The sequence below is a fragment of the Bradyrhizobium sp. Leaf396 genome, assembly GCF_001424605.1.
GTDB classification, from domain to species: domain Bacteria; phylum Pseudomonadota; class Alphaproteobacteria; order Rhizobiales; family Xanthobacteraceae; genus Bradyrhizobium; species Bradyrhizobium japonicum_C.
The window spans coordinates 168,138-225,135 of sequence record NZ_LMQJ01000004.1; the positions used below are offsets into that span (position 1 = coordinate 168,138).

A 56,998-nucleotide genomic window follows, 5' to 3' on the forward strand; every position below is an offset into this window, starting at 1 on the left:
TGCCTGGGGGCACCGGCTCGTTATAGGTCGTGCAGTCGTAGAGGCGGAGATTGGGATCGCCCAGGATGGCGGCGAGCTGGTCGGTGGTGATGAGGCCGGCTGGCTGGGACATTGGATTACTCTCCCGTTCGAGAGGGAGTGTAAGCCTCTCCCCTCGTCATTGCGAGGAGCTCTTGCGACGAAGCAATCCAGACTGCCTCTACCGAAAATTTTCTGGATAGCGTCGCTGCGCTCGCTGTGGCGGGGGATGGTGCGTTCGTCCCCCGACAGAAGAGCCTACGGCTTCAGCGTCTCCAGAAACCGCACCGCCTCGCCCTGCGAGGGGGTCACGAGCTCGCCCTGCCACATCACGCGCCGGCCGCGGATGAAGGTGCCGACGGGCCAGCCGGTGACGCGGACGCCGTCGTAAGGCGTCCAGCCGGCCTTGGATGCAACCCATTTGTTGGTGATGGTCTCGCTGCGCTTCAGATCGACGATGGTGAAGTCGGCATCGTAGCCGGCGGCGATGCGGCCCTTGCAGGCCATGTTGTAGATTCGCGCAGGACCGGCGCTGGTGAGGTCGACGAATCTCGCCAGCGACAGGCGGCCGGCATTGACGTGATCGAGCATGAGCGGCACCAGCGTCTGCACGCCCGTCATGCCCGAGGGCGAGGCCGGATAGGTCTTCTGCTTCTCTTCCAGCGTATGCGGCGCATGGTCGGAGCCCAGCACGTCGATGATGCCCTGCTCTATGCCGCGCCAAATGCCGGCGCGGTGATCGGCGCCGCGCACCGGCGGGTTCATCTGCGCCAGCGTGCCGAGCTGCTCGTAGCATTCGGGGGCGACCAGTGTGAGGTGATGCGGCGTCGCCTCGCAAGACGCGACGTCCTTGTGGTCGCGCAGGAACTCGATCTCTTCCTTGGTCGAGATGTGCAGCACGTGGATGCGCTTGCCGGTCTCGTGCGCGAGCTTGACCAGGCGCTGTGTCGCAATCAACGCCGCGGTCTCGTCGCGCCAGACCGGATGCGAACGCGCATCGCCTTCGATGCGCTGCGATTTGCGATCGTTGAGGCGATATTCGTCTTCGGCGTGGAAAGCGGCGCGGCGCTGGATCACCTGGAATATGCGACGCAGGCTTTCGTCGTCCTCCACCAGGAGCGCGCCGGTCGAGGAGCCGATGAACACCTTGACGCCGGCGCAGCCCGGCGCGCGCTCGAGCACCGGCAGGTCCTGCACGTTCTCGCGGGTGCCGCCGATGAAAAAGGCGAAATCGCAATGCATGCGATGATGGGCGCGATTCACCTTATCGGTGAATTCGGCGTCCGTCACCGTCAGCGGCGCCGTGTTGGGCATTTCGAACACGGCGGTGACGCCGCCCATCACGGCGCTGCGCGAGCCGGTCTCGAGGTCTTCCTTGTGCGTCAGCCCGGGCTCGCGGAAATGCACCTGCGTGTCCATCACGCCGGGTAGGATGTGCAGGCCCTTGCAATCGATCACCTCCGCGGCGCTGCCTTGCGACAGCGGGCCCAGCTCGGCGATGCGACCTTCCTTGATGCCGATATCGCGAACACCCTCGCCGTCCTGGTTGACCACGGTGCCGCCCCTGAGAATCACATCGAAACGCTGGCTCATGGCTGAAGGCCTCTCTCATCCCCAAGCGCAGGGCTCGAGGTCTTGTCGTTTATGCGTTGCGGGCTTACGTTCCGGAGCAACATGTCGCAAGAGATTTTCGCATGAAATCGGCGTTTCTTCCGGACCGGGGCGTGGTCAAGGTCGCGGGCGAGGATGCGCGCAACTTCCTCAACGGCCTCATCACCACCGACCTCGACAGGCTGAAACCGGGCCTGGGGCGATTCGGCGCGCTGCTGACGCCGCAGGGCAAGATCATTGTGGATTTCCTGATCACGGAGGTGCCGGCCGGCCATGGCGGCGGGTTCCTGATCGATTGCCCCAAAGCGCTGGCGGACACCCTCGTCACCAAGCTGAAATTCTACAAGCTGCGCGCCAAGGCCACGGTGGACAACCTCTCCGGCGATCTCGGCGTGCTCGCAGCCTGGGACGGCCAGCCCACGGCCCAACCGGACCTCGCCTTCGCCGATCCGCGCAACGACGGGCTCGGCTATCGCATCCTGATTCCGGAAGACCTCAAGACGAAGCTGTCTGATCTCATCGGCGCCGAGCTGGTCGATCCCGCCGAATACGAGGCACACCGTATTGCGCTCGGCGTGCCCCGCGGCGGGCTCGATTTCATGTACAGCGATGCGTTCCCGCACGAGACCAACATGGATCGTCTTGCCGGTGTCGATTTCGACAAGGGCTGCTATGTCGGCCAGGAGGTCGTCTCGCGCATGCAGCATCGCGGCACCGCGCGCACGCGCAGCGTGAAGGTGCTGCTCGACGGCGCGTCGCCCGAGCCGGGCGCGACCATTCTCGCCGGCGACAAGCCGGTCGGCACCATCGGCTCGAGCGCCGGCGGCAAGGGCATTGCCCTGGTGCGCATCGACCGCGTCGCCGAAGCGCTCGATGCAGGCCAGCCGCTCACCGCTGGTGGGCTGCCTCTGACGCTCGCTGAACCTGACGTCGTTCGAATCCCAGCCAAGCAGCCCATCACATGAGCCGCGCCGCCCGCCTGCATCCCGATGGAAAGACACGCTGTCCCTGGCCCGGCGAAGATCCGCTTTATGTCGCCTATCACGACACCGAATGGGGCGTGCCCGAGTACGACGACCGCGCATTGTACGAAAAGCTGATGCTCGACGGCTTCCAGGCCGGGCTGTCGTGGATCACGATCCTGCGCAAACGCGATAATTTCCGCGAAGCCTTCGACGATTTCCAGCCGGAGAAGATCGCGCGCTACAACGCCAAGAAGGTTCATGCGCTGATGAACGATGTCGGCATCGTGCGCAACAAGGCGAAGATCGACGGCGCGATCCTGAGCGCGAAGTCGTATCTCGACATCATGGAGAAGGGCCCGGGCTTCTCGAAGCTGCTGTGGGACTTCATGGACGGGAAGCCGCTGGTCAATCATTTCAAGACCACCGCGAGCGTGCCGGCCTCGACGCCGCTATCGGTACAGATCTCCAAGGAGCTGTCCTCGCGCGGTTTCAAATTCGTCGGCCCGACCATCGTCTATGCCTTCATGCAGGCCACCGGCATGGTCAACGATCATCTCGTCGACTGCCATTGTCACGCGATCTGCGGCAAGACCCGGCGCAAGCCGCGCCTCAAGGCCAAATGACGGCGAAGAAGACCGCGCGCGATGCGCCGTCCCGCGCCTGGCAGCGCATGCTGTCGGGCAGACGGCTCGATCTGCTCGATCCCTCCCCGCTCGACATCGAGATCGCCGACATCGCGCACGGCCTTGCCCGCGTCGCGCGCTGGAATGGGCAGACCATAGGCGCGCATATCTTCTCAGTCGCGCAGCACACGTTGCTGGTAGAAACCGTGCTGCGGCATGAGATGCCGCGGGCCGATCAGCGCATGCGGCTCGCCGCCCTGCTGCACGATGCGCCGGAATATGTGATCGGTGACATGATCTCGCCGTTCAAGGCCGTGCTCGATGGTCATTACAAGGCGGTCGAGAAGCGGTTGCTCGGCGCCATCCATATCCGCTTCGGCCTCCCAGCGGAGCTGCCTGAGGAAATCACGCTGGCGATCAAAGCCGCCGACCGCGGCGCCGCTTACCTCGAGGCAACCGAGCTCGCCGGCTTCGGCGAGAGCGAGGCCAAGCGCCTGTTCGGCAAGGATCCAGGCCTGTCCGACAGCGTCCGGCGCGACTACTTGACACCCTGGACGGCGGCTCGCGCAGAGAAGCAGTTTCTGGAGCGGTTCGGCGCCGTGTTTGCGTAGGCCCTGCCGGCGCACTGCGCCGTACCCCACCATCCTTCCGCGTTTGCGGCTAAGCGGCGGACATGCGTCCGCCTTCGCTTTTTGAGCTACGGCGACAAGTCGCTTTGCTCACCCTACTGTCCCTCGCTATAATTGCCGGCAAAAAGGTCCGCCATGATCCACGTCTGTTCCCTCGCCGCGCTTCCCGAGACTGTCCGAATTACGGGCGCGAGCCATGTGCTCACCGTGATGGCCAATGTCGAGCAGGTGGCACGTCCGGTGTCGGTGCTGCCGGCCAACCACCTCAAGGTGTCGATGGATGACATCACCGAGGAGATGGACGGTTTCGTCGCGCCATCGGAGACGCATATCGAGCAGGTGCTGAATTTCGTGCGCGGCTGGGATCGCTGCGCGCCTCTGGTGGTGCATTGCTATGCCGGCATCAGCCGCTCCACCGCAAGCGCGTTCGCAGCCGTCTGCGCGCTGAATCCGGATCGTGACGAGGTCGAGATCGCGAGGAAGATTCGCGCGGCGTCGCCGATCGCCTCGCCGAACCGGCGCATCGTCAGCCTTGCCGATCGTGCACTGGGGCGCAACGGCCGCATGCTGCGCGCGCTCGACGAGATGGGCCCCGGCGCGATGATGGTGGAAGGCCGCCCCTTCGTGATCGAGCTCGAATGAGAATTGCATCGAATAGCAGCCGCAGCGGGACTGCGCCCGCTTTCCCGCTTACGGGAGGGGGTGTCACCTCATTGCGAGTCCCCAAGACGCGAGAGCCCTCACCCGCACCTTCGGCGCGACCTCTCCCGCTCGCGGGAAAGGTGCAGCGAGCCCGCGGAGAGAGCCGCTCAGACAACCTGCACCGACGCATCTCTCTCTCAGGCGCGATCGTCATCGCATGAGCGACCAGCTCCTGACGCCGATCGAGATTGGCCTCACCGCCGCGATCGTCGCGATCGAGAACCACGAGCCGCTGATCCTGACCGCACGAGGCGCCGACGGGCTTGCCGGCCTGCCGTTCGGCCCTTTCGATGCGGTTAGCCACCGCACCTTCGAGATTGGCCTGCGCGCCTGGGTCGAGGAACAGACGGGCCTGCGGCTCGGCTACGTCGAGCAGCTCTACACCTTCGGCGATCGCGGCCGCCATGCCGAGGCCGGCGACACCGGGGCACATATGGTGTCGATCGGCTATCTCGCGCTGACGCGACCTGTGGACGGCGAGCTTGCTGCAAACGCGGCGGGCTTCGCGCCATGGTACCGCTTCTTCCCCTGGGAAGACTGGCGGGACGAGCCGCCGGGGATCATCTCCCGCGACATCATCCCGGCGCTGACGAAGTGGGCCGAGGAAGAAACGCCGGAGACGACACGCGCGCTGCCGCGGAAGGATCGCGTGCGGTTCTATTTCGGTCTCGACGGCGCGCCCTGGGACGAGGAGCGCGTGCTCGACCGCTACGAACTGCTGTACGAGGCCGGGCTGATCGAGGAGGCGCGGCGTGATGGACGCCCTGCGGCATTGGCGCGCAAGGCGATTCCCCCGCTCGGGACCTCGATGCGGTTCGACCATCGCCGGATCCTCGCCACGGCGATCGCGCGTTTACGTGCAAAACTGAAGTATCGCCCTGTCGTCTTTGAACTATTGCCGGCTGAATTCACACTTACGGAACTGCAGTATACGGTCGAGGCGATCTCCGGCCGGCATCTGCACAAGCAGAACTTCCGCCGCCTGGTCGAAATGGAGGCCTTGGTCGAACCGACCGGGGTCATGTCGACACAGACGGGCGGACGGCCGGCGGCACTCTATCGCTTCCGCCGCGAGGTGCTCCAGGAGCGGCCCGCGCCGGGCTTGCGCGTGCGGTCCCGGCGCTAGATCCTGTTACTGTGGTACCGGCCTCTGCCCCGCCGGTGGCCTGGAGGCTTCATGTTCGACGGTCCGTTTGACGTCTTCGCGTTGATCATTGCGATCGCCGCCTTCTTCATCGCGATCAAGGCCTCGAGCCAGGCGGCCGATCTGCGGCGACGGCTGAGCTCGTTCGAAGAGGTCCTTCACGCGCAGCGGCCGGTGCAGCCGCCGCCGCTCGCCCCTGTTTGGGAGCAGGCGCCCGCCACCACCACAACGGCCGCCCCAGAGCCGCCCCCGCTTGCGCCCGAACCCGAACTGGCGCCGCCTCCGCCCCTTGCCGAAGATGTTTCCCCGCCCCCGCTGGAAGCCAGCCTTGAAGCCGGCGCACCGCCGCCCGTGCCGGCGCCCGCACCCGGCTTCGAGGAGCGGCTCGGCACCCGCTGGGTCGTTTGGATCGGCGGCCTTGCGCTTGCGCTCGGTGGCTTCTTCATGGTGCGCTATTCGATCGAGGCCGGCCTTCTCGGTCCCGGCGTGCGCGTATTCCTCAGCGGCCTGTTCGCACTGGCGCTGCTCGGTGCCGGCGAATGGACGCGGCGCAAGGAGAGCATCTCGAGCCTCCAGGCGTTGCCGATCGCCAACATCCCTGCAATCCTCACCGCGGCCGGCACGGCGGTGGCCTTCGCGACCATCTATGCCGCCTATGCGCTGTACGAATTCCTCGTGCCCGCGACGGCCTTCGTGCTGCTCGGCCTGGTCGCGCTCGGCACGCTCGCCGCAGCGCTGCTGCATGGCCCCGCGCTCGCCGGGCTCGGCGTCGTAGGCGCCTTCGTGACGCCTATCCTCGTCTCCAGCGGCAAGCCAGACTATTGGGCACTCTATGTTTATCTTGCGATCGTGACAGCGGCGAGCTTCGGCCTTGCCCGTATCCGGCTGTGGCGCTGGCTCGCGGTGACCACCATCGTCTTCGCCGTGCTGTGGACCTTCCCGGGTCTCGACGCCGCCGAATTGCAGGTCGCGCCGCACGCCTTCCATGTCATCGCCGGCTTCCTGCTCGCCGCGCTGCTGGTCGTCTGCGGCTTCATGTTCGGGCCCGGCATCGACGATGGCGAGATCGAGCCGGTCTCGTCGAGCGCGCTCGGCGCTTATCTGTTCGGCGCGATGCTGATCGTGCTCTCGAGCGGACACGCCGATCTCGCGTTGCTTGCCTTCACGCTGCTGGTCGCCGGAACGCTGTTCGTCGCCTGGCGCGCGCCGGCGGCCACCGGCGCCCTTGGCGCGGCCGCCGCGACCGTCTTCATCGTGTTCGCCGAATGGGCGGTGCGCGCCAATCCCGATATGCTGGTGCTGCCGGGCGGCGCCATGCCCGGCATCGGGCCGACCGCGACCGGCAGCGCGGTGACGCTGCATCTGGTGATGGCCGCGATCTTCGCGGCAGGCTTCGGCATCGCGGGTTTCCTCGCGCAAGGCCGCTCGAATTCGGCAATCATCCCGGTGGTGTGGTCGGCAACGGCAGTTGCGATGCCGATCGCAATTCTGGTCGCGCTCTACGCACGCATCGCTCATCTCGACCGCTCGATCCCGTTCGCGATCGTCGCGGTGCTGCTTGCCGCCGCCTTCGGCGCAGCGACCGAAGCGCTCGCGCGCCGCGAGACCCGACCAGGCATCGCGATCTCCACGGCCCTGTTCGCGACCGGCACGCTCGGCGCAATGGCGCTGGCGCTGACCTTCGCGCTGGATAAGGGTTGGCTGACGATCGCGCTGGCGCTGATGTCGCTCGGCACCGCCTGGATCTCGATGCAGCGGCCGATTCCGTTCCTGCGCTGGCTCGCCGCTATCTTGGCCGGGCTCGTCACCGCGCGCATCGCCTATGATCCGCGCATCGTCGGCGACGCCGTCGGCACCACGCCGATTTTCAACTGGCTCTTGTGGGGCTACGGCGTGCCGGCCGCATCGTTCTGGGCTGCGAGCATCTTCCTGCGCCGCCGTGCCGACGATGCGCCGCTACGCATGGTCGAGACCGCCGCGATCCTGTTCACCGCCCTGCTCGCGTTCATGGAGATTCGGCACTTTGCGGCGGGCGGCCGCATGACCGTGCCCCCCTCCCTGCTCGAGTTCGCGCTGCAGGTCTGCATCACACTCGCGATGGCGATCGGGCTGGAGCGGTTGCGGCTGCGCAGCCACAGCATCGTGCATAATGTCGGCGCGGTGGTGCTGACGGCGATCGGCGGGCTGATCAGCGTGTTCGGCCTCCTGATCATGGAGAATCCCCTGCTGTGGCGCATCGACGTCGGCGGCGCCGTGTTCAATCTGCTGCTGCTGGGCTACGCGCTGCCGGCGGTACTGATGCTGCTGCTGTCGTATGCTGTCGTCGGCGAGCGCGGCAAGGTCTACGCCAACACTATTGCGGCTGGCGCGCTCGTGTTCGCGCTCGCTTATGTCACGCTGGAGATCCGCCGCTTCTATCACGGTCCGATCCTGTCCACCGGACCGACGACGGGCGCGGAACAATACACCTATTCGATCGGCTGGCTCGCCTTCGGCGTTGCGCTGCTCGGCGTCGGCATCCTCGTCAATTCGGAGCGTGCGCGGCTGGCCTCGGCCGCTGTGATCGCACTGACGATCCTGAAGGCCTTCGTGATCGACATGTCGACGCTGACAGGCGTCTACCGCGCGCTCTCATTCATGTGCCTCGGCGTCGTGCTGGTCGCGATCGGCTGGCTGTACCAGCGCATCCTGTTCCGGCGGCAGGCCGCACCGCCACCGGCTGCGCAAACGGGCACATAGAGCTCCAGGCGAGGTTCCACCTCTCCGGAGCGGGGAGAGGTGAAGAACCGAAATGCCTTGCCTTTAGGTCGCGCGAACCGATTCCAGGAACTGCGCGACTTCCACCTTCAGGCGAGTGCTGTCGGTCGCAAGCGACTTCGCTGCCGACAGCACTTCGGCCGAGGCAGAGCCGGTCTCGATCGCGCCGCGCTGCACGTTGGTGATGTTGGACGACACCTCCTGCGTGCCGACCGAGGCTTGCTGCACGTTGCGCGAAATCTCCTGCGTCGCCGCGCCCTGCTCCTCGACGGCGGCCGCGATGGCCGAGGACACCTCGGACAGCCGCTCGATGGTGCCGCCGATCTCCTGGATGGCGCTGACCGATTCCTGCGTCGCGGCCTGGATGCCGGACACCTGCGCCCCGATCTCGCCCGTCGCCTTCGCGGTCTGCTCGGCGAGCGCTTTGACTTCGGAGGCGACGACGGCGAAGCCGCGGCCGGCCTCGCCGGCGCGTGCCGCTTCGATGGTCGCGTTCAGCGCGAGCAGGTTGGTCTGGCCCGCGATGGTGTTGATGAGCTCGACGACGTCGCCGATGCGGGAGGCGGCCTGCGACAGCGCGTTGACGCGCTCGTTGGTCCGCGCCGCCTGCTCGACGGCTTCCGCCGCCATCCGCGCCGAATCCTGTACGCGGCGGCTGATCTCGGTGATCGAGGAGGACAGCTCCTCGGAGGCGGACGCCACCGCCTGGACGTTGGTGGAAGCCTCCTCCGACGCGGCCGCAACGACGGTCGCGAGCTCCTGGCCGCGCTGCGCCGTGCCGCTGAGCGTAGCGGCGGAAGCCTCGAGCTCGGTCGAGGCCGACGACACGGTCTCGACGACCTCGCCGATCATGACCTCGAAATTGCGGGTGATGGCATCGACGCGGCGGCCGCGTTCGATCTTGGCCTCGGCGTCGCGCGCCGCCGCCTCGTCGGCGGCCTTCTTGGCGATCAGCGCGTCCTTGAAGATCTGGAGCGCATCCGCCATCGCACCTATCTCGGTCTTCTCGCCGCGATGCGGCACCTCGGCCGAGAGGTCGCCTTGGCCGAGTGACTGCATCGGCTTGATGATCGAGGCGATGCCGCGGGAGACGTCGCGCACGAGATAGTAGGCGGCGGCGATCGCGATAGCGACGGCTGCAACGATGATACCGACGAGCAAGCGGAAGATGGTGGCGTAGCTGTCGGCCGCCTGCTTCGTTTCAGCTTCGGCGCCGCTGTTGTTGAGCTCGATGCTCTTCAGCAGCAGCGGATCCGCCGCCTGCGCCATCTTCGCGACCTTGGTCTGCAACAGCTCGTTGGCATCGGTCGGAAAGCGGCCGGGGCTCTTGCGCGACAGCGCCATCGTCTCCTGAACGCCGTTCAGGTATTCGGCCCATGCCTTGGTCCACTGCTGGTAGATCGAGCGCTCCTCGGGCAAAGTGATGAGCGCTTCATAGACCTTGCGCGTCTTCTCGATGCGCTCGCGCAGCGGAGCCATGCGTTTCTCAGCGGCGTCCTTGCCTTCAATGCTCTCCTGCATCAGGTGTAGCCGCAGGACGACGCGCAGTTCGTTGATGTCGGCGCGCATCGAGCCAAGCGCACGCACGCTCGGCAGCCAGCTCTCCGCAATCTCGACTGTATGGGCATTGATGTTCTGCATCGTGCCGATCGCCATCACGCCGACACCGGCGAGGGAGAGCACGAGGACCGACAGCACGGTCAGCAGCTTGAAAACGATCGACAACTTCGACATCACGATAACCCCGGTAGCACCAGCAACGCGCAAATCACCTGCGCCGCAATCGTCGCGGCGGACGACAGGGCGGGGGTCATTCCAACGATGCTGGCTGGTTCTTATCCCGTGAGATTGCGCCTATAATTGCAAACAGGCGTTAACAGGAACCTACGTAAAACTACGGCTCGTGCCCGGTCGACGGCCATCTTCGCTGCAATCCTCTGTTGCAGCCGCAGGGAAATCCTCCGCCCTAATGCGGATGCGTCGTAGCATTCGCCCGGATCTGCCGCAGCACGTCGCCGTCAGGCGGCGCGCACGGTGGAGAGAAATTTGCCGACCTCGAGCTTGAGGCGCTGACTGTCGCCGGACAGCGATTGCGCCGCCGCCAACACCTGCGCAGACGCCGAGCCAGTCTCGCTAGCGCCGTGCTGAACATCGGTGATGTTGGACGACACCTGATGCGTGCCTGCCGCCGCCTGCTGCACGTTGCGCGAAATTTCCTGGGTAGCGGCGCCCTGCTCTTCCACCGCGGCTGCGATGGTCGAGGAGATCTCCGACAGCTTCTCGATGGTATGGCTGATGTCCTTGATCGCGCCGACCGAATGATCGGTCGCGGTCTGGATGCTGGCGATCTGCTGCCCGATCTCGCCGGTCGCCTTCGCGGTCTGCTCCGCAAGCGCCTTGACCTCCGAGGCGACCACGGCAAAGCCGCGTCCCGCCTCGCCGGCGCGCGCGGCCTCGATGGTTGCATTGAGCGCAAGAAGATTGGTCTGGCCGGCGATGGTGTTGATCAGCTCGACCACGTCGCCGATCCGCGCTGCGGCGGCGGAAAGGTCGCCGACACGGTCGGTCGTGGTGCGGGCCTGGCTCACCGCATCGCCCGCGACGCGGGCGGACTCCTGCACCTGCCGGCTGATCTCGGTGATGGACGAAGACAGCTCCTCGGTCGCCGATGCCACCGATTGCACGTTGGTGGAGGCTTCCTCGGAGGCGGCAGCAACCATCGTGGTAAGCTCCTGTCCACGCGCCGCAGTCGACGTCAGGGTCGACGCAGATGCCTCCAGTTCGGTCGCGGCCGAGGATACGGTATCGACGATTTCACCGATCGCGGCTTCGAAGCTGTCGGCGAGCTTGTGCATCTCGGCCTTGCGTTGCGCAGCCGCAATCTGGTCTTGCCTGATCTTGGCTTCGGCCTCCTCGCGCGCCTTCTGCTCGGACACGAGCTTGAACTTTTCGACTGCCGCGGCGACGCCGCCGACCTCGTCCTTGCGGCCGAGACCGGGCAGCACCACCGAGAAATCGCCGCCGGCAAGCTTATCCATCGCCACGGTGAGCGCGCGGATCGGCCGCGCGACGGTCAGGAACGACATCAGCCAGGAGCAGACGAGCACGAGCGCAGCGAAGGCGCCGACCAGGATCGCAAGTTGCTCGCTTGATCTCATTTGCGCCGCGGCCAAGGCATTCTTCTCCTCGGATTTATGTCTCGCGTGGTCGGCGATCTGGCCGATCACCACGTCGAGCTCGCCGGCAATCGGCAGAGTAATCTCGCGTGCCATGCGGATGGCGTCTTCGTTGAGCTTTGCAGCGCGCGTGGCGCCGTCGGCACCGCTCGCGGCCACAGCTTCGCCGCGGACGCGCGCGATCTGCTGCGCAGCCTTTTCGTAGTTCGCGGCCAGCGATCTGAGTTTCTCGATCGGAGCCCGGTTCTCCATCTCGTGAGAAAGCTTCAGCATCTCATCGACCAGAAAACTGGTCGATTTCTGCTGCTCGCCCAGGTTCTGGGTGGCTTTCTGGATATCGGCCGGGCTGTTGGCGAGACGAATGTCTCGTACCGCAAGCTGCATGCCGCGAACTGTTGCCTCGGCCTTCACAGCGTCGCGTGCGATCTGCTGCTGGGCAAGTGCGCTTTGGCTGGTTTCGCGGATGCTCGCATTGCCAAGCGTCTGGCTTGCGATCATGGCTCCGACCAGGAGCACGCCGAGAGCCGAAGCGATCGCCAGCTTGGTCCCGATCTGCAAATTCTGTAAGAGGCTGAACATCGGTACGTTTCCCCCGAAACGAGCTGCCAAGTCGTTGTTGGCCGCCTGGACCTTGATCGTCGTCCTTACCGCGAAGCTAACGGTCAGAGTTCCATCGTTAGGTTAACGAGATCCCTCGCACAAATACCTACATTTTACGCCAAATGATTGAACGCGACGCGGAGTGATCTCGCGCTGGTTGTAAATTGCAGCTTGAAGTGAGGTCTAGGAAGCTTTGCATCCGACGGTCTCGCCGATGAGGGTGACGCGAAAGACCGGGTTCTTGTTCTCGTCGATCAGCTCCATGCACCACTCGGCGTTCGGCTTCAGGCCGCGCGCGATGCTGCCGAGCAGGTTGGCGCAGACCTCCGTCATCTCGGTCCAGGCGGCTGCGCGATCCTCGAATTCGTAGGGCTGATCGGCGGCGCCGGAATAGCGGCCGGTGCTGATACGGAAGAAATACAGCGACATCGTTCGACCCTTGCGTGGCACCGCCCCGGCCGCACGCAAACTGAGGCGCGAACAGCTACCAACCCGTGAACGCCGCTGTCCGTATGACTACGGCGGCAGCTCCGCGCTGGACGAATGTCATTGAGGAAGCAGCGACTGCGCGGCAACGCCAACTCACTGAGTCGAGCGACGCAGCTCCAGCGGGGCCTCGGTCTTCGCGGGCTCCGGCTTCACCGGCTCGAGCCGGCTACTCTCGACACGCGGGGTTTCGACACGCGCGGCGACTTCGGTGTTGGCCGGGCCGACCGAACCGGTGCGATCCGAATTCCGCGGCGAGCGCGGGCGCGCCGTTGCACGCGCCATCAGCATCTGGTTGCCGCCCTGGTGGCGGAAGTCGCAATAGGCGAAGCCCATGCCGGATACCGAGCCGCGGAAGCTGCGATCATCGGTCTTTTCCAGGTTGAAACAGGGCTCGAACGGAATGCCCTTGATCGAGGCGCAGACGTTCTGGCCGCGGATCTGGAGCGTGTTGCCGGGCAGCCGGAGATGTTTGACCGGTCCTGCGCCCGAGAACTGCACGGCGCCGGCGGCGCCGAGATCGTCGAGAATGCGGCCTGCACCGCGGGTGCCATCGAAGCAGGTAAAGGCGAACACCTTGCCGGCCACGAAGCGGCGCGCCTCGTCGGCGTTCATGCTTCCAGCAATGGCCGGCGCAAACGTTGCTGCCGCCGTGACAGCCCCCAACACAATACGCGCAAGCATGCTCAACTCCGAACCCAACCCCGCAGCGGGCGATGCCTTATCTCTTTACCCGCTGCTTACCATACGAACCATGGCGACATTGAAGCAGCTTGGTTGGTAAAGTCTGAACGTCGTTAGACAATTTTTACCACGATGCGGCCGCGGACCTCCCCGGCCAGGATTTTCGCGCCCCAATCCGAAACCTCAGACAACGGTATTTCCTTAGTAATTTCAACGAGCTTTGTTCGATCCAGATCGGATGCCAGGCGCTGCCAGGCGGCCTTTCTGGGCTCAATCGGGCACATCACGGAGTCGATGCCGAGAAGGCACACTCCTCGCAAAATAAACGGCGCCACCGAGGACGGCAGGTCCATGCCGGCGGCCAGACCGCAGGCCGCAATCGCTCCGCCGTACTTCGTCATCGAGAGCAGATTCGCGAGCGTGGTCGAGCCGACGCTGTCGACACCGCCGGCCCAGCGCTCCTTGGCGAGAGGTTTTGCCGGTGCCGACAATTCGCTGCGGTCGATGATCTCGGCTGCTCCCAGCTGCTTCAGGTAGTCGGCCTCGGAGGCCCGGCCGGTCGAAGCGATGACGTGATAGCCAAGCTTGGCGAGCACGGCGATCGCGACCGAGCCGACGCCGCCCGCAGCACCCGTCACCACGACTGGACCGCTCTTCGGCGAGATGCCGTGTTTCTCGAGGGCCAGCACCGCGAGCATTGCAGTGAAGCCGGCGGTGCCGATCGCCATGGCGTCGCGCGCCGACAGGCCTTGCGGCAGGGCGACCAGCCAGTCGCCCTTCACCCGCGCCTTCTCGGCATAGGCGCCGAGATGGGTCTCGCCCATACCCCAGCCGGTGCAGACCACCTTGTCCCCTGCCTTCCACTGCGGATGCGATGAGGCTTCGACTGTGCCGGCGAAGTCGATGCCGGCGATCATCGGGAAGCGGCGCACCACCGGCGCCTTGCCGGTCAGCGCAAGGCCGTCCTTGTAGTTCAGCGTCGACCATTCGACCCGGACGGTGACGTCGCCGTCCATCAGCTCGGCTTCATCGAACTGCGTGAGCTGCGCGGTGGTGCCCTTGTCCGCCTTGTCGATCCGGATTGCCTTGAATGTGGCCACGACTGAACTCCCTGACTTGCTTGTCCGGATTGTTTAGCCGATCAGGCCGGCTGTGCAACCGCTCGCTCGACGGGTTTCTCCACAATCGGAAGATTGATCAGCGCGGAAAGCACGCCGAACAGGATCGAGAGCCACCAAATCGGCGTATAGGAACCGAAGCGCTCGAACACGATGCCTCCAAGCCAGACGCCGAGAAAGCCGCCGACCTGGTGGCTGACGAAGGCAAAGCCATAGAGCGTCGCAAGCCAGCGCGTGCCGAACATCAGCGCCACCAGCGCCGAGGTCGGCGGCACCGTCGACAGCCAGGTCAGGCCGGAAATCGCGCCGAATGCGATCGCCGAGAACGGCGTGATCGGGAACGAGATAAAGGCCAGCGTCGCCAGCGCGCGGGTGAAATAGATGGTGGAGAGGATATAGCGCTTGGGCAGATGGTTCTGGAGATAGCCGACGCTGAGCGAGCCGATGATGTTGAAGAGGCCGATCGCCGCAATCACCCAGCCGCCGGTTTGCGCGGAGATGCCGCGATCGACCAGAAACGCGGGCAGATGCACGGTGATGAAGGCGAGTTGGAAGCCGCAGGTGAAGAAGCCGAGCACGAGCAGCACGTAGGAGCGATGGCCGAAGGCTTCGGCCAGCGCCCTGGTGAAGGTCTGCTCATCAGCGGCCGTCGCCTTTGCTGATTCTGCGACCGGCGGTGTCGAGAGCGCCAGCGACAGCGGGATGATCAGCAGCATCAGGAAGCCGAACACGGACAACGCCTGCTGCCAGCCGAAATTGTCGATGAGCGCAACGCCGATGGGCGCGAACAGGAACTGCCCGAAGGAGCCTGCTGCGGTGCCGGCGCCGAGCGCAAGGCCGCGCTTCTCAGGCGGCAACAGCTTGCTGAACGCCGACAACACCAGATTGAACGAACAGCCGGCGAGCCCAAAACCGATCATGACGCCGGCGCCGATGTCGAGCGACAGCGGGGTCGTGGAGTAGCGCATCAGCAGCAGGCCGCCGGCATAAAGCAGCGCGCCGACGCACATCACCCGGAAGAGGCCGAAGCGATCGGCGACCGCGCCTGCGAACGGCTGGCCCAGCCCCCACAAGAGATTCTGCACGGCAATCGCGAGGCCGAACACATCGCGGCCCCAGCTGAATTCGTGACTCATCGGCTGCACGAAAAAGCCGAGCGCCGAGCGCGGGCCGAAGCCGAGCATGCCGATCGCACAGCCGCACAGAATGATGACGGCCGGGGTACGCCAGTTGGAGGAACGCGAGGCCGGAGCGAGTTCGCCGATCTGTGTCGACATGGTCTTCCTCGTCTGTCATTGGCGGGCCTGCAAAATCAGCAGCCGCAGGAGGGCCCGTTTAATGCATCTGCATGGAAAGCCCAAGTCAAAAGGAGACCCGGGCTCAAAACCATTGCATTCCAAGAGGAGCTGCCGCGGGAGCATTGCGTTTCAATACGGCCTCACCCGACGCATTGACCGGCGAGTGACGGGAATGTGCGCGACAGGGCTTGGCGGTCTGCAGCGCCGCGTGCTATGTTTGATTTACTCAGATTGAGCATATGAGGTGCAATGCTGTTATGGGTCCGGCCTCTCGGCCGGATTTCTCAGGCCCCATATATTCTCAAACTGAGCACAAATGACAACATGGGAGGCTTTCATGCCGATCACCGGAATTTACGGCCCCGACGATTTCACCGACCGACCCCAGGCCCAGCGCAACTCCTCCCCCGGCACCGTAGCGGTGCCCGCGGGACCGGAATGGCCGATCCCCTCACTGGAATGGACGTCGGAGATCGAACGGGCCACCGCGCCGCTCTATGACCGCGTGAAGCACGTGATCCCGCCGATCGAATGGCCGCTGATGGCACCGGCGATCCACGCGATCAACGAGCTGAAGCGCGCGCGGGGGGCGGTCATCCTCGCCCACAATTACCAAGCCCCGGAGATCTTCCACTGTGTGGCCGATATTGGCGGCGACTCGCTCCAGCTCGCGGTCGAAGCCACCAAGGTGAAGGCTGACATCATCGTCCAGTGCGGGGTGCACTTCATGGCGGAGACCTCAAAGCTGCTCAATCCGCACAAGACCGTCTTGATCCCCGATTCGCGCGCGGGCTGCTCGCTCGCCGCCAGCATCACCGGCGCGGACGTGCGGCTGCTCCGCGAAAAATTCCCCGGCGTGCCCATCGTTGCCTATGTCAACACCTCCGCGGAGGTGAAGGCCGAGGTCGACATCTGCTGCACCTCGTCGAACGCCGTGCAGGTGGTCGAGAGCCTCAATTCACCGAGCGTGATCTTCCTGCCAGACCGCTACCTCGCGACCTATGTGGCGTCGAAGACGGATGTGAACATCATCGCCTGGAAAGGCGCCTGCGAGGTGCATGAGCGGTTCACGGGCGAGGAGCTGCGGAGCTTTCGCGAGGCCGATCCGTCGGTCCAGATCATCGCGCATCCGGAGTGCCCGCCGGATGTGCTCGCGGAAGCCGACTTCACCGGTTCGACCGCACACATGATCAACTGGGTGCGCGCGAAGAGGCCACGGCGTCTCGTCATGATCACCGAATGCTCGATGGCCGACAATGTCCGGGCCGAGCTGCCTGATGTGGAGATGCTCCGCCTTTGCAACCTCTGCCCGCACATGAAGCGCATCACGCTCGCCAACATTCTGGAGAGCCTGCTGACGCTCCGCGAGGAGGTGTCGATCGATCCCGCGCTCGCGGATCGCGCGCGACGTTCGGTCGAGCGCATGATCAATCTGAGGAATTGAGAGCGAACAACATGCAACACGACATCCACGACCTCGCTCGCACCGACGACGTCGTCATCGTCGGCGGCGGCCTTGCCGGGCTGTTCTGCGCGCTGAAGCTCGCGCCGCGGCCGGTGACGTTGATCTCGGCGGCACCGCTTGGGCAGGGCGCATCGTCCGCATGGGCGCAAGGCGGCATCGCCGCGGCCGTGGCCGAAGGCGATACGCCGGAGGCACATGCCGCCGACACCGTGGCGGTCGGCGGCGGCCTCGTTGATGAAGCCGTCGCGCTCGGGATCGCGCGCGAGGCGCTACCGCGCATCCATGATCTTCTCGCCTTTGGCGTGCCGTTCGATCGCGATCTCGACGGCAGGCTTGCGGCCGGACGGGAAGCTGCGCATTCGGCGCGTCGCATCGTTCATGTGCGCGGCGATGGCGCCGGCGCCGCGATCATTGCGGCCTTGAGCGATGCCGTACGTCGCACACCCTCGATCCGCCTGATGGAAGGCTTCGTCGCCGAAGCACTGCTGACAGCGGACGGCGCGGTCTCCGGACTTCAATTGCGGAAGGCCGGCAATCCCGCTGCACGGCAGATCGTGCTCGCCGCGCGCGCGGTCGTGCTTGCAACTGGCGGCATCGGGCATCTCTATGCCGTCACGACCAATCCGGTCGAGGCAAGCGGCTCCGGCCTTGCGATCGCGGCGCGCGCCGGGGCGGTGATCGCCGACCCGGAATTCGTACAGTTCCACCCGACGGCCATCATGGTGGGCGGCGATCCGGCACCGCTCGCTACCGAAGCGTTGCGCGGCGAAGGGGCAACGCTGATCAACGGCAAAGGTGAACGCTTCATGCTGTCGCGCCATCCGCTGGCCGAGCTTGCGCCGCGTGACATCGTGGCCCGCGGGGTGTTCGCCGAAATCGCGGCCGGCCGCGGCGCCTTCCTCGATGCGCGGCAGGCGCTGGGCGCGCGCTTCGCGACGAAGTTTCCGACCGTGCATGCAAGCTGCACCGCCGCCGGCATCGATCCGGCAACGCAGCCGATTCCGATCGCGCCGGCTGCGCATTACCACATGGGCGGCATCGCCGTGGACGCGCGCGGCCGCAGCTCGATCGACGGGCTCTGGGCCGCCGGCGAAGTATCCTCGACCGGCGCGCATGGCGCCAACCGGCTCGCCTCCAACTCCCTGCTCGAAGCCGTGGTTTATGCCGCGCGCGTTGCCGACGACATCGCCGGCCGCACAATGTCCTCGACTGCCCGCCCACCCGATCCGGTCGTGACGGCGCGAGGCGGCGCGGCGGACAGCGCAGCCGTGAAGCGGCTGCGCACGATGATGAGCGCGCATGTCGGCGTGATCCGCGACGGTGACGGCCTTGCCGAAGCCGTGCGCCGCTTCGCCGCGATCGAGCGTGAGGCCGGCGACATCGTTCTCCGCATCATGGCGACTTCGGCCCTGCTGGTCGCCACCGCGGCCTGGACGCGACGCGAGAGCCGCGGTGCGCATTTCCGTTCCGATCATCCGGCTGAGACGCCCGGGCCCGGGCGGAGAACGATGACGACCCTTTCCGCCATGCGCGATGTCGCGCACAGCCTGGACGACCGCCCGCTGCCACGCATTGCGCAATCCATGATCGCCTGACGGAGTTCCCCATGATCAGCCCAACCTCACTGCTTTATCCCGACGCCTTTCTCTCTTCGCTCGCGATCGAGACGGCCGTTGACCGCGCGCTCGACGAGGACCTCGGCCGCGCCGGCGACATCACCTCGCTTGCGACGATCCCGGAAACGACGAGCGCGCAAGCGGTCCTGGTGGCGCGCCAGTCCGGCGTGATTGCCGGATTGCCGCTGGCGCTCGCGACTTTGCAGAAGCTGTCGCCCGAGATCGAGGTGCGCGCACAGGTCCGCGATGCCGCGCGGGTCGCTCGCGGACAGCATGTGCTGACGATCTCGGGCCCCGCGCGCTCCATTCTCACCGCCGAGCGGACCGCGCTGAACTTCGTCGGCCGCCTGTCGGGCGTCGCGACGCTCACGGCGGACTATGTCGCGCGCATCGAAGGCACCGGGATGCGCATCTGCTGCACACGGAAAACAACGCCGGGATTGCGCGCGCTGGAAAAATACGCGGTGCGCTGCGGCGGCGGATTCAATCACCGCTTCGGGCTCGATGATGCGATCCTGATCAAGGACAACCACATCGCGGTCGCCGGCGGCATCCGTCCGGTGCTGGAACGCGCCCGTGCCCATGCGGGCCACCTCGTCAAGATCGAGATCGAGGTCGATACGCTGGTGCAGCTGCGCGAAGTGCTCGACAGCGGGATGGCCGACGCGGTGCTGCTCGACAACATGGACCTGGCGACGTTGCGCGAGGCGGTCAGGATCAACGAGGGCCGCCTTGAGCTGGAGGCATCCGGCGGCGTCACGCTGGACTCGATCGCCGCCATTGCCGCGACCGGTGTCGACTACGCATCGGCGGGCGCATTGACGCATTCCGCCCCGAACTTCGACTGTGCGTTGGACATCGAGGCTTGAGAGGACAGCAACGCGGCCGCGCTTGTCCCGGACAGCACGGTCTTTCCTGAAGGCGCTACCGCCGTTCGCCCAGCTCTGCGGAGCTCCTGGCTTCCTGCACGAGTTCGGCGGATAGCGCGGCGGTCTGTGCCTGGGTGCCCCAGCTCGGTTCCTCGCTGCCGTCGCCCCAATTGCGCGGCCGATAGAAGGTGTGAACGCCGGTCTTGTACAACTTCTTCATCTCGGCAACCCAGGAGGGTCGCACCCAATAGGCATGATAGTGCGTGGACTTGCCGACCTCGGGCAGCCAGATCTGGCCATCGAGCATGGCCCTCGCGATCCTCTTGGCACGCTCCCACATCTCGGGTTCGCGGATCACGTCCGGGTTCTTGTCGCAGGCGAAGGTGAACTGGCAGGCGAGATGGCGGTGCTTGTTCTGATAGACCGCTCCGCACACGGTTTCCGGATATTTTCCGGAGAATACGCGGTTCATCACGACCTGCGCCACCGCGATCTGGCCGCGTACCGCCTCGCCGCGCGCTTCGAAATAGACGGCTTCGGCGAGACATTTTTCCGATTTGGCGCGCGACTTGTCGTCGAGCCCGAGCCGCTCCGCGGGCGACCTAGCGCGCTGGTTGTCGCCGTTGACCTCGCCTTTCGCGGCCACGCTCTCGCCGCTGTCGATGTTCCTGGCGATGTCCGCCGTCGGCGGAGTCAGCGCGGCGGTCACCTTCATGTCGGGGTCGGGCATCACGATCAGCGGCTCGGCGCCCGGCTGCCAGCTCTCCATGGTCTCGGGATTGCCGCCGAGCGAGGAGCTGGCGAAGAACAGGGTCGAGGTCTTGACGCTGAAGGGATCGGGCGCCGGTGCAGGCGGAACGGAGGCGCCCTTCAACGTCTCCAGCGGTGCGGTCGCGAGCGTGCGCGCAGCATCGCTGGCCTGCGGCGAATTGGAATATTGCGGCAGCGGCGGCGCGCGCAGGGCTTCCTGGAGCTCGGGATCGAGTGCGGCCGCGGACTCCGGCGACATCGGGTGAGGCAATGCGGCGGTCTTGGCGCCGAACACCGAGCTGTTCGATGTCGCGGGATCTTCCTGCGCCGGAGCCACAGCCGGTGCGACCGTCTCCGGAGCCTGCGTAGGCGTGACGATTGCGAGGCGATCACCCTTAAGGGAGCGATCGACGGTGGGAAAGTCGGAAGCCTGATAGCGCGGCGGCGCCTGAAGCGCAGGATTGCGACTGATCGCACCCGTGACGTCGCGGCCATCGATGCTTGCGAGACGAACCATCGCGCTCTGCGGAACCGACGTGCCGATGGGGCGGGCAAAACTGTAGGTGGCGAGCTGGATCGAGGACGCGGCGGAGAACACCTGCTTCTGCCAGCGCTCGGCGACGCCGGGTTGGCGCGCCAGCAGCGAGGCAATGTCCTGATAGCCGGTCTCTCTCGGCATCAATGCGAAGATGCAGAGACCGATGCCGAAGGACGCGAACCGCGCGCCCTTCGGATGGTTACGCAACACTGACATCGATACGCTCACGCTACGCTTACGCTGGTCCGATCGAACTCAGTACATCCGTGCAATTCGATCTTTATCGTAAGTATCTAATTTAGGTTGCCGGGGCGTTAATCCGCGTGGCCCGTGCGGCACACTCAAGCGAGCACAGGTGATTTCACCGGGTGATGCTGCGCCGTGGTAAACGCCGCATCATTCGAAGCGGTAAACAAGCCGTCAACGCGGATGGTGAAGGAACCCTTACGCATGCCTATCAAGAAGGGACGCGCGATGAGATCGCGCCTTACGCCAAGTTGCTTCCGTCATGCGCTGAGAAAGCGGGCATCCGGTGCGCCGCTTCTCCATTCATCGGCGTCGTCTCGGCATACCGCATCGCCGCGGCAAGCCGGGCGATGAAGGAGTGTGCATCGAGTACGTGCCGCAATCTCGTCATTGCGAGCGCAGCGAAGCAATCCAGAGCCTTTCCGCTGAGGCAGTCTGGATTGGTTCGTCGCAAGGGCCCTCGCAGGAAAGAGCGCCGCGTAAAATGAGAGAGGCGGGGTTTCGCCCCGCCTCTCTCGCGTCAATCTGCGCTTTGCTACGCCTGGCTTGCGATCGCCTTGCCGAGGGCGGCTTGCGCGGCGGCGAGGCGGGCGATCGGCACCCGGTAGGGCGAGCAGGACACGTAGTTGAGGCCGATGTGGTGGCAGAAGGCGACGGAGGCGGGGTCGCCGCCGTGCTCGCCGCAGATGCCGACCTTGAGCGAGGCACGAGTCTTGCGGCCGCGCGCGACGCCGATCTTGACGAGCTCGCCGACACCTTCCTGATCCAGGGAGATGAAAGGATCGACCGAAAGGATGCCCTTCGCCACGTAGGGGCCGAGGAAGCTCGCCGCGTCGTCGCGGCTGATGCCGTAGGTGGTCTGCGTCAGGTCGTTGGTACCGAACGAGAAGAACTCGGCCGACTCTGCGATCTCGCCCGCGAGCAGGCAGGCGCGCGGCAGCTCGATCATGGTGCCGACCTGATAGGCCAGCTTGGTGTTGGTCTCGCGCATCACTGCCTGGGCGGTGGAATCGATCCTCGCCTTCACGAGATCGAGCTCCGCCTTGGTCGCGATCAGCGGCACCATCACCTCGAGGCCGACGGCCCTGCCGGTACGCTTCTCGGCCTCGACCGCGGCTTCGAAGATCGCGCGGGCCTGCATCTCCGCGATCTCGGGGTAGGCGATCGCGATGCGGCAGCCGCGGAAGCCGAGCATCGGGTTGAACTCCGAGAGCTCGCGGGCGCGATCGGCCAGGCGCCGCGGGTCGGTGTTCATGGCGCGCGCCACTTCCTCGACCTCGGCGTGGGTGTGGGGCAGGAACTCGTGCAGCGGCGGGTCGAGCAGACGGATCGTGACGGGCAGACCCTTCATGATCTCGAACAGCTCGACGAAGTCGGCGCGCTGCATCGGCAGCAGCTTTGCGAGCGCGGCCCGGCGCGACTGCTCGTCCTCGGAGAGGATCATCTCGCGCACGGTGCGGATGCGCGTCTCCTCGAAGAACATGTGCTCGGTGCGGCAGAGGCCTATGCCCTCGGCGCCGAACTTGATCGCAGTGCGCGCGTCATCGGGTGTATCGCCGTTGACGCGCACGCCGATCTTGCGGACCTGGTCGGCCCAGTTCATCAGCGTACCGAACTCGCCGGACAGCTCCGGCTCGATCATCGGCATGCGGCCGGCGAGCACCTGGCCGAGCGAGCCGTCGATGGTGATCACGTCGCCGGTCTTGAAGGTGCGCGAGCCGATGCTCATGGTGCCGCGTCCGTAATCGACGCGGATGGTGCCGCAGCCGGAGACGCAGGGCTTGCCCATGCCGCGCGCGACCACCGCCGCATGCGAGGTCATTCCGCCGCGGGTGGTCAGAATGCCTTCGGCGGCATGCATGCCGTGGATGTCTTCCGGGCTGGTCTCGATGCGGACCAGAATGACCTTGCGCCCGTCGCCCTGGAGCTTGGCGGCCTCGTCCGAGGAGAACACGATCTCGCCGGAGGCCGCGCCCGGTGAAGCCGGAAGGCCGGTCGCGATCACGTCACGCTTGGCGTTGGGATCGATGGTCGGATGCAGGAGCTGGTCGAGCGAAGCCGGATCGATGCGGGTGACCGCTTCCTTCTTCGAGATCAGGCCTTCGTTGGCGAGTTCGACCGCGATACGCAGCGCCGCCTTGGCGGTGCGCTTTCCGCCGCGGGTCTGGAGCATCCAGAGCTTACCCTGCTCGACCGTGAACTCCATGTCCTGCATGTCGCGGTAGTGCTTCTCGAGCAGCGTGTAGATTCGCGTCAGCTCCTTGAATGCCTCCGGCATCGCCGATTCCATCGAGGCCTTGTCGGAGCCCGATTCCCTCCGCGCTTCCTCAGTGATGTCCTGCGGCGTGCGGATGCCCGCAACCACGTCCTCGCCCTGCGCGTTGATCAGGAACTCGCCGTAGAGCTTGCTCTCGCCGGTCGAGGGGTTGCGCGTGAAGGCGACGCCGGTGGCCGAGGTCTCGCCCATGTTGCCGAACACCATGGCCTGCACGTTAACAGCGGTGCCCCAGGATTCCGGAATGTCGTGCAGCTTGCGATAGGTCACCGCGCGCGCGTTCATCCAGGATGAGAACACCGCGCCGATCGCGCCCCAGAGCTGGTCGTGCGGATCCTGCGGAAACTCCTTGCCGGTCTCGCGCGCCACCGCATCCTTGTACTTGCCGACCAGTTCGACCCAGTCGTCGGCCGACAGATCGGTGTCGAGCGTGTAGCCCTGGCTGTCCTTGAAGGTGTCGAGGATTTCCTCGAAATGATGATGCTCGAAGCCGAGCACCACGTCCGAGTACATCGTGATGAAGCGGCGATAACTGTCATAGGCGAAGCGGCGGTCGCCCGACAGCTCGGCCAGCGCTTCCACGGTCTGGTCGTTGAGGCCGAGATTGAGCACGGTGTCCATCATGCCCGGCATCGAGGCACGGGCACCGGAGCGCACGGAGACGAGCAGCGGGTTCCTGGTGTCGCCGAACACCTTGCCGGTCAACTTGCCGACATAGTCCAGCGCCTTCTCAACCTGCGGCTTCAGCTCCTTCGGATAGGTCTTGTCGTGTTCGTAAAAATAGGTGCAGACCGAGGTCGGGATGGTGAACCCGGGAGGCACAGGCAAACCGAGATTGGCCATCTCGGCCAGATTGGCTCCCTTGCCGCCGAGCAGGTCGCGCATTTCCGAGCGGCCCTCGGCCTTGCCGTCGCCGAACGTGAACACCCATTTGCCAGCCTTTGCCGCTGCTGGCGCCGCCTTGGCAGGCGCAGCTTTCTTCGGTGCGGGCTTCGCGGCGGCCTTTGGCAGAGCCGGCTTGGTCGCGGCCTTTGCGGTGGGCTTCGCTGCCGGCTTTCCAGCGGCTTTGGCGACCGGCTTCGGCGCGCTTTTGGCCAGCGTCTTGCGGGCCGGCGGCGCGGCTTTTGCGACGGCAGAGGACTTTGATTTCGCTGGCATTTTCTTGGGCTTCGAGGCGGCTTTGGCCATAGCTTGCACACAACCTGCGAGAGGAATGGGAAATCGCGGGCCTTACACCACTTTGGGCGGGCCCGCGCAAGACGAACAGTTCCGAAAAGTGAACGCCTAGAAGCGGAGCCACTTCAGGAGCCCGAGCCCGATCGCGCCGTTGACGATGAGGAAGATCGCGACGATGAGGTTGAGCAGCCGCGGCATGATCAGGATGAGCACGCCCGCAATCAACGACAGGATCGGCGAAATGTGGGCGACGGTGATGTGCATGAACTATCTTTCTGTGGAGTTGGGGCGAATCGCGCGCGGATCATACCCGGCCGGGTTCCGGGAGTAGAGATGCGTAAGACGTGCTGCGAGTTCCCCGCGCTCACGAAAACTGCCCGAAATTGCCGCGAATACGGCAGGCCATTTGCCGGAACATTGGCTTTGGGCATGCATTGGCAACCGGTCGCGCCGCTTGCGCGTCCTACAAAACCAAGTGGAAGGAGTTGCCCATGCGGAACAGGATTCTTGCTCTTGCAGCGCTCGCGGCCGCGATCGGCTCGCCCCTTGCCGCGCAGGCGCAAAGCGGTGTCACGGTCGGACGCGCACCTGCGTCGGTCGACAGCGCGGTGACGATTGCGGCCGAACAGCGGCCGGCATTCCGTGAATATGTCGTGCAACAGCGTGTGCCGCCCTTCAGCATTCCGGATCGCGTCGTGGTCGGCACCACCTTACCCGAGGCGGGCGTCACTTATTATGACGTGCCGCAACGTTTCGGGGCCACCACCTATCGCTACACCGTCGTGAACGGCGAGACCGTGCTGGTCGAACCGCGCTCGCGCCGCATCGTCGAGGTGGTGGACTGAGATCGAGTAGATGTCCGGCGCGTCGCATCAGGCTGGCGCGAGCAGTGAAGCGGGCATCCGGCCCCGCCCGGTCCTCCCCCCGCCGGGCGGGGCTTTTTTTGCCACAGCCGTCATTCCGGGGGCGCCCTTCGGGCGCCCCCGGAATGACAGCGTTGGTTGCTGCGCCAGCGCTTGATCGAAGATCGTCGCCTCAATCCTGAATCTTCGAGAAGTCCGCCACCGCACGCGTGGCGCTGCGGATTTCGTTCAGCAGCTTCAGCCGGTTCTCGCGCACCCTTGCATCGTCGTCGTTGACGCGAACTTTGTCGAAGAATGCATCGACGGGCGGGCGCAGCTTTGCCATCGCGCTCATCGCGACGGCGAAGTCTTCCCGGGCGACGGCAGCGCTGGCTTCCGCCTTCACCTCGCCGATCGCCTGCGCCAGCGCCTTCTCCTCGACAAGGCTGTAAAGCGCAGCATCCGGCGCGCCATCGAACGTGCGCTTGTCCTTCTTCTCCTCGATCGAGAGGATGTTGCTGGCGCGCTTGGTGCCGGCGAGCAGGTTCTTGCCGTCGTCGGTCTCGAGGAACTTGCCAAGCGCTTCGACCCGGCGGACGATCATCAGGAGATCATCCTGGCCGCCGAGCGCAAACACGGCATCGACGAGATCGTGACGGGCACCCTGCTCGCGAAGCTGGACCTTGAGCCGGTCGGCGAAGAAAGCGAGGAGGTCGCTCGGGAGCTTCTGCGCTTCGGCCGCCTTCACCGACAGGCCGGCAAGCGCGGAGGTTGCGATCTTCAGGAGCGACAGACGCAAGTCGTTCTCGGCAATCAGCCTGATCACACCGAGCGCCGCTCTCCGCAGTGCATACGGATCCTTGCTGCCCGTCGGCTTCTCGTCGATCGCCCAGAAGCCGACCAGCGTGTCGAGCTTGTCCGCAAGCGCGACCGCGACGCTGATCGGATCGGTCGGCACGCGATCGGCAGGACCTTGCGGCTTGTAATGCTCCTCGCAGGCGACCGCGATGGAAGCCTCCTCGCCTTGCGCCAACGCGTAGTACTTGCCCATCAGCCCCTGCACCTCGGGGAATTCGCCGACGACTTCCGTCAGCAGATCCGCCTTCGCCAGATGCGCGGCACGTACCGCCTTGGCGACATCGGCGCCGACCAGCGGCGCGATCTCGGCCGCGAGTCGCTCGATGCGCTTGATGCGCTCCGCCTGCGTGCCGAGCTTCTCGTGGAACACGATCTGCTCGAACTTCGGCAGCCGCTCCTCGAGCTTGGTCTTCAGGTCGGTCTCGTAGAAGAACTTCGCATCGCTCAGCCGCGCGCGGATGACGCGCTCGTTGCCGGCGACGATGGTCTTGCCACCATCGGTGGCCTCGATGTTGGCGACCAGGATGAACTTGTTGGCGAGCTTGCCCGTCTTGGGATCGCGCACCACGAAGCACTTCTGGTTGTTGCGGATGGTGGCGCGGATCACTTCCGCCGGCGTCGCCAGGAATTCTTCTTCGAACGAGCCCATCAGCACGACCGGCCATTCGACGAGGCCGGCAACCTCGTCCAGCAGGTTCTGGTCTTCCACCAGTTCGAACCCTTGCGCGAACGCGAGCTGCTTGGCGTCGGTGAGGATCGCGTCCTTGCGCCTTTCGGGATCGAGCACGACCTTGGCGTCGAGCAGCTTGGCTTCGTAGTCCTCGAAGCGGCGCACAGAGATGGGCGCCGGCGCCAGGAAGCGGTGGCCATAAGTTGTCTGGCCGGCTTCAATGCCGTCGACCTCGAACTTCACGACATCGGGCTCTTCGGTCTCGAGCCCGAAGGTCGCCGTGATCGCGTGCAGCGGACGCACCCAGTTCAGCGAGCCCGGCTTGCCCGAGCGCGCGCCCCAGCGCATCGATTTCGGCCAGGGGAAGGTGCGAATGATCACGGGAAGGATCTCCGCGAGCACGTCGATCGCGTCGCGGCCCGGCTTCTCGATCAATCCGATGTAGAAATCACCCTTGGGGTCGCGCTGGATCTTGGCTTCGTCCAGCGACTTCAAACCGGTCGCTTTCAAAAATCCCTGCACGGCTGCATCGGGCGCGCCGACCTTGGGTCCGCGGCGTTCGGTCTTGAGGTCCGGCTGGCGCGCGGGGATGCCGTGCACGGTGAGCGCAAGGCGGCGCGGCGTCGCGAAGGCCTTCGCGCCTTCATAGACGAGGCCTTCGGCGACGAGCTTGTCGGTGACCATGCGGCGCAGATCGTCGGCCGCCCTGCCTTGCATGCGCGCGGGGATTTCTTCCGAGAACAGTTCAAGCAAAAGATCGGGCATCAGGCCGCTCCGCCCGCTTCAGTATGGATCCAGGCCTCGCCGCAGGCTTTTGCCAATTCGCGCACGCGAAGAATGTAGCTTTGCCGCTCGGTCACGGAGATCACGCCGCGCGCATCGAGCAGGTTGAAGACATGGCTCGCCTTGATGCACTGGTCGTAGGCCGGCAGCGCCATCAGATGCGCCTCGCGCTTCCCATCTTTCCAGCCCGCATCGAGATATTTCCGGCAGGCCGCTTCCGCCATCTTGAACTGTTCGAACAGCATCGCGGTATCCGCGACTTCGAAATTGTGCCGCGAATATTCCTGCTCGGCCTGCAGGAAGACGTCACCATAGGTGACCTTCTGGTCCCCGTCGCGGCCGTTGAAGTTGAGATCATAGACGCGGTCGACGCCCTGCACATACATCGCGAGGCGCTCGAGACCATAGGTGAGCTCGCCCGCGACCGGTGCGCATTCGAAGCCGGCGACCTGCTGGAAATAGGTGAACTGAGAAACCTCCATACCGTCGCACCAGCACTCCCAGCCGAGGCCCCACGCACCCAGCGTCGGGCTCTCCCAGTCATCCTCGACGAAGCGGATGTCGTGCACGGCGGAATCGATGCCGATCGCGGCCAGCGACTTCAGGTATAGCTCCTGAAGATTCGGCGGCGACGGCTTCATGATGACCTGGAATTGGTAGTAGTGCTGCATCCGGTTCGGGTTCTCGCCGTAGCGGCCGTCCTTGGGCCGCCGCGAGGGCTGAACATAGGCGGCGTTCCAGGGTTTGGGCCCGAGCGCACGCAGCGTGGTCGCCGGATGGAAGGTGCCCGCACCCATCTCCATGTCGTAGGGCTGCAGGATCACGCAGCCCTGCTCGGCCCAGAACCGCTGGAGCGCGAGGATGAAGCCCTGGAACGAGCGTTCCGGGCGCATATGGGCGGGCAATGAGGCGTCCATCGTCAGATCGGGCTCTCGCGGGGGTTTGAATCGCGCGGGACCGTATCGACGGCAAGGATGGGAATCAAGGCGAAGGGCTTAATTGACCAGTCATTCCGGGACGATGCGCAGCATCGAACCCGGAATCCGACGATCCCGGGTCCGCCCTACGGGCGACCCGGAATGACGATGCATGTGAAAGGCAGCTCCTAACCCGGCCGGTAGGCCCCCGACACGGGGTCTCGCTTCAGTGTCTTGATATCCCCCATGGGAGCGGCCTCGGTGACGCGCGACAGGCGCATCTCATCCAGCTCCTGGTTGATCTTCATGGCGGTCTTGTAGGCCCAACGGACCACGGCAAGCCCGCCCAGCACGCCCGCGAAAGCGACGAACGGCGGCATCGGTCGATCCTCGTCTAGTGCTCAGCCCCCACGCACATTGTTACCCAGATGGGCCTGCGCCGCAATTGGCCCGGCCCGGGCCAATTGGCGCGGGCGGGCTTGGCCTAGAACCCGAATTTTGCCCAGATCGCGCGCGTCTCGACTGCCGAGATCAGCTCGTCCGGCAGGCCGGCGATCGACTCCAGGGCTGAAAGCTGCCCCGCGCCAGGCGATTTCCGGCCCAAGAAGCCGGAGAGCAGCCCGGTCGGTTGCGCGATCACGGGAGTGAGAACCTTCTCGCCATAGCGGGCACGAAGAGTTGAGCGGAGATCGCCGATACCGTCTGCGAGGCCCAGCGCGATGGCGCTATCGCCGGCCCAGTATTCTCCGGTGAACAGCGTCTCGTCCGCTCCCTTCAGCCGTGCGCCGCGGCTCTCCTTCACCAGCGCAATGAAGATCTGATGGATCTCGCGCTGGATCGCTTTCAACCTGGCGACGTCGTCGGGATTCTCCGGGAGGAACGGATCGAGCATCGCCTTGTGCTCGCCTGATGTGTAGAGACGCCGCTCGATGCCGAGCCGCCTGATCGCCTCCTGAAAACCAAAACTGCCGCCGACCACGCCGATCGAGCCGAGGATCGATGAGGGATCGCAGATGATCTCATCGCCGGCACAGGCGATCATGTAACCGCCCGAGGCCGCGACGTCCTCCACGAAGACGAGCACCGGCAGCTTCTTCTCCGCTGCGAGTTGCTTGATGCGCAGATAAATCTGGCGCGACTGCACCGGCGAGCCGCCTGGAGAATTGATCACGAGCGCCACCGCCTTGGCGTGTCGATACGAAAACGCGCGCTCCAGCACTTTGGCGATGCCCGCAAGCGTCAGACCGGGGCGCAGCGGTGTCACGGCGCCGATCACGCCCGACAGCCGCACCACCGGGACCACCGCCGTGCCCGGTCGAAAGCGGGCCGGCAGATATTGCATGAGTCTGTCGGCCAGGCCGGAACTCTCACGATCGTTCAATTGCTCGGCCATGCCGTTACCTCTGATTAACCATTTCTTATCACGCGAGTGTCATTGGAAGTGCCCGGAACGTGTTTTGCAGATTTCCCGTTTGGAGGCTGCAATAGGCAGCGGAGAACATCATGAAAATCTATCTGCTGATGCTGCTGATTGGCGCGCTGTTCATGGCGATCCGCCTGACCTCCCCGCAGGAGCAACAGCCGGAATCGCTTCCCCGGTAAGCCCTCGAGGTTCCACCAGCGGCAAGGCCGCTCTCCCTTCCAAAATCTCCGTCACCTCGCTTCCGGACGAACGCGACGCGTCATTCAGCATCAGGCCCGGCAGCAGACGCGTCGGCGCACGGCCGCCCTTCACCGCACGCACCAGCACTCGGATGGCCGGCCGTTCCGCCTCGCCGTGGACCGGCAGGATCGAGAGGCTGCCGAAGCCGCGTGACAGCGCGGCCAGCACGTCCGCCAGTCCATCTGCCCGCCAGATCAGCGTCAGCACACCGTTCGAGCGCAGGACTCGACGCGCTGCGTGCACCCACGCATGCAGAGTGTCCTCCGTCGCCACATGAGCGGCGTGGCGCGCCTGATCGGGCGAGCCGCGATGCCGCGCCGGATCGTTGAAGGGCGGATTCATCAACACTGCATCGACGCTGTCGGGCGCGAGACCATTTGCCGCGAAGGCCTGCGCATCTGCCGTGACGTCGAGCACGATCGTCTCGGCGGCAATCCCGTTTGCCAGCGCGTTGCCGCGCGCAAGCTCCGCCAGCTCCGGATCGATCTCGACGAGGCTCAGCCTGATCCCTGCGGCGCGCCGGGCCAGCGCCAATCCGGCCGTGCCGACGCCGGCGCCGAGATCGACCACGCGGTCCCCCGCCCGGGCGTCGGTGGCCGCCGCAAGCAGGATGGCATCGTGCCCGGCGCGATGGCCGGACCGCTTCTGCCTGAGCCGCAATTGCCCGCCGAGAAAAGCATCCTCGGTCATGTCCGCGGCCTCAATCATCGCCGCGCAATTCGTGGCTGAGGCCGGCCTCGGTGAGGAGCTCCCTTGCCTCCAGGACATCGTCCTCATGAACCAGGATCCGCCGCGGCAAGATGCCGAGCGAACCCTCGATGATGCTCATGTTCTGGTCCAGCACCAGGTGATGGATGTTGGCGCCGTCGAGCAGCGCGCCGATCGCCGACACCAGCACCATGTCGTTGGTCCGAACCAGTTCACGCAAAACGCAGATCTCCTGCCTGAAAGGGGTAGGCGGCTGATGTCAATGGTTCCGAGGTCTTGCCGGGTGCGCCGCCAGTTTCTATTGTCTTTGCATCAGAATAGCCCTTCCGGGCAAATATTGGAGACCGGCGTGGCCGTCATCGTACCTTTCGAAGCTCCCGGCGCGTCGATCGAAGAGCTGGTTGCCCTTGTCGCTCCTGACATGGAGCGCGTCAACGCCACGATCCTGTCGCGGACCGGTTCGGACGTCACCATGATCCCGGAAGTCGCCAACCATCTGATCTCCTCCGGAGGCAAGCGGCTGCGGCCGATGCTGACCCTCGCCATGGCCAACCTCGCCGGCTACACCGGCGACGGCCATATCAAGCTCGCCGCTTCCGTGGAGTTCATGCATACCGCCACCCTGCTCCACGACGACGTCGTCGACGAGAGCGAGATGCGCCGCGGCAAGCTGTCGGCGCGCATGCTCTGGGGCAACGAGGCGAGCGTGCTGGTCGGCGACTTCCTGCTCGGCCAGGCATTTCGCATGATGGTCGAGGTCGGATCGCTACGCGCGCTCGACATCCTCTCCGCAGCCGCCGCCACGATCGCCGAGGGCGAGGTGATGCAGCTTGCCGCCGCCAAAAACACCGCGACCACCGAGGACGAATATCTCGCCGTGATCCGCGGCAAGACCGCTGAACTGTTCGCCGCCGCCTGCGAGGTCGGCCCCGTCATCGCCAACCGCCCGAAGGCGGAGCAGACCGCCTGCCGCTCGGTCGGCATGAATCTCGGCATCGCCTTCCAGCTCGTGGACGACGTGCTCGACTACGGGGGCAAGAGCGCCAAGCTCGGCAAGAACACCGGCGACGATTTCCGCGAGGGCAAGATCACCCTGCCGGTCGTGCTCGCCTTCCGCCGCGGCAACGACACCGAGCGCGCGTTCTGGATCCGCGCGCTGGAGCGAGGCGAGATCGGCGATACCGATCTTGACCACGCCATCGGACTCATGAACAAGCACCGCGCGCTCGAGGACACGCTGAGCCGCGCCCAGCATTACGGCGCCATGGCGGTGGACGCGCTGGCGCTGTTCCCGTCCTCGCCGATGAAGAGCGCGCTGGAGCAGGTCGTGGCGTTCTGTTTGGCCAGGTCGCATTAGCCGACCGGGCTGACGTCCTGATTTCGCACCGTTGCCGACTCGGTCATCCCGAGGCGGGAGCAGCGCGATGCGTTGCATCGCTGGGAGCCGCGAGCTGCAGCATGGCCGTCGCCCTTCGAGGCCTTCGTTGCGCTCCGGCATCTCAGGTGACGGTGTCGGGCTGATACCGCTGCTCCCGCCCAGTCATTGCGAGCGCAGCGAAGCCATCCAGAATCCCGCCGCGGCAACAGGCTGGATTGCTTCGCTGCGCTCGCAATGACGGCCTACGCGCGGCCATCATTTGCAGCCCGCATCTCGAATCGCAGCCCAACCTGTGCGTCTTGCGCCCTGTCGACCTCCAGCGCCACCCTAGTCACTTGCATTTTGAAAGTAACTTCCCTAACCTCCGTTCATGCAGCCCAAATCGCCCTCCATCCAGGAATGTCCCGTCGGCCGCGCCGTGGAGACGGTCGGCGAATGGTGGAGCATCCTGATCCTGCGCGATGCGATGCAGGGCGCTACCAAATTCGACGAGTTCTCGCAAAGCCTCGGCATCGCGCCGAACATCCTGTCGCGGCGCCTTGCGCATCTCACTGAGAGCGGCATGTTCACGCGCCGCCGCTATCAGGACCGACCGCCGCGCTATGAATATGTGCTGACCGACAAGGCGCGGGACTTCTTTCCCGTGATCGCGGCGTTGCTGGCCTGGGGCAACAAGCATCTCGCCCGTAAAGGCAAATCCATCCTGCTGGCGAACCGGAGTGACGCTCGCCCGGTCGATCCGGTCGTGGTCAATGCCGGCGACATGCAGCCGATCACTCTCGCCAATGCAGTCGTCATCGCAGGCCCCCGGGCCAGCCGCAAGATGCGCGCGCGGCTCGCTTCGCTCAAGGCCATGAACCCGGCCGTCGTGCCGGCTGGAGACTGACATGCGTCGTATCGTCGTGACGGGAATGGGAGCTGTGTCGCCGCTCGGCTGCGGTGTCGAATTGTCCTGGCGACGGCTCCTCGCCGGTCAAAGCGGGCTGCGCCCGCTGCCCGAATGGGCGCAGGCACTGCCCGCGCGCATCGCGGGGCTCGTGCCAGACAGGGCCGATGACACCAAGGGCGGCTTCGACCCGGCACAGGCGGCCGCGCCGAAAGACCAGCGCAAGATGGACCGCTTCATCCTGTTCGCGCTGCTTGCCACCGCAGAGGCGGTCGCGCAGGCCGGATGGACGCCGCTGGACGCGGCGGCGCTGGAGCGGACCGCGACGATCATCGCCTCCGGCGTCGGCGGGTTCCCGGCGATCGCGGAAGCGGTGCGCATCACCGAACAGCGCGGCGCGCGCCGGCTTTCGCCATTCACGATCCCCTCGTTCCTCGCCAATCTCGCCGCCGGCCAGGTCTCGATCAAATACGGCTACAAGGGAGCGCTGGGTACGCCGGTCACCGCTTGTGCCGCCGGCGTGCAGGCGATCGGCGATGCCGCGCGCATGATCCGCGCCGGCGAAGCCGATGTCGCGATCTGCGGCGGCGCCGAGGCCTGCCTCGACATCGTCAGCCTCGGCGGCTTTGCCGCGGCCCGCGCGCTGTCGAGCGGCTTTAACGACGAACCCGAACGCGCCTCGCGCCCGTTCGATCGCGACCGCGACGGCTTTGTGATGGGCGAAGGCGCCGGCATCCTGGTGATCGAGGAGCTCGAGCATGCGCTGGCGCGTGGTGCTACACCGGTCGCCGAGCTCGTCGGCTACGGCACGACGGCGGATGCCTATCATATGACCTCGGGCCCGCCCGATGGCGAGGGCGCCCGCCGCGCCATGGAGATCGCGCTTCGACAAGCGAAGCTTGCGCCCGCGGATGTGCAGCACCTGAACGCACATGCGACCTCGACTCAAGCCGGCGACGAGAGCGAGCTTGGCGCGATCGGCGCGCTGTTCGGACGTACTCGGAGCATCGCTGTCAGCGCGACCAAATCGGCCACCGGCCATCTGCTCGGCGCCGCCGGAGGCCTGGAGGCGATCTTCACCATTCTCGCTTTGCGCGACCAGATCGCGCCGCCAACGCTCAATCTCGAGAACCCCGACGCGGGCGCGGACGGTATCGACATCGTCGCCGGCACGGCGCGGCCGATGCCGATGGAGCATGCCATCTCCAATGGGTTCGGCTTCGGCGGCGTGAACGCCAGCGTGATCTTCCGCCGGATGGGCTAAGCGAGAGGCCTTGCAATCGCCGCTCGCTCCGCTACGAAAACAGGATGATCGAAACGAATTTCTGGCTGTTCCTGGCCACAGCCTGTCTCATTGCCGCCGTTCCCGGTCCTGGCATCTTCTACGTCGCGGCACGAACCCTGTCCGAGGGACGCGCCAGCGGCTTCGCGTCAACCGCAGGCACCGCTCTGGGCGGGCTGGTTCATGTGGTGGCGGGCAGCCTTGGCATCTCCGCGATCATCCTGGCCAGCGCGGAACTGTTCGCCGCCGTGAAATTCGTTGGGGCGCTGTATCTGGTCTGGCTCGGCATCAGGACGTTTCGCAGCGCCGGCCGTGGGCTGTCGTTCGAAGGCGAGCCCGTCGGAGACAAGCGCGCGTTCCGCGACGGCGTGCTCGTCGAGGCGTTGAATCCGAAGACCGCGGCGTTCTTCCTCGCCTTCATTCCGCAATTTCTCGATCCCGCGGGAACTAACCCGGCGCTGCAGTTCATTATGCTTGGCACGATCTCGGTGACGCTGAACACGCTCGCAGACGTCGTGGTGGTAGCGATGGCCTCCGCGACACGTACGCAGCTGATCGGAAGGCCGCATCTGATGCGGCGCCTCACGCAAGGCTCCGGCGTCTTCATCGCTGGCCTCGGCCTCTCGCTCGCACTGGCGCGGCGGCCGGCCAATGGCTAGCGCCCCGCAAAGCCGCTTCTATGAATCGCACGGCCTGCGGCTGCATTATGCCGACTGGGGCAACGAGAGTGCACCACCTCTGATCCTGGTCCATGGCGGGCGCGATCATTGCCGGAGCTGGGATCATATCGCCCGATCGTTGCAGCCGAATTTCCACGTGCTCGCACCCGACCTGCGCGGCCACGGCGATTCCGATTGGACTAGGGGCGGCAGCTACGCGCTGACGGAGTATGTCTACGATCTCGCCCAGCTCGTCCGTCATATCGCAGCACCTCAAATCACCCTCATCGGTCATTCGATGGGCGGCATGGTCAGCCTGATCTTGTCAGGATCATTCCCCGAGCTGGTCTCCAAGCTGATCGTCCTCGACGGCGTGACCATGCTGCCGGACGCTCGGAAGCCGCCGGCGCATGAGCGTATTGGCAAATGGGTGACCCAGCTCGACAAGCTGCATGACCGCATCCCGCGCCGCTACTCGACGATCGAGGACGCCGCCGCACAGATGATGCTTCACAACAAACGGCTGTCCCGTGACCTTGCCCTGCATCTCGCAGCCCACGGCACGCGGCAGAACGAGGACGGCACCTACAGCTGGAAGTTCGATCCGTACCAGCGCGCCTCCGCGCCGCACCGGCTTTGGCCGGACGATCACATCGAGCTCTGGTCACGCATCGCCTGCCCGACGCTGCTGCTCAATGCCGGCGAGAGTTTTCTGGCGGGCGCGAAGGGGACAAGCCTGGAGCGCTATTTCCAAGATGCGCGCATCGAGACCATCGCCGGGGCCGGGCATTGGCTGCAGCATGACAAGCCGCACGAGGTGTTGGGCGAGATCCGGGACTTCCTCAAGCTCGATGAGAGCAGCGCGGGCTAGACTAGCTCAGCTCCATCCACATCATTGCGACAGCAGCGAAGCGATCCAGACCGGCAGCCCGGACAGTTTCTGGGCTGCCTTGCTGCGCTCGCAATGACGGAGAGAGAGAATTCAGCTCAACGTCCCCGCATGCACCCACCAGCCGGAGTGATCGCGCCGGATCTTTTCCGCAGCGGCATGCGCGTCGGCCGAAGAGCCATAGATTGCAAAACACGTTGCGCCGGAACCGGACATGCGGGTGAGCTTGACGCCGGCAGAGCCGCGCAGAGCCTCCAGCACCTCGCCGATCACCGGCTCGATGCGCATGGCGGGCGCTTCCAGGTCATTGGCGACCGTTTCGAGAACTTCGACCCAATCGGCAATTGAAGCGCCCTCCTCCGGCCAGGCCGGCGCGCGGATGACGTCGGTGACGCCGACCAGGAGTTCGCCGTTGCGCAGGCCGAGGGCCTGAAACACGTCCTTGGTCGCAACCGGCACGCGCGGATTGACCATGACACAGGGCATGCTGGGCAGCGCGAGCGGCAACAGCTGCTCGCCAACGCCGGTCATGTCGCAGGCGCGCGAGAGAAGGCAAACCGGCACGTCCGCACCGGTCGCGAGCGCAACCTTCTGAACGCGGGGATCATCGAGCGACAAACCGTTGAGGCGGGCCAGGAGGCGCAGCGCCGCGGCAGCATCGGCCGAGCCGCCACCGATCCCGGCGGCAACGGGCAGCACCTTGTCGAGCGTGAAGGCGCCCAGCTTCAGATTGGGCACGGCCTCGGCCAGAAGCCTGGCGGCCTTAAGCACGAGATTGTCGGCGTTATCGCCGCAAGCCGCAGCCAGCGGCCCGGTCGTGTTGAGCTTCAACTCGCCGCCCGGCTCCAGGGTGAGCCGGTCGGCACAGTCGGCAAAAGCAACCACGCTTTCGAGATCATGATAGCCGTCGGCGCGACGGCCCACGACGCGAAGGCTGAGATTGACCTTCGCGCGCCCCTCTTCAGTCAACGCCGGCATCGGCGACAGCCCCCACCTACTTCATTTGTCGCGCATGATCTTGCCGGCCAACCGCGACGCACTTTGCGCGAACGCGGCCCTTCGGTCCGGATCATGCGCCAGCTCAACCGCCCTTGCCGTCGTCCTTCTTCTTCTCCGCCTGCGCGGCCGAAGAGTTCGAATTGTCGTCGGGGAGACCATTGGCGATCTTGGCCTCGATCTTCGGCAGTTCTTCCGGCTCAGGCTTGAGATCGCGGGCATGCGACCACTGGAACTTGGCTTCCAGGGTTCGGCCGACGCGCCAATAGGCATCGCCGAGATGGTCGTTGATGGTGGGATCCTCGGGCTTGAGATCGATCGCGCGCTCGAGGTTCTTCACCGCTTCCTCGTAGTTGCCGATGCGGTAATAAGCCCAGCCGAGAGAGTCAACGATGTAGCCGTCGTCGGGACGCTGCTCGACGGCGCGCTTGATCATCTTCATGCCTTCGTCGAGGTTGATGCCCTGGTCGATCCAGGAATAGCCGAGATAGTTGAGGACGTGGGGTTGGTCGGGCTGGAGCTCCAGCGCCTTTTTCATGTCGGCTTCGGCCTTGGCCCACTGCTTGGATCGCTCCTGGCAGATACCGCGATAATAATACCAGACGCTGTTGGCCTTGTCGTTGCCGGGCGGCAGCACGTCGATTCCCAGCGAATAGGTCGCGCCGCAGTCGCCGAACCTCTTGCGGCCACGCTCGATGTTGCCGAGCGCCATGATGGCTTCGAGATCCTTGGGATCCTCCGACGTGACACCTTTGAGGATCTTGATCGCCTCTTCGGTGCGGTCGGCGGAATCGAGATCGATGGCGAGCTGGATCTGTGCATTGCGCTTGAGCGGCGAGGTCGCCGGCACGCGCTCATAGACCTTGATCGCCATCTTCGGCCGCTTCACCGATTCATAGAGATCGGCGAGCGAGAGCAGCGCCAGCGGGTGGGTTGGCTGCAGGTAGAGCGAGAGCTGAAGATAAACCAGCGCCAGATCCTCGCCGCCGCGGCGGGTCAGCGTAGCGCCGATCCCGTAGAGCGCTTCGGCCGCGCCCGCCTGCGCGGAATCGACCAGCGGCGGCATCTTTTTGCCGGCCTTGGTCTCGCGCAGGCCTTCCTGGATCAAAGGATGGCGCGCGAGCTTCTTGTCGAAGGCCTGATAGACGGCGGTGGCCGCGGCGGATTCCTTGTGGCGCGATAGCCAGCGCGCATAGGCCTCGGTCACGCGCAGCATTGAGTCGTCGAGCTTGTAGGCGCGCTCGAACCGGGTGCCGGCATCCTTCTCCTTGCCCGAGAGCTCCAGGATCATGCCGGCATGGAGGTCCTTGAACAGCGGATACCATTCCGGTCCTGCCAGCTTGTCGATGGTGGCGACACCACCCTTGGCATCGCCCGCACCATAAGCGGCCCAGCCGGACAGCAGCGTGGCGACAAGATCGGTGATCGGGCCGCGGATCGACTGGTTGATGTTGGTCTGCGCGGCCGCGTACTTCTTCAGCTTGAGATCATGCACGCCGACGACGAGACGCGCGACGCGGTTGGTCCTGTCGATGGTGAGGATGCGTTCGGCCAGCTTGACCGCCTCCTCGATGTCGCCGTCGGCGACCGAAGAGATGAAGGCACGGTCGAGCAATTCATTGTTCTTCGGATCGGTGCGCAGCGCCGAGCGGTAGAATGCGGCGGCCGAGGCGGCATCGCGCTCGACGCTGGCATGGCGGGCGGCGAGATAGCTGCCGGCGCCCGTGAGCGACTTCAGATCGTTTCGTGTCGGAAACTGTGCCGCCGTATTCTCCGGATGATCCGGCGTCTGCGCCAGGCCCGCGCCGGGGAGCGTCGCGATCGCGGTGCCCATGAGAGCGATGGCGGCAACAGTCCAGCGGTTGAAACGATTTGAAAACATCAGGGCTCGCCTTGAGTTGGTAGTGCCTGGATTTGCAACAGAAGGCCGTATCGCATGCAAACGCGGCCGGTAGCATTGGGACCCGGAACCGTCAGGCCGACAATGCCGCTTTTGGCGCTTCGCCGCAAGGATTCGGACCGGCGTTCCCGCCGCATACCCAAATCGGCCAAGCGAATCCGCCAAGAGCGCCCCAAGACGCCGTTACTGTGGCCTTATCGTGGCCGCGGCGGGTAGCCGCAGCCGGGTCCTCACGCGAACGTGCGCCAGGTCACCTTGTTCACCTGGGCTTACATCGCCTCGTAATTCGGACCCCCGCCGCCCTCCGGGGGAACCCAGGTAATGTTGCCGTTGGGGTCCTTCACGTCGCAGGTTTTGCAGTGGACGCAATTCTGGGCGTTGATCTGGAAGCGCGGGCCGGACCCTTCCTCGATCCACTCATAGACGCCGGCCGGGCAATAGCGGTTCGAGGGCCCGGCGTAGACGTCGTGCTCCGAGGTCTTCTGGAGGTTCATGTCGGCGACCTTCAGATGGACCGGCTGGTCCTCCTCGTGATTGGTGTTGGACAGGAACACCGAGGACAGCTTGTCGAAGGTGATCTTGCCGTCGGGCTTCGGGTAGTTCTTGGGCGCGTGCTGCTTGGCCGGATCGAGCGTGGCGCGATCATGCTTGAGATGGGACTGCGTGCCGAACAGCGAAGCGCCGAACAGCGTGTTGCACCACATGTCGAAGCCGCCGAGCGCGACGCCGAGCACGGTGCCGAACTTCGACCACAGCGGCTTGACGTTGCGGACCAGGAACAGATCCTTGCCCACGGAGGACGAACGCCACGCATTCTCGTACTCGACGACTTCGTCGTTGGCGCGCTCGGCCGCGAGCGCACTGGCGACGTGTTCCGCGGCGAGCATGCCGGTGCCCATTGCATTGTGCACACCCTTGATGCGCGGCACATTGACGAAGCCGGCCGCGCAGCCGATCAGCGCACCGCCAGGGAAGCTGAGCTTCGGCACCGACTGATAGCCGCCCTCGGTGATTGCGCGGGCGCCGTAAGCGAGCCGCTTGGCGCCTTCGAAGGTGCCGCGGATCGAGGGATGGGTCTTGAAGCGCTGAAACTCGTCGAACGGCGAGAGATAGGGATCGTCGTAGTTGAGATGCACGACGAAGCCGACGGCGACGAGATTGTCGTCGTAGTGATAGAGGAACGAGCCGCCGCCCGTCTTCATATCGAGCGGCCAGCCGAAGGAATGCTGGATCATTCCCTTCTGGTGCTTGGCGGGATCGATCTGCCAGACCTCCTTGAGGCCGATGCCGAACTTCGGCGGCTCGCTCTTGGCATCGAGCGCAAACTTGTTGATGAGCTGCTTGGTCAGGCTTCCGCGGGCGCCTTCGGCGAACAGCGTATACTTGCCGAGCAATTCCATGCCGCGGGTGAAGGAGTCCTTCGGCTTGCCGTCGCGGCCGACGCCCATGTCGCCGGTGGCGATGCCCTTGACCTTGCCCTCCTCGTCATAGAGCACCTCGGCGGCGGCAAAGCCGGGATAGATCTCAACCCCCAGCGCCTCGGCCCTGCGCGCCAGCCAGCGGCAGACATTGCCGAGCGAGCCGATGTAGCAGTGATGATTGTTCATCAGCGGCGGCATCATGAAGTTCGGCAGCTTGATCGCACCGCCAGCCGTCATCCAGTAGAAGCGGTCGTCCTTCACCTCAGTCTTGAGCGGACAGTCCGAATCCTCTCGCCAGTCCGGGATCAGCTTGTCGAGCCCGGCCGGATCGATCACGGCGCCCGAGAGAATGTGCGCGCCGACCTCGGAGCCCTTCTCCACCACGACGACGTTGAGATCGGCATTGAGCTGCTTCAGCCGGATCGCGGCCGACAGACCCGAGGGGCCGGCGCCGACGATGACGACGTCGAATTCCATGGATTCGCGCGGGGGAAGTTCTTCGATGCTCATCTGATCTCAGCCCTTGAGACGGTCCTCGGTCGTTTGCGCCTCCTTGTTTCCGATTTTTCCGGGTAGGACAACCTCGGAAATGCATTCCGCTGGGATGCAAGGCCGCCCAAGGTGGTATAAAAGTCAGACTTTCCCATGATCCCCGAGCCCGCACCCACCGTCCGAGAGCTTCTCGCCTTCTATCTGGAGGCCGGGGTCGACTGCGCGCTCGCGGAGGAACCGATCGACCGCCTGGCGGAATTGGACGTCCCGCCACCGGCTCCACGTGCGGCACCTCCGGTCGAAGCGCCGCGGCCGGTCGTCGCGCCCGCAGTGATGCGGGGCGAAGCTGCCCCTGCACCCGATGTCGCGATCGCGTCCGCTCGCGAGGCCGCGCGCACTGCGCCGACACTGGAGGCGTTGCGCGAGCTGATGCAGGGCTTTGAAGGCTGTGCGCTGAAGCACACGGCGACGCGGCTGGTGTTCGCCGACGGCAATCCGCAGGCGCGCATCATGTTCGTCGGCGAAGCTCCGGGGCGCGACGAGGATATCGAAGGGCTCCCCTTCGTCGGACGTAGCGGCAAGCTGCTCGACCTCATGATCGGCGCGATCGGGCTAAACCGCACCACCGCCTACATCGCCAACGTCATTCCGTGGCGGCCGCCCGGCAACCGCACGCCGACGCCGCAGGAGACGCAAATCTGCCTGCCCTTCATCAAGCGCCACATCGAGCTCGTGAACCCCGACGTGCTGGTGACACTCGGCAATCCCTCGACGCAGACGCTGCTCGGAACGCGCGAGGGCATCATGCGCACCCGCGGTCGTTGGTTCGACTATGACACAGGTGGCCGCACCATCCGCGCGCTGCCGACGTTCCACCCGGCGTATCTGTTGCGCTCGCCATCGTACAAGCGGCTCGCCTGGCAGGATCTGCGCGCGATCGCGAAGGTGCTGGCCCAAGGGGCCGTGTAACTACTCCAGGCCTACGTCCCCTTCGGCCGCACGATGGCCCAGCCGATGCGCAGCAGCTGCTGGCGGCCGGTGACCAGCCATTCGAAGGCGCGCGGCACTTCCGGCACGATGTCCGGGAATCGTTTGAGAATGTCCGGCGGCGGCGTGCCGGCGGTGTCGGAAGCGCGCCAGACCACGACGCCGCCGGTCTCGCTGAATTTGGTCTGATTCATCCACGGCGTGCGCGCAGGGTCGGCGTCGATGAAGAGGTGCGGCCGGCCGGAATGCAGCGCGATCAGGCTGGCAAGCTGGGTTTCGCCGGCGACGGCGCGCAGGCGATGGTTGGTGCGGCGGGCAAAGCTCTCATCGAAGAAGTCCGAGATCGCCCGCGCTGGCATCGAGGTCGCAATCTCGTTGGCGCCCGTCCAGGGCAAGAACAGGACGGCGAGCACCATGCCGGCGGCGGGCGCCACGACGGCCGCAGTCCATACCGTGCGCAGCATCCGTGTGCGGCGCATGGCGATGAGATCTCCGGCCGTAACGACCACGGCAAGTCCGGACATGATCAGCACGACACCGGGCCCGCCGACGACGGCGTCGATTCCTAGCAGGCTCGAGATCAGCACGGCTCCGAGCGGCGTAGCCAGCGCGAAGTAAAAGACGAAGCTGCGCGCAAGCGGCTCGACCGGCGGGCGGTAGATGATCGGCGGCTCCTCGCCCTTGCCGGCGAACAGGCCGGTGTTGAGGAAGGTCAGCGCCGGGATGGCGGCCGCCCCGAGCGCCAGCCCGCCCAACAGCCAGGCCGCGTGCAGCGCGCGGGCTTTTAGCTCCGATACTTGCGGCAGTGCCGGCATGGTCAATGTCTCGGCACGCACCAGCCACACCGCATAGGGCAGTGCCAGCACCGCGACAACGATCAGCGCAAACAGCGGATCGAGCCCGCGCAGCGTTCGGCGGCCCCCGGCGGTCGAGAGCGCGAAGACGACGATCAGCAGGAGGAGAAAGATCGCCGCAGGTGTGGTCAGCAGCAACAGCCCCGCTTCGATCGACCAGGCGAACCAGGCATTGCCGCGACGTTGACCGATGATCTGCCAGGAGTGCAGCAGCAACAGCGCCCAGAGCGGCCGCGCCAGCACCAAAGGGCCGAAGTCGAGCGCAGGCGAGGAGAAGGCCAGCACCGTCATGGTCAGCAGCACGGCGAGCACCGCCTGCTGCGAACCGACCACGGCGCGTGAGAGATGATAGAGTGCGATGAAGGCCGCGATCTCGCAGAGCTGGGCGAGCACATAGACGCCGAACATGTGGCCGCCGGCGGCGCGATAGGCGATGTCAGCGAGCCAGACCGGCAGCGGCGGGCCGAGATCGGTGCCGACCTGGTATTCCCTGCCGAAGGCCAGGAGGGTCGCGAGGTTGCCGGGCGGGCTGCGATAGAACACCAGCGCCACAAACAGCCACATCGCGGCCTGCAGCAGCACGGCGATCCAGACGATCAGCCGCGGCCGGGCGCGAATGAGCTCGATGACCAGGGAGGTAAACCGCATGCAACGTCCGAAAGATGCAGCCAGTCCAGCCGGCCCTATTCGCTCACATCTGTTTTGATAAAGGGCGTCACACGCTGTGGCAACGACGGTTTGCTCGTCATGCCCGGGCTTGTTGCGGCCATCCACGTTCTTCGTGCCGCGGAAAGACGCGATGGCCGGGTCAAGCCCGGCCCTGACGATGGAGAAGCTGTCGAGCCAACCCTAGAGGCTGGCAGCCGCGTCAATCTCGACGCTCGCCTCCACCTGCACCTCTGCATCGACCACCGAGAACAGATCCTGCACCGGCTCGACGGTCCACGGCATGTGCTTGGCGCGGGCGGCGGCGACGGGGGCGAAGAAGCTGCGGTGGTGAATGGAGGGGCCGAGACGATCGAGAGCGTCGAGATGCTCGGGCACGGCGTAGCCCTTGTGCTGCTCGAAACCGTAGCCGGGGCAGTCCTGCGCCAGCGCGCACATCAGCCGGTCGCGGGTGACCTTGGCGATGATGGACGCCGCTGCGATCGACAGCACGATACCATCGCCGCCGATCACGGCCTCGCAGTCGCATTCGGTGTCGAGCCGGTCGCGGCCGTCGACGAAGACGTGCCTCGGCGGCTCGGGCAGTGCGACCACCGCGCGCTTCAGCGCCCACAGCGAGGCACGCAGAATATTGTCGCGGTCGATCCGGGCGGGCGAGGCGACGGCGACCGACACCTGCGCGCTGGCGCAGATCTTGTCGAACAGCTTCTCGCGCTCCCCGGCGGTCAGCCGCTTGGAATCGTCGATGCCGCGCGGGATGCGGTCGGGATCGATAATCACCGCCGCCGCCACCACGGGGCCGGCAAGCGGTCCGCGACCGGCCTCGTCGCACCCCGCGACCGGCCAGATGCCGCGCTTGATCAGCGCGCGCTCACGCCGGAAGCTGGGGGGAGCAATGGCGATGATCCCTCTCTTGCCAACAGCAAGCTTCGGAGCCTTGCCCGTAGAGGTCTTGGCCGCAGGCGTCTTGGCCGCCTTCGCAGGCGCAACCTTCCCCGCAGCCTCCTTCTTGGGCGCGTCTTTGGCTGGGTTCCTGGCGGACTTGTCCCGAATCATGGCCGGATCGTGCGCAAGGCGCTTCGCCAGCGCAACCGGGAACCCAGGGTAATTCCCGCTATTCAGGCTGCGCCCTACTCCGCCAGATGCACACGCCGGTCGTCGCCCACCTCGATGCCCGGCGCGACCACCACTTCCCAGGCATGTGCGTCGGGATCGGCAAAATAGCCGGAATAGCCGCCGTAGTGGGTCTCGTGCGCGGCTTTCAGCAAGGAGGCCCCCTTCCTGAGGGCAAAGGCCAACACCGCATCGACCTCCTCCCGCGTCCGGCAGTTCCATGCGAGCGTCACGCCACGAAAGGCCGCCGGCCGCGGCTGGTCCGGCAAGGTCGCGTCTGCCGCGAGCTGATCCCACGGATACAAGGCGAGCACCGCCCCACCGGTATCGTAGAATGCGACCGCCTCCCCCGTTACCTTCAGCCGGCGTGAGAAGCCGAGCGCGTCGTAAAAGGCGATGCTGGCGCGGATGTCGCTCACACCCAGCGTGATGACGGTCAGCCGCGGCACAGGCACGGCGAGCTCCTTAACCATGCGACACCTATTGCACGTGTCCGCTCAAAACAGGCTGAGCTGATCGCCGTTCCGCTTCGGCCGCGCGAAATGATCCGTCGTCAGCTTCGAGCGCCGCTTGTTGAGGCCGAGCCTTTCGCAGGCGATCTCAAAACGGCGGCCGATGGTCCAAGCCATCGGTCCGGTGCCCTTCATCCGCTCGCCCCATTTCGCATCGTAGTCGCGTCCGCCACGCATGTCGCGGATCAGCGTGAAGACGTGACGATAGCGGTCCGGATAGTTCGCCATCAGCCATTCGCGGAAGAGATCGCGGACCTCGAGCGGCAGCCGAAGCAGCACATAGGCGGCTTCCTTGACGCCGGCGTGGGCCGCAGCATCGAGGATCCGCTCGATCTCCGAATCATTCAGCGCGGGAATCACGGGCGCAACCATCACGGTCGTCGGAATGCCGGCCTCCGAGAGCTGCTTCAATGCCTCGAGCCGCTTTGATGGTGTCGAGGCCCGCGGCTCCATGGTGCGCGCCAGCTTCGGATCGAGCGAGGTCACGGAGATTGCGACCTTGGCCAGATTGCGCTTGGCCATCCGCGCGAGAATGTCGATGTCGCGCACCACCAGGGCTGATTTGGTGACGATGCCGACCGGATGGCCGGCGCGTTCCAGCACCTCGAGGATGCCGCGCATGATCTTTCGCTCGCGCTCGATCGGCTGGTACGGATCGGTGTTGGTGCCGATTGCGATCATCCGCGGCTCATAGCCTGACGCGGCGAGCTCCTTTTCGAGCAGCGCCGGCGCCTCGGGCTTGGCGAACAGCTTGGATTCGAAGTCCAGCCCTGGCGACAGGCCGAGGTAGGCGTGAGTCGGCCGCGCGAAGCAATAGACGCAGCCGTGCTCGCAGCCGCGATAGGGATTGATGGAGCGGTCGAAGCCGATGTCGGGCGAGTCGTTGCGGGTGATCACCTTGCGTGAGGTGTCGATGGCGACCGTGGTCTTGAAGGGCGGCAGCTGTTCCAGGCTCTGCCAGCCGTCATCGAAGGCGACGCGGGCCTCGGGCTCGTAGCGGCCGCTGACGTTGGACTGGGCGCCCCGCCCTCGCCGGCGCACGCGGTCGATGGCGACGCCAAGCTCCGGGAAATCTGAAGGCGCACCCGCCGGCTCGGAGGGCGCCGTGACCGGCGGGTGCTTGAGAGCATGAGAGGATGCTGGACTCATGAAGCCAAGATAGCACGCCATGGGAACAAATCAAGAACGCAAACCAAAAACGTGAAAACAACCCCATGCACAGTAGCTGCCCAAATTTCGGGCGCGCGCCTTTGACGTCTCGCAACATGCCTGTCACGACGATTTCGTTTCATCCAAGCACTGGGATCAATCGTCCCGGAACAAAGTTGGTGACGATCGCTGGGTGAAAGCCGACGGGAACATGACAATTCAACGAAAAGCGGCCGCCGCGACCGGCGACCTCGATCTGCTCGATCGCTATTGGCGCGCCGCCAACTACCTCTCCGTCGGGCAAATCTACCTGCTCGACAATCCGCTGCTGCGCGAGCCACTACGGCCCGAACACATCAAGCCGCGTCTGCTCGGCCATTGGGGCACGACGCCTGGCCTGAACTTCATCTATGCCCATCTCAATCGCGTCATCTGCGCGCTGGATCTCAACGTCATCTACGTCTGCGGTCCCGGCCATGGCGGCCCCGGCATGGTTGCCAACACCTATCTGGAAGGCAGCTACAGCGAGATTTATCCCGACGTCGCGCGCGATGCGGACGGAATGCGCAAGCTGTTCAGGCAGTTCTCCTTCCCCGGAGGCATCCCGAGTCATGCGGCGCCGGAAACGCCCGGCTCGATCCATGAGGGCGGCGAGCTCGGTTACGCGCTGGTGCACGCCTATGGCGCGGCGTTCGACAATCCCGACTTGATCGTCGCCTGCGTCGTTGGCGACGGCGAGGCCGAGACCGGCCCGCTGGCCGCGTCCTGGCATTCGAACAAGTTCCTGAGCCCGGCCCATGACGGCGCGGTGCTGCCTATCCTGCATCTCAACGGCTACAAGATCGCAAATCCCACCGTCCTGGGACGGATGCCCGACAGCGAGATCCGTGATCTCTTCCGCGGTTTCGGCCATGAGCCGCTATTCGTCGAAGGCGACGACCCCAAATTGATGCACCAGGCCATGGCCGATGCGCTCGACGTCGCGTTCGTCAGCATCCGCTCGATCCAGCAGCATGCGCGGGACGGACGCAGAAGCGTCGAGCGGCCGCGCTGGCCGATGATCGTGCTGCGCAGCCCGAAGGGCTGGACCGGTCCGAAGGAGGTGGACGGCAAGAAGGTCGAAGGGTTTTGGCGCGCGCATCAGGTGCCCGTTTCAGCGTGCCGCGAGAACCCGGCGCATCTGAAGATCCTCGAGGACTGGATGCGCAGCTACCAGCCCGAAGAGCTGTTCGATGCCAGCGGAGCGCTCATTCCCGAGCTTCAAGCGCTCGCGCCCGAAGGTGTCAGGCGCATGGGCGCCAATCCACATGCCAATGGTGGCCTGCTCAAGAAAGAGCTGAAGCTGCCGGACTTTCGCAGCTTCGCCGTGGACGTTCCACAGCCCGGCGAAGTCATTGCGGAAGCAACGCGCGAACTTGGCAAATTCCTGTGCGAGGTGATCCGCCTCAACGCGAAGGAGCGCAACTTCCGCATCATGGGACCGGACGAGACGGCGTCAAACCGGCTGGACGCCGTATTCGAAGCCACCGAACGCGTCTGGATGGAGCCGACCGAGCCCTACGACGTGCACCTCGCCCAGGACGGGCGCGTGATGGAGGTGTTGAGCGAGCATCTCTGCCAGGGTTGGCTCGAGGGCTATCTCCTCACGGGACGGCACGGCTTCTTCTCCTGCTACGAGGCTTTCATCCACATCGTGGATTCCATGTTCAACCAGCACGCCAAATGGCTCAAGGTGACGCGGGATCTGCCGTGGCGACGCCCGATCGCCTCGCTCAATTATCTCCTGACCTCGCATGTCTGGCGCCAGGACCATAACGGCTTCAGCCACCAGGATCCCGGCTTCGTCGATCTGGTCGCCAACAAGAAGGCCGATATCGTCCGCATCTACTTTCCGCCCGACGCCAACACGCTGCTATGGATCGCCGATCACTGCCTGCGTACCTACAACCGCATCAACGTGATCGTCGCCGGCAAGCAGCCGGCGCCGCAGTGGCTCTCGATGCAGGACGCTGCGACCCATTGCGCTGCCGGCATCGGCATCTGGGGCTGGGCCGGAACGGAAGACGGACAGGGTGAGCCCGACGTGGTCATGGCCTGCGCCGGCGACGTGCCGACGTTGGAGACGCTCGCCGCCGTCGACCTCCTGCGCAAGGCGCTGCCGGACCTGAAGATTCGCGTCGTCAACGTCGTCGACCTGATGACTCTGCAGCCAAGGGAGCAACACCCGCACGGCCTCTCCGATCGCGACTTCGACGGCCTGTTCACGCGCGAAAAGCCGGTGATTTTCGCCTATCACGGCTACCCCTACCTGATCCACCGGCTGACCTATAGCCGCACCAACCATGCCGGCATGCATGTGCGCGGCTTTGCCGAGGAAGGCACCACGACGACGCCGTTCGACATGGTCGTGCTCAACGAGCTGGACCGCTACCATTTGGCGATCGAGGCGATCGAACGCGTGCCGGGGCTTGCGACCAAAGCCGCGCGGGTGAAGCAACAGTTCCGCGACAAGCTGATCGAGCACTCCCGCTATGTTCGCGAGCATGGCGAGGACATGCCCGAGATCCGCGACTGGGTGTGGCAAAACAGTGCCGGCGGCAACACGCCGGCCGAAGCCGGCGACTAGCGATGTCGGACACGGTCCTCGTCCTCAACTCGGGATCGTCGAGCATCAAGTTCGGCCTGTTCGATGTCTCGGGAACCGAGCCTGCCCTGCTTTGCAAGGGGCTTCTCGACGAGCACGACGCAAAACCCCGGCTCGTGGTGAAGGGCCCCGCGGACGAAGACCTGTTCGAGACCCGGAGGGAGGTTTCGGACGCCGATGGCGGCCATCTGTTCGCCGAAGTGCTCGCCTTCATCGAGGACCGCTTCGGCAAACGCAGCCTCCGCGCCGTCGGTCACCGCATCGTCCATGGGGGGCCCGACTATTCGGGCCCGCTGATCCTGACGGACGGCATCACCGCAAAGCTCGAGGGGCTGACGCCGCTGGCGCCGCTGCACCAGCCGCGCTGCCTTGCGCCGGTCCGCACGCTCGGAGCGATCCGGCCCGGGCTGACGCAGATCGCGTGTTTCGACACCGCCTTCCATCACGGCCTGGCACCCCCGGCGCGCCGCTTCGCCATTCCAAGGCGCTTCGAGGCGCGTGGCGTCAGGCGTTATGGCTTTCACGGCCTCTCATTCGAATATGTCGCGGGCCGGCTCGCCGAGATCGCGCCGGAACTCTTCGCAAAGCGCACGGTGATCGCCCATCTCGGCAACGGCGCCAGCCTCTGCGCGTTGCGCGACGGCCGCAGCGTCGACACCACGATGGGACTGACGCCGCTCGATGGCCTCGTGATGGGGACTCGCTGCGGCACGATCGATCCGGGCGTGCTGCTCTATCTGCAGCAGCATGAGAACATGTCGGTCGAGGAGATCCAGCGCCTGCTCTATCACGAGTCTGGCCTTTTCGGCGTTTCCGGCATCTCGGCGGACATGCGTACGCTGCTCGCGAGCGGCGAGGTTGCGGCGCGGGATGCGGTCGATCTCTTCACCTTCCGGGCGGCGCAGCAGGTCGCGATGATGGCGACCACGCTCGGCGGCCTGGACTGCCTGGTCTTCACTGGCGGCATCGGCGAGCATGCCAGGGAAATTCGCGGCGCAATCAGCGAGCGCCTCGCCTGGATGGGCGTGCGCATCGATGTTGCGGCAAATGATGCTGCGCGCGAGCGCATCGACGGCAGCGGCAGCAACGTCGATGTCTTCGTCATTCCCACCAACGAAGAGATGACGATCGCGCGCCATTGCGCCGCTCTGATCCGTGAACGTCGTGTCACGTGACATTTTTATGAATGATCTGCCGCAATGCTGTCCCCGCGTCTTCGCGGCAAAGAGACGGCATCAATCCTGGTTGCGGACAGATCATGAAAACCCACATCATCGAAGAGCTCGGACAAGGCGGCATCCTGCTGCCCGCGCTGGTGGCGGAAGGGCTGGCCGCCAACGACCGCATCAAGGTGCGGATGAGCGCGTTGCAGGCGGCGGCCCTGCATGCGCAGGAGCCCGGCCGGCCTGCGAATGACCTTGGTGTCGAAAGTCAGACTGCAGGCATCGCTCCCGCGGCCATCGCGGCGCTGATCGGCGGCGCCCATCTGATCGGACAAGGCCGGCTCGCGGCTCCCGATCTTGCGAAGATGATGCAGGAGATTGCGGACGATGCCGCGGCCATGATCCGCGCCGTCAGCGCCGGCGCGGCAAGCGAAGGCGAGAGGGCACAGGCGCGGCTCGAGGCGATCCGCGCAGCCGGTCTGCTCCATGCGAGCGGCGAGATCGAGCTCTCGCGCATCGCACGCCTGACCGGCGTCGGCGACGCAGGCGGTGACAGCCTGCATCGTCTCGTGATGGATCTGCACAAGCAGCTCAACAGGCTTGCCGCAAGCTGCTCGGAAGAAGCGCTCGACGGCGCCCATGTCTTCGGCCTGCACAGCGAGGACCGGCCGGCGGTCGCAGCTTTCATGAAGGGCCTGAACGCGACGCGAGGTCTCAAGTTCGATCATCCCGGTCTCGACACCATGGCTACACGCGCCGGCGGCCGGCTGCTCATCCAGAACGATATCGGCACCACGGACGCCCACGTCGTCGTGATCGCGGTGAAGAAGAACGCGGTCACCGTCACCTACACCGATGTGCATCTGGCGCGGGCGAAGTTCTTCATCTCGCTGTTCGACGCATTCGAGGCGACGTGGAGCGGGCTCGATCGTCACACCGCAGCGGGCCTTGGCGACGACAATTCCTTCTATCTCGTCACCGGGCAGTATCAGCCGGACCACGCTGCCGATCGCAACGAATTCCTCGCGGCGCTGGGTGCCGCACTGGTCTTTCTGATCGACTGGAACAAGGCGCGCAAGCTGCTCAGGACCTGGGTTGCCAAGGACGACGCGGCACGCATCCTGGAATGGGCGGCGCGTCAGCGGATCGGCCATCGCGGCTTTCTTGAACTCGGCGGCAACGATCTGCTGGGATCTGCCGTCCGAAACGCCGCCCCCACGCGGATCGGCTTCGGCGAGCGGCTCGATCAGGCGCTCGGCCGCACCGCCGCAATCGATTTTCTGAAGGCATCGTTGCGAGCCTCAACCGAGGCATTGCTTGCGGGCCGATCGGTCAGGACGGTGCGCGACCAGATCGAAGCCGATCTGATGCGGCACCTGGATCGCGTCGACGGCGCACTGCTGGCGGCGGTGCTGCGTCAGATCGGCCTCGCCCATGATCTCGTCGCCGCCATCTCACGTCACATTGCCGCGCTGCAAGCCGGTCAGCCCGCCGACGGCAAGCTGCTGACGCAACGCTGCGGCATGATCGAGCAGAAGGCGGACAGAATCGCGATCGAGAGTCGCAACGAAGTCGATCGCCTCAATGCCCGCCCGCTGATCGGCCAATTGATCGATCGCGTCGAGGAGGCTGTCGACGAGCTGGAGCAGGCCGCATTCATCGCGTCGCTGATGCCGGAAACGACTGATCCGGCCCTGCTGGCATCGCTGGTCGAGCTTTGCGCAGTGGCCGCGACCGCAACCGACGTGGCCGCGAGCGGCGTCGCCGCTGCGATCGACGTGCCGGAAGGTCGGCGCGCCGATTCCGAAGACGCGCTCTCCGCTGTGACCCGCCTCATCGACGCCGAACACGCCGCCGACAGCCGCGAACGCGCGACGACCGCACTGGTCTTCTGCGGCGGCTTCGACGTCGCGACCTCGCTGTCGGTGATCGAGCTCGCCCGCGCCGTCGAGCGCGCCACCGATCGCTTCGCCGCGTTTGGCCACCTGCTCCGCCGTCACATCATGATCGATCTCGCAGCTTGAGGGGACCACCATGCATATCGTGCGCATCGGCGCTGACGCCGCCGAATTGCGGCCTGCCGAAGAGATCGGCGCCAAGGCCGCCAATCTGGCCCGCATGGCAGCGCTCGGCCTGCCAGTGCCGCCTGCCTTCGTGCTCCCGGTCAAGCTCTGCGCCGAGATCATCGCCGGCCAGGCGCATGCCACGCGGCACCTGCGCGATGGCTTGAAGGAGGGAATATCGTTCCTGGAGAGCGCCACCGGAAAGCGTTTCGGAGACCGCCGACGGCCGCTCCTGGTGTCGGTGCGCTCGGGAGCGGCGCGATCCATGCCGGGCATGCTCGACACCGTTCTCAATGTCGGCTGCACGGTCGACGCCGTGCACGGCCTGATCCGGGCGACCGGCCGGCCGCGGCTCGCCTGGGATTGCCGGCGCCGCTTCCTGGAGAGCTTTGGCGAGACAGTGCTCGAGCTCGACCAGGCCAGCTTTGCCGCATGCATCTCGGAGCTCGTCGCAGCCGAACACGTCGACAGCGACCGCGAGCTCGACAGCGAAGCGCTCGAGCGGCTCGCCAGCCGCGAGCAGGCGCTGGTCGAGGATCGCGCCGATGGCCTGCTGGATGATGCGTTCACGCAATTGGAGGCCGCAGCTCAGGCAGTCTATCGCTCCTGGATGAGCGAGCGTGCGCTGACTTATCGAAGCCTCCAGCATCTCGAAGCGCTCGAGGGCACCGCGGTGACCGTGCAGGCGATGGTGTTCGGCAACGGCGGTCTTGCCTCCGGCGCGGGCGTGGCCTTCTCCCGCGATCCGTCGACCGGCGCGCCGCGCCCGATGATCGACCTCGTGCTCGATGCGCAGGGCGAAGACGTCGTTTCCGGGAGACGCGCGCCTGATGCTGCCGAGGCGATCAAGCGCGAGCTGCCGAAGCTCGAATCGGAGCTTGGCGACATCCTGAGGCGACTCGAGCACGCATTCGTCGATGTCCAGGACGTCGAGTTCACCGTCGAGAACGGCAGGCTCTGGATCCTCCAGACCCGGGCGGCCAAGCGCACGCCACGGGCCGCCGTCAGGATCGCGATCGACCTCGTGCATGAAGGCTTGATCTCGAAGGCGGAGGCATTGCAGCGGATTGCTGGGATCGACCTCGCCTCGCTCACAGAAACCAGATTGGTTGCTCCGGGCAGGCCCGCGACGACCGGCATCGGCGCCTCGGGCGGCATCGGCACCGGGCGTGCGGCGTTCTCGTCGGAATGCGCCCAGCGCCTTTCGGCGGGGGGCGAGCCGGTCATCCTGCTGCGTCCCGACACCAGCACTGCCGATGTCGCAGGCTTCGCGCTTGCTGCCGGCATCGTCACATCGGTCGGTGCACGTACCTCGCATGCGGCCCTGGTGGCGCGACAAATGGGCAAGCCCTGCGTGGTCGGCTGCCGTGATCTGAAGATCGATCCCATCGCGAAGCGGGCCCAGCTCGGCAATCTCTCACTTGCCGAAGGCGAGTGGATCACGATCGAAGGCGACGCCGGAGAGCTCTATCTCGGACGCTGCGAGACGATCCGGACACGGCCCGAGGCCGCGCTTGCCGAGATTGCGGCGTGGCAGGCGCAAGCCGGCCAGCATGACAGGCGCGCCGCCACGCCTTGAGGCGCGATGAGATTCTGATGAATCCTCGTCGCGCTTTAGGTTCTTGTTCACGCATGATCCTTCCGGAAAACCGCTTCGCACTTTTCCGGATCATGCCTAGTGACCGCGGCCGGTCAGGAGCTGAAAAGTCCCCATCGCGACCTCGATCAGGATCAGCACCACGACGGCGATCTCCAGGCGGAGCGAGCGCTGGGTGTCGATGATGTCGGTCAGCGCGTTGGCGGTCTCCGACACCGCGGAGAGCTTGCGCTCGAGCGTGTCGAGGCGCTCCTTCAATTCATACTCGTCCTCCAGACGCGAATAGAGCCGGTCGAGCTCGGGCTTCTCCCAGAGCACGTCGGGCTTCTCGGCGATGGCGACGCGGCCGGCGACGCGCTGCTGCACCAGCAGCGCGTTGCCGATCAATTGCAGGATGCCCTTGCGCCGTTGCGGCGTGCGGCCATGCTCGGCGAGCTCCCGTGCAAACGGCTCGATCACGTCGAAGACCGCGGCGACGCGCCGCTCGTCGCGCGCCAGCGACGTGCTCTTGGCGAGCGCATCCGCAACCAGCAGCAGCCGGTCGTCGGAGAATTTGGCAAGGCAGATCGGCCCTCCCGGCTGGATCGCCTCTGCGGCTTCGTCGTTGCAGAGCTGCGCCTGCGCGATCTCCTCCTCGTACGGGCTGAGCTCTCCGGTCACGCGCGGCTTCAGATTGTCGATAAGGACCTTCTCCTCGGACGGAAGCAGCCCAATCAGCACGACGACGCCGTAGCGAAAGATCACGGCAAGACCGCCATGGACGCGAAAGGCAGCCGGCGTCGAGGACACGAGCGTGCCGATTTCCAGGCCCGACGCATTGATGCGGTCGCCCAGCATCAGCGCCCGGATCCGCAAGGTCGGCGCGGCCTCCTTCGGCGACGTCGGCGCCGTGCCTGCGGCAAGCTGATCGGCGTTCATGTGAGATCTCCCCGGAGCATCAAGATCAAGCATTTTCCATTCGACAAACCTGGCAGGACGCTCCCTGAGAGACGCCAGTTGCCGGCGCCGCGAACTGTCGCCATGGGACTCCGGGTTAATTGCGCCTGGATGAGCTTGTGCCGAAACATTTGGCAATAATACCAGCCCCGGCGTGACATATTCGGGTGCGATGAAGGCTGCAGTTTACCATCGCACGCCCAAACACCGCCGGAAAGTTGCACTCGGCAACGGTAGGGGTTTATGACAACTTTATGGATTGCTACGCTTCTCCCGAAGTGCAGACACTGAAGCCTCAATCATGCTGAGCGTCATCATTCCGACCGACGGTGTCGAGCAGACGGCGGTAGCAACCCTGGCCGCGCTGGTCCCCGGCGCGGCTGCGGGTGTCATCCGCGAGGTCCTTCTGGTCGACGGTGCGCGCAACGGCGTCATCGAGCGCGTTGCCGACGTCGCCGGCTGCCGCTTCATCGGCTACGAGGGGTCCTCCCAAGGCGCTGCGCTCGCTGCCGGCGCGCTCCAGGCCCGATCGCCGTGGCTGATGTTCCTGCCGGCCGGCGCCGTGCTGGAAACCGGCTGGATCGAAGAAACCACCCAATTCATCCAGGCCGTCGCCACGAGCGGCCGGGATCGGGCGGCAGTGTTCCGCTATGCCCGTTCCCCGTACGCTGATACCGCAATGCGCGACATTCTCTGGGGCGTACTGCGCAAGCTGGTCGGTCCGCTCGGCGATCAGGGGCTTTTGATCGCGCGTGACCATTACGACCGCATCGGCGGCTATCCGCCCCACGCCCGCCATTCCGAGGCACGGCTGCTCCGGCGGCTCGGCCGGTCGTCCCGGACCATGCTGCGCAGCCGGATCGTCATGACCGGCTGAATCACCAGATACTTGCCGTAGTCAAATAATTGCTTGACAATGGCAATCATCATCGAGGTGATCCCATGACATCCCAGCTATCAGATCCGGCGGCCGAACAGGTCGCAAACGCGCAGATCGCAGCCGTCCGCGCCTTCAACCGCTTCTATACCCGCAAGCTCGGCGTGCTCGACCAGCACCTCGGCAAGAGTCCCTTTTCGCTCAGCGAGGCGCGCGTGCTCTACGAACTGGCGCAGCGCGAAGAGCTTGCAGCAAAGGAGATCGGAAACGAGCTTGGTCTCGACCCCGGCTATCTCAGCCGCATCGTTCAGGGCTTCGACGAGAAGGGACTGATTTCGCGGAAACCGCTCGCCACGGATCGCAGGCAATACCAGCTCAGCCTTACCGCCAAGGGCCGCCAGGCCTTTGCCAAGCTGAACCTCAACTCGCAGAACGAGGTCGCAGCAATGCTGGCTCGGGTCTCGCCCGGCGATGCGACGCGGCTCACGCAGGCCATGGCAACCATCGAGGACGTGCTGGAGCAACGTCAAAGCAGGCCCGCGGCTTTCATGCTGCGCAGCCACCGCGTCGGCGACATGGGCTGGGTCATCTCCCGGCAGGCGATCGCCTACGCGGAGGACTACAACTGGGACATCAGCTACGAGGCACTGGTTGCCGAGATCTGCGCGCAGTTCATCAAGAACTACGATGCCGCGCGCGAGCATTGCTGGATCGCGGAAGCGGGCGGCGAGCCGATCGGCTCGATCTTCCTGGTCAAGGCCACCGACGAGACCGCCAAGCTGCGCCTGTTGCAGGTGGAGAAGAAAGCACGGGGACTCGGCGTCGGTCGCGCGCTGGTCGAGCAATGCATCCAGGGCGCCCGCGAGCGGGGCTACAACAAGATGACGCTGTGGACGCAAAGCGTCCTGGTTGCCGCACGGGGCATCTATCAGAGCGCGGGGTTCAAGCTCGTCGCCTCCGAACCGCACCATAGTTTTGGGCAAGACTTGATCGGGGAGACCTGGGAAATGGACCTGTGACCCGCACCGGGCGTCTATGGCAGCGAGCGAGATGAGCATTGATGTGCCCTCGCCCCTTGCGGGAGAGGGCAGCGGCGCCGGAAGATACAAAGCTCGCTTGGGAGAGGGGTATGTCCCCGCGAACGTCGGTGCGCGCGTGGAGACCCGGTCATCCGGCGCCTCGCGCCACCTTTCCCGCTAGGGGAGAAGGAAGAAGTCCGCATTTACACCGTCGCGCCTTGCGCCTTCGGCCGGCGCAAATGCTCGTCCAGCCGCGGCATGATCTCCACGAAATTGCAGGGCCGCGTGCGGTAATCGAGCTGGGCTGCGAGGATGCCGTCCCAACCAT

At 65.4% G+C, this 56,998-nt stretch carries 49 protein-coding genes (2 of these 49 only partly in view); 23 read left to right on the top strand and 26 right to left on the bottom strand.

Annotation, left to right across the window (positions count from 1 at the left end; all coding sequences use genetic code 11):
* Both ASG57_RS05700 and ASG57_RS05705 read right to left on the bottom strand, forming a co-directional pair.
* Positions 1-112, bottom strand: partial view of a sulfurtransferase gene (locus ASG57_RS05700; RefSeq protein ID WP_057195842.1) — the start only. It extends 758 nt beyond the left edge of the window; only the first 112 of its 870 coding nucleotides appear in the window; its start codon is at positions 110-112; its stop codon lies beyond the left edge, outside the window.
* 164 nt (positions 113-276) lie between these two features.
* Positions 277-1,611, bottom strand: a complete 1,335-nt coding sequence (locus ASG57_RS05705; RefSeq protein ID WP_024341547.1) for a dihydroorotase — start codon at positions 1,609-1,611, stop codon at positions 277-279.
* 101 nt (positions 1,612-1,712) lie between these two features.
* On the opposite strand from ASG57_RS05705, the gene ygfZ reads away from it, so the two are divergent.
* From ygfZ to ASG57_RS05735, 6 genes are all read left to right on the top strand, one after another.
* Positions 1,713-2,594, top strand: coding sequence for a CAF17-like 4Fe-4S cluster assembly/insertion protein YgfZ (gene ygfZ / locus ASG57_RS05710; protein ID WP_057195843.1), 882 nt, complete (start codon positions 1,713-1,715; stop codon positions 2,592-2,594).
* Positions 2,591-3,217 carry a DNA-3-methyladenine glycosylase I gene (locus tag ASG57_RS05715; protein WP_057195844.1) on the top strand — a complete coding sequence of 209 codons (627 nt, stop codon included), beginning with the start codon at positions 2,591-2,593 and terminating at the stop codon, positions 3,215-3,217. The genes ygfZ and ASG57_RS05715 overlap by 4 nt, the downstream gene beginning before the upstream one ends.
* A complete protein-coding gene (locus ASG57_RS05720) occupies positions 3,214-3,828 on the top strand; it encodes a YfbR-like 5'-deoxynucleotidase (protein ID WP_024341544.1) in 615 nt (204 codons plus the stop codon). The genes ASG57_RS05715 and ASG57_RS05720 overlap by 4 nt, the downstream gene beginning before the upstream one ends.
* Before the next feature lie 153 nt (positions 3,829-3,981).
* Complete coding sequence (locus tag ASG57_RS05725; RefSeq protein ID WP_024341543.1) at positions 3,982-4,488, top strand: tyrosine phosphatase family protein; 507 nt, start codon at positions 3,982-3,984, stop codon at positions 4,486-4,488.
* Positions 4,489-4,705: 217 nt separating this feature from the next.
* Positions 4,706-5,674: an NUDIX hydrolase gene (locus tag ASG57_RS05730; protein ID WP_057195845.1), complete on the top strand. Its 969-nt coding sequence runs from the start codon at positions 4,706-4,708 to the stop codon at positions 5,672-5,674.
* Positions 5,675-5,725: 51 nt separating this feature from the next.
* Positions 5,726-8,431, top strand: a complete 2,706-nt coding sequence (locus ASG57_RS05735) for a DUF2339 domain-containing protein (protein ID WP_057195846.1) — start codon at positions 5,726-5,728, stop codon at positions 8,429-8,431.
* A 63-nt stretch (positions 8,432-8,494) separates the two neighbouring features.
* Here ASG57_RS05735 and ASG57_RS05740 read toward each other — a convergent pair whose 3' ends face one another.
* The 6 genes from ASG57_RS05740 to ASG57_RS05765 form a co-directional block, all read right to left on the bottom strand.
* A complete protein-coding gene (locus ASG57_RS05740; protein ID WP_057195847.1) occupies positions 8,495-10,183 on the bottom strand; it encodes a methyl-accepting chemotaxis protein in 1,689 nt (562 codons plus the stop codon).
* A 284-nt stretch (positions 10,184-10,467) separates the two neighbouring features.
* Complete coding sequence (locus ASG57_RS05745; RefSeq protein ID WP_057195848.1) at positions 10,468-12,204, bottom strand: methyl-accepting chemotaxis protein; 1,737 nt, start codon at positions 12,202-12,204, stop codon at positions 10,468-10,470.
* A 204-nt stretch (positions 12,205-12,408) separates the two neighbouring features.
* Positions 12,409-12,654: a DUF6894 family protein gene (locus tag ASG57_RS05750; RefSeq protein WP_057195849.1), complete on the bottom strand. Its 246-nt coding sequence runs from the start codon at positions 12,652-12,654 to the stop codon at positions 12,409-12,411.
* Positions 12,655-12,807: 153 nt separating this feature from the next.
* Positions 12,808-13,395: a hypothetical protein gene (locus tag ASG57_RS05755; RefSeq protein WP_057195850.1), complete on the bottom strand. Its 588-nt coding sequence runs from the start codon at positions 13,393-13,395 to the stop codon at positions 12,808-12,810.
* A 113-nt stretch (positions 13,396-13,508) separates the two neighbouring features.
* Positions 13,509-14,495 (bottom strand): acrylyl-CoA reductase (NADPH), encoded by a 987-nt coding sequence (gene acuI, locus ASG57_RS05760; protein WP_024341536.1) that lies wholly within the window; start codon positions 14,493-14,495, stop codon positions 13,509-13,511.
* A gap of 41 nt (positions 14,496-14,536) precedes the next feature.
* Positions 14,537-15,790, bottom strand: a complete 1,254-nt coding sequence (locus ASG57_RS05765; RefSeq protein ID WP_024341535.1) for an MFS transporter — start codon at positions 15,788-15,790, stop codon at positions 14,537-14,539.
* Positions 15,791-16,148: 358 nt separating this feature from the next.
* On the opposite strand from ASG57_RS05765, the gene nadA reads away from it, so the two are divergent.
* From nadA to nadC, 3 genes are read left to right on the top strand one after another with little or no spacing between them, the layout of a single operon-like run.
* Positions 16,149-17,255 (top strand): quinolinate synthase NadA, encoded by a 1,107-nt coding sequence (nadA, locus tag ASG57_RS05770; RefSeq protein ID WP_057195950.1) that lies wholly within the window; start codon positions 16,149-16,151, stop codon positions 17,253-17,255.
* A gap of 11 nt (positions 17,256-17,266) precedes the next feature.
* Complete coding sequence (locus ASG57_RS05775) at positions 17,267-18,871, top strand: L-aspartate oxidase (RefSeq protein ID WP_057195851.1); 1,605 nt, start codon at positions 17,267-17,269, stop codon at positions 18,869-18,871.
* 11 nt (positions 18,872-18,882) lie between these two features.
* Positions 18,883-19,761 (top strand): carboxylating nicotinate-nucleotide diphosphorylase, encoded by an 879-nt coding sequence (nadC, locus tag ASG57_RS05780; protein ID WP_057195852.1) that lies wholly within the window; start codon positions 18,883-18,885, stop codon positions 19,759-19,761.
* A gap of 55 nt (positions 19,762-19,816) precedes the next feature.
* Here nadC and ASG57_RS05785 read toward each other — a convergent pair whose 3' ends face one another.
* Positions 19,817-21,265: a cell wall hydrolase gene (locus ASG57_RS05785; protein WP_057195853.1), complete on the bottom strand. Its 1,449-nt coding sequence runs from the start codon at positions 21,263-21,265 to the stop codon at positions 19,817-19,819.
* Between the two features lie 152 nt (positions 21,266-21,417).
* Here ASG57_RS05785 and ASG57_RS37555 point away from each other — a divergent pair, with 152 nt between their 5' ends.
* Positions 21,418-21,783 (top strand): hypothetical protein, encoded by a 366-nt coding sequence (locus ASG57_RS37555; RefSeq protein WP_156402583.1) that lies wholly within the window; start codon positions 21,418-21,420, stop codon positions 21,781-21,783.
* A gap of 47 nt (positions 21,784-21,830) precedes the next feature.
* Here ASG57_RS37555 and ppdK read toward each other — a convergent pair whose 3' ends face one another.
* Together ppdK and ASG57_RS36525 are read right to left on the bottom strand one after the other, a co-directional pair.
* Positions 21,831-24,758: a pyruvate, phosphate dikinase gene (gene ppdK / locus ASG57_RS05790; protein WP_057195854.1), complete on the bottom strand. Its 2,928-nt coding sequence runs from the start codon at positions 24,756-24,758 to the stop codon at positions 21,831-21,833.
* Positions 24,759-24,854: 96 nt separating this feature from the next.
* Positions 24,855-25,010 carry a DUF3096 domain-containing protein gene (locus ASG57_RS36525; RefSeq protein WP_008562090.1) on the bottom strand — a complete coding sequence of 52 codons (156 nt, stop codon included), beginning with the start codon at positions 25,008-25,010 and terminating at the stop codon, positions 24,855-24,857.
* Between the two features lie 227 nt (positions 25,011-25,237).
* Between ASG57_RS36525 and ASG57_RS05795 the strand changes: the two genes are divergently transcribed.
* Positions 25,238-25,591: a DUF1236 domain-containing protein gene (locus tag ASG57_RS05795; RefSeq protein ID WP_057195951.1), complete on the top strand. Its 354-nt coding sequence runs from the start codon at positions 25,238-25,240 to the stop codon at positions 25,589-25,591.
* A 190-nt stretch (positions 25,592-25,781) separates the two neighbouring features.
* Here ASG57_RS05795 and glyS read toward each other — a convergent pair whose 3' ends face one another.
* From glyS to ASG57_RS05825, 6 genes are all read right to left on the bottom strand, one after another.
* Entirely contained in the window at positions 25,782-27,881 is a 2,100-nt protein-coding gene (glyS, locus tag ASG57_RS05800) for a glycine--tRNA ligase subunit beta (RefSeq protein ID WP_057195855.1), read from the bottom strand.
* Entirely contained in the window at positions 27,881-28,816 is a 936-nt protein-coding gene (locus ASG57_RS05805; protein ID WP_024341527.1) for a glycine--tRNA ligase subunit alpha, read from the bottom strand. The genes glyS and ASG57_RS05805 overlap by 1 nt, the downstream gene beginning before the upstream one ends.
* Positions 28,817-29,004: 188 nt before the next feature.
* Positions 29,005-29,196, bottom strand: coding sequence for a hypothetical protein (locus ASG57_RS05810; protein ID WP_024341526.1), 192 nt, complete (start codon positions 29,194-29,196; stop codon positions 29,005-29,007).
* A gap of 104 nt (positions 29,197-29,300) precedes the next feature.
* On the bottom strand, positions 29,301-30,209 hold the full coding sequence (locus tag ASG57_RS05815; protein ID WP_024341525.1) for a S49 family peptidase: 909 nt from the start codon (positions 30,207-30,209) through the stop codon (positions 29,301-29,303).
* Positions 30,210-30,359: 150 nt separating this feature from the next.
* Positions 30,360-31,187, bottom strand: a complete 828-nt coding sequence (locus ASG57_RS05820) for a tRNA1(Val) (adenine(37)-N6)-methyltransferase (RefSeq protein WP_024341524.1) — start codon at positions 31,185-31,187, stop codon at positions 30,360-30,362.
* Entirely contained in the window at positions 31,180-31,407 is a 228-nt protein-coding gene (locus ASG57_RS05825; protein WP_024341523.1) for a putative signal transducing protein, read from the bottom strand. The genes ASG57_RS05820 and ASG57_RS05825 overlap by 8 nt, the downstream gene beginning before the upstream one ends.
* Positions 31,408-31,536: 129 nt before the next feature.
* Here ASG57_RS05825 and ASG57_RS05830 point away from each other — a divergent pair, with 129 nt between their 5' ends.
* From ASG57_RS05830 to ASG57_RS05850, 5 genes are all read left to right on the top strand, one after another.
* The gene (locus tag ASG57_RS05830; protein ID WP_024341522.1) at positions 31,537-32,544 is read left to right on the top strand and encodes a polyprenyl synthetase family protein; all 1,008 of its coding nucleotides are present in this window, start codon (positions 31,537-31,539) and stop codon (positions 32,542-32,544) included.
* A gap of 391 nt (positions 32,545-32,935) precedes the next feature.
* The gene (locus ASG57_RS05835; protein ID WP_057195856.1) at positions 32,936-33,451 is read left to right on the top strand and encodes a winged helix-turn-helix transcriptional regulator; all 516 of its coding nucleotides are present in this window, start codon (positions 32,936-32,938) and stop codon (positions 33,449-33,451) included.
* A gap of 1 nt (position 33,452) precedes the next feature.
* Positions 33,453-34,715, top strand: coding sequence for a beta-ketoacyl-ACP synthase II (gene fabF / locus ASG57_RS05840; RefSeq protein ID WP_057195857.1), 1,263 nt, complete (start codon positions 33,453-33,455; stop codon positions 34,713-34,715).
* A 44-nt stretch (positions 34,716-34,759) separates the two neighbouring features.
* The gene (locus ASG57_RS05845) at positions 34,760-35,392 is read left to right on the top strand and encodes a LysE family translocator (RefSeq protein WP_057195858.1); all 633 of its coding nucleotides are present in this window, start codon (positions 34,760-34,762) and stop codon (positions 35,390-35,392) included.
* The gene (locus ASG57_RS05850) at positions 35,385-36,263 is read left to right on the top strand and encodes an alpha/beta fold hydrolase (RefSeq protein ID WP_057195859.1); all 879 of its coding nucleotides are present in this window, start codon (positions 35,385-35,387) and stop codon (positions 36,261-36,263) included. Before ASG57_RS05845 ends, ASG57_RS05850 begins: the two co-directional genes overlap by 8 nt.
* A 111-nt stretch (positions 36,264-36,374) precedes the next feature.
* Here the strand turns inward: ASG57_RS05850 and ASG57_RS05855 are convergent, their stop codons facing one another.
* The 3 genes from ASG57_RS05855 to ASG57_RS05865 form a co-directional block, all read right to left on the bottom strand.
* On the bottom strand, positions 36,375-37,259 hold the full coding sequence (locus ASG57_RS05855; protein ID WP_057195860.1) for a 4-(cytidine 5'-diphospho)-2-C-methyl-D-erythritol kinase: 885 nt from the start codon (positions 37,257-37,259) through the stop codon (positions 36,375-36,377).
* Positions 37,260-37,362: 103 nt separating this feature from the next.
* The gene (locus ASG57_RS05860; RefSeq protein WP_156402586.1) at positions 37,363-39,159 is read right to left on the bottom strand and encodes a tetratricopeptide repeat protein; all 1,797 of its coding nucleotides are present in this window, start codon (positions 39,157-39,159) and stop codon (positions 37,363-37,365) included.
* Between the two features lie 287 nt (positions 39,160-39,446).
* Positions 39,447-41,108: an electron transfer flavoprotein-ubiquinone oxidoreductase gene (locus tag ASG57_RS05865; protein WP_057195861.1), complete on the bottom strand. Its 1,662-nt coding sequence runs from the start codon at positions 41,106-41,108 to the stop codon at positions 39,447-39,449.
* 135 nt (positions 41,109-41,243) lie between these two features.
* On the opposite strand from ASG57_RS05865, the gene ASG57_RS05870 reads away from it, so the two are divergent.
* Positions 41,244-42,059: a uracil-DNA glycosylase gene (locus ASG57_RS05870; protein ID WP_024341514.1), complete on the top strand. Its 816-nt coding sequence runs from the start codon at positions 41,244-41,246 to the stop codon at positions 42,057-42,059.
* Positions 42,060-42,070: 11 nt separating this feature from the next.
* On the opposite strand, the gene ASG57_RS05875 is transcribed toward ASG57_RS05870, so the two are convergent.
* From ASG57_RS05875 to ASG57_RS05890, 4 genes are all read right to left on the bottom strand, one after another.
* Entirely contained in the window at positions 42,071-43,579 is a 1,509-nt protein-coding gene (locus tag ASG57_RS05875; RefSeq protein ID WP_057195862.1) for a glycosyltransferase family 39 protein, read from the bottom strand.
* 201 nt (positions 43,580-43,780) lie between these two features.
* On the bottom strand, positions 43,781-44,653 hold the full coding sequence (gene rnhB, locus ASG57_RS05880; protein ID WP_057195863.1) for a ribonuclease HII: 873 nt from the start codon (positions 44,651-44,653) through the stop codon (positions 43,781-43,783).
* Positions 44,654-44,727: 74 nt separating this feature from the next.
* On the bottom strand, positions 44,728-45,183 hold the full coding sequence (locus ASG57_RS05885; RefSeq protein WP_024341511.1) for a VOC family protein: 456 nt from the start codon (positions 45,181-45,183) through the stop codon (positions 44,728-44,730).
* 24 nt (positions 45,184-45,207) lie between these two features.
* Positions 45,208-46,371: a PA0069 family radical SAM protein gene (locus tag ASG57_RS05890; RefSeq protein WP_057195953.1), complete on the bottom strand. Its 1,164-nt coding sequence runs from the start codon at positions 46,369-46,371 to the stop codon at positions 45,208-45,210.
* A gap of 211 nt (positions 46,372-46,582) precedes the next feature.
* Here ASG57_RS05890 and ASG57_RS05895 point away from each other — a divergent pair, with 211 nt between their 5' ends.
* From ASG57_RS05895 to ASG57_RS05910, 4 genes are all read left to right on the top strand, one after another.
* On the top strand, positions 46,583-48,997 hold the full coding sequence (locus ASG57_RS05895; protein ID WP_057195864.1) for a phosphoketolase family protein: 2,415 nt from the start codon (positions 46,583-46,585) through the stop codon (positions 48,995-48,997).
* 2 nt (positions 48,998-48,999) lie between these two features.
* The gene (locus tag ASG57_RS05900; RefSeq protein WP_057195865.1) at positions 49,000-50,190 is read left to right on the top strand and encodes an acetate/propionate family kinase; all 1,191 of its coding nucleotides are present in this window, start codon (positions 49,000-49,002) and stop codon (positions 50,188-50,190) included.
* An 83-nt stretch (positions 50,191-50,273) separates the two neighbouring features.
* The gene (locus tag ASG57_RS05905; RefSeq protein WP_057195866.1) at positions 50,274-52,202 is read left to right on the top strand and encodes a hypothetical protein; all 1,929 of its coding nucleotides are present in this window, start codon (positions 50,274-50,276) and stop codon (positions 52,200-52,202) included.
* 10 nt (positions 52,203-52,212) lie between these two features.
* Positions 52,213-53,820: a PEP/pyruvate-binding domain-containing protein gene (locus ASG57_RS05910; protein ID WP_057195867.1), complete on the top strand. Its 1,608-nt coding sequence runs from the start codon at positions 52,213-52,215 to the stop codon at positions 53,818-53,820.
* A gap of 96 nt (positions 53,821-53,916) precedes the next feature.
* Here ASG57_RS05910 and ASG57_RS05915 read toward each other — a convergent pair whose 3' ends face one another.
* The gene (locus ASG57_RS05915; RefSeq protein WP_024341505.1) at positions 53,917-54,756 is read right to left on the bottom strand and encodes an RMD1 family protein; all 840 of its coding nucleotides are present in this window, start codon (positions 54,754-54,756) and stop codon (positions 53,917-53,919) included.
* Positions 54,757-55,075: 319 nt separating this feature from the next.
* Here ASG57_RS05915 and ASG57_RS05920 point away from each other — a divergent pair, with 319 nt between their 5' ends.
* Positions 55,076-55,651: a glycosyltransferase family protein gene (locus tag ASG57_RS05920; protein WP_057195868.1), complete on the top strand. Its 576-nt coding sequence runs from the start codon at positions 55,076-55,078 to the stop codon at positions 55,649-55,651.
* A gap of 65 nt (positions 55,652-55,716) precedes the next feature.
* Positions 55,717-56,670 (top strand): bifunctional helix-turn-helix transcriptional regulator/GNAT family N-acetyltransferase, encoded by a 954-nt coding sequence (locus tag ASG57_RS05925; protein ID WP_057195869.1) that lies wholly within the window; start codon positions 55,717-55,719, stop codon positions 56,668-56,670.
* 203 nt (positions 56,671-56,873) lie between these two features.
* Here the strand turns inward: ASG57_RS05925 and moaB are convergent, their stop codons facing one another.
* On the bottom strand, positions 56,874-56,998 hold the 3' end of the coding sequence (gene moaB / locus ASG57_RS05930) for a molybdenum cofactor biosynthesis protein B (RefSeq protein WP_024341502.1). It continues 439 nt past the right edge of the window; the window shows 125 of its 564 coding nt (coding positions 440-564); the start codon falls outside the window, past its right edge; it ends in the stop codon at positions 56,874-56,876.

What these genes read in the sequence shown, in the direction of transcription:
- ASG57_RS05890 (WP_057195953.1), bottom strand. Translation starts at nt 46,371, where the DNA reads ATGAGTCCAGCATCCTCTCATGCTCTCAAGCACCCGCCGGTCACGGCG.
- ASG57_RS05725 (WP_024341543.1), top strand. Translation starts at nt 3,982, where the DNA reads ATGATCCACGTCTGTTCCCTCGCCGCGCTTCCCGAGACTGTCCGAATT.
- ASG57_RS05920 (WP_057195868.1), top strand. Translation starts at nt 55,076, where the DNA reads ATGCTGAGCGTCATCATTCCGACCGACGGTGTCGAGCAGACGGCGGTA.
- ASG57_RS36525 (WP_008562090.1), bottom strand. Translation starts at nt 25,010, where the DNA reads ATGCACATCACCGTCGCCCACATTTCGCCGATCCTGTCGTTGATTGCG.
- glyS (WP_057195855.1), bottom strand. Translation starts at nt 27,881, where the DNA reads ATGCCCGATCTTTTGCTTGAACTGTTCTCGGAAGAAATCCCCGCGCGC.
- fabF (WP_057195857.1), top strand. Translation starts at nt 33,453, where the DNA reads ATGCGTCGTATCGTCGTGACGGGAATGGGAGCTGTGTCGCCGCTCGGC.
- ASG57_RS05730 (WP_057195845.1), top strand. Translation starts at nt 4,706, where the DNA reads ATGAGCGACCAGCTCCTGACGCCGATCGAGATTGGCCTCACCGCCGCG.
- ASG57_RS05865 (WP_057195861.1), bottom strand. Translation starts at nt 41,108, where the DNA reads ATGAGCATCGAAGAACTTCCCCCGCGCGAATCCATGGAATTCGACGTC.
- ASG57_RS05755 (WP_057195850.1), bottom strand. Translation starts at nt 13,395, where the DNA reads ATGCTTGCGCGTATTGTGTTGGGGGCTGTCACGGCGGCAGCAACGTTT.
- ASG57_RS05765 (WP_024341535.1), bottom strand. Translation starts at nt 15,790, where the DNA reads ATGTCGACACAGATCGGCGAACTCGCTCCGGCCTCGCGTTCCTCCAAC.
- ASG57_RS05850 (WP_057195859.1), top strand. Translation starts at nt 35,385, where the DNA reads ATGGCTAGCGCCCCGCAAAGCCGCTTCTATGAATCGCACGGCCTGCGG.
- ASG57_RS05705 (WP_024341547.1), bottom strand. Translation starts at nt 1,611, where the DNA reads ATGAGCCAGCGTTTCGATGTGATTCTCAGGGGCGGCACCGTGGTCAAC.
- ASG57_RS05785 (WP_057195853.1), bottom strand. Translation starts at nt 21,265, where the DNA reads ATGTCAGTGTTGCGTAACCATCCGAAGGGCGCGCGGTTCGCGTCCTTC.
- ASG57_RS05795 (WP_057195951.1), top strand. Translation starts at nt 25,238, where the DNA reads ATGCGGAACAGGATTCTTGCTCTTGCAGCGCTCGCGGCCGCGATCGGC.
- ASG57_RS05815 (WP_024341525.1), bottom strand. Translation starts at nt 30,209, where the DNA reads ATGGCCGAGCAATTGAACGATCGTGAGAGTTCCGGCCTGGCCGACAGA.
- ASG57_RS05900 (WP_057195865.1), top strand. Translation starts at nt 49,000, where the DNA reads ATGTCGGACACGGTCCTCGTCCTCAACTCGGGATCGTCGAGCATCAAG.
- ASG57_RS05895 (WP_057195864.1), top strand. Translation starts at nt 46,583, where the DNA reads ATGACAATTCAACGAAAAGCGGCCGCCGCGACCGGCGACCTCGATCTG.
- ASG57_RS05820 (WP_024341524.1), bottom strand. Translation starts at nt 31,187, where the DNA reads ATGATTGAGGCCGCGGACATGACCGAGGATGCTTTTCTCGGCGGGCAA.
- ASG57_RS05750 (WP_057195849.1), bottom strand. Translation starts at nt 12,654, where the DNA reads ATGTCGCTGTATTTCTTCCGTATCAGCACCGGCCGCTATTCCGGCGCC.
- ASG57_RS05860 (WP_156402586.1), bottom strand. Translation starts at nt 39,159, where the DNA reads ATGTTTTCAAATCGTTTCAACCGCTGGACTGTTGCCGCCATCGCTCTC.
- ASG57_RS05910 (WP_057195867.1), top strand. Translation starts at nt 52,213, where the DNA reads ATGCATATCGTGCGCATCGGCGCTGACGCCGCCGAATTGCGGCCTGCC.
- ASG57_RS05845 (WP_057195858.1), top strand. Translation starts at nt 34,760, where the DNA reads ATGATCGAAACGAATTTCTGGCTGTTCCTGGCCACAGCCTGTCTCATT.
- ASG57_RS05720 (WP_024341544.1), top strand. Translation starts at nt 3,214, where the DNA reads ATGACGGCGAAGAAGACCGCGCGCGATGCGCCGTCCCGCGCCTGGCAG.
- ASG57_RS05870 (WP_024341514.1), top strand. Translation starts at nt 41,244, where the DNA reads ATGATCCCCGAGCCCGCACCCACCGTCCGAGAGCTTCTCGCCTTCTAT.
- ASG57_RS05925 (WP_057195869.1), top strand. Translation starts at nt 55,717, where the DNA reads ATGACATCCCAGCTATCAGATCCGGCGGCCGAACAGGTCGCAAACGCG.
- ASG57_RS05715 (WP_057195844.1), top strand. Translation starts at nt 2,591, where the DNA reads ATGAGCCGCGCCGCCCGCCTGCATCCCGATGGAAAGACACGCTGTCCC.
- ASG57_RS05805 (WP_024341527.1), bottom strand. Translation starts at nt 28,816, where the DNA reads ATGGACGCCTCATTGCCCGCCCATATGCGCCCGGAACGCTCGTTCCAG.
- ASG57_RS05735 (WP_057195846.1), top strand. Translation starts at nt 5,726, where the DNA reads ATGTTCGACGGTCCGTTTGACGTCTTCGCGTTGATCATTGCGATCGCC.
- ASG57_RS05885 (WP_024341511.1), bottom strand. Translation starts at nt 45,183, where the DNA reads ATGGTTAAGGAGCTCGCCGTGCCTGTGCCGCGGCTGACCGTCATCACG.
- ASG57_RS05740 (WP_057195847.1), bottom strand. Translation starts at nt 10,183, where the DNA reads ATGTCGAAGTTGTCGATCGTTTTCAAGCTGCTGACCGTGCTGTCGGTC.
- ASG57_RS05745 (WP_057195848.1), bottom strand. Translation starts at nt 12,204, where the DNA reads ATGTTCAGCCTCTTACAGAATTTGCAGATCGGGACCAAGCTGGCGATC.
- nadC (WP_057195852.1), top strand. Translation starts at nt 18,883, where the DNA reads ATGATCAGCCCAACCTCACTGCTTTATCCCGACGCCTTTCTCTCTTCG.
- ASG57_RS05915 (WP_024341505.1), bottom strand. Translation starts at nt 54,756, where the DNA reads ATGAACGCCGATCAGCTTGCCGCAGGCACGGCGCCGACGTCGCCGAAG.
- ASG57_RS05810 (WP_024341526.1), bottom strand. Translation starts at nt 29,196, where the DNA reads ATGCCGCCGTTCGTCGCTTTCGCGGGCGTGCTGGGCGGGCTTGCCGTG.
- ASG57_RS05875 (WP_057195862.1), bottom strand. Translation starts at nt 43,579, where the DNA reads ATGCGGTTTACCTCCCTGGTCATCGAGCTCATTCGCGCCCGGCCGCGG.
- ASG57_RS05905 (WP_057195866.1), top strand. Translation starts at nt 50,274, where the DNA reads ATGAAAACCCACATCATCGAAGAGCTCGGACAAGGCGGCATCCTGCTG.
- ppdK (WP_057195854.1), bottom strand. Translation starts at nt 24,758, where the DNA reads ATGGCCAAAGCCGCCTCGAAGCCCAAGAAAATGCCAGCGAAATCAAAG.
- ygfZ (WP_057195843.1), top strand. Translation starts at nt 1,713, where the DNA reads ATGAAATCGGCGTTTCTTCCGGACCGGGGCGTGGTCAAGGTCGCGGGC.
- ASG57_RS05775 (WP_057195851.1), top strand. Translation starts at nt 17,267, where the DNA reads ATGCAACACGACATCCACGACCTCGCTCGCACCGACGACGTCGTCATC.
- rnhB (WP_057195863.1), bottom strand. Translation starts at nt 44,653, where the DNA reads ATGATTCGGGACAAGTCCGCCAGGAACCCAGCCAAAGACGCGCCCAAG.
- nadA (WP_057195950.1), top strand. Translation starts at nt 16,149, where the DNA reads ATGCCGATCACCGGAATTTACGGCCCCGACGATTTCACCGACCGACCC.
- ASG57_RS05835 (WP_057195856.1), top strand. Translation starts at nt 32,936, where the DNA reads ATGCAGCCCAAATCGCCCTCCATCCAGGAATGTCCCGTCGGCCGCGCC.
- ASG57_RS05855 (WP_057195860.1), bottom strand. Translation starts at nt 37,259, where the DNA reads ATGCCGGCGTTGACTGAAGAGGGGCGCGCGAAGGTCAATCTCAGCCTT.